Genomic DNA, 57671 nt, shown 5'->3' with positions numbered 1-57671 from the left:
TAAGAACACCGTCGTGGTGGCCATCGATGACATCGGCATCGGGTTCAATCCGCACCTGCGTTCCGATCAGTCGCCGGCCACCGCCGCGGTGAGTTCGATGGTGTTGCCGAGCCCGTTCCGGCCGGTGCCGAATCCGGCGGTGCCCGGCGCCACCGAGTGGGTGCCGGATACCGCGCTGGTGGTCTCGGCCGAGGTGACCGCGCAGGAGCCGTTCACCATCACCTATACGCTGCGCAACCAGGCGAACTGGTCCGATGGTGCGCCGATCGCGGCGGAGGACTTCCGGTTCCTGTGGCAGCAGATGATCACCCAGCCGGGTGTCGTCGATCCGGCGGGTTATCGGCACATTGCCGATATCAGCTCCTCCGGCGGCGGTAAGACGGTCACCGTCACGATGACCGAGGCGTATCCGGCTTGGCGTGAGCTGTTCACGAATCTGTTGCCCTCGCATCTGATCAAGGATCAGCCCGGTGGTTTCGCCACCGGGCTGGTCGAGGGAGTTCAGGTCTCGGGCGGCAACTTCCGCATCAAATCGACCGACCGGGGACGCGACGAGATCCTGCTCGAACGCAACGATCGGTACTGGGGCACCCCGGCCGCGCCGGATCAGATTCTGTTGCGCCGCGGCGGAACTCCCGCGCAGCTGGCCGATTCGCTGCGCACCGGCGATGCGCAGATGGCGTTGGTGCACGGTGGTGTCGCGACCCAGGCGCAGCTGGCGGCGATCCCGTCGGTGCGCACCGTTATCATGCCGCAGTCGCGTGAGCTGCAATTCGCAATCAATGGGCGTAGTGGCGATCTCAGCGATCCGCGGGTGCGGCGCGGGGTGACCGCGCTGATCGATCCGACGCTGCTGGCCACCGTCGCCGGGCAGACCGGTGGCTGGGTCGAGCCGGTGCGCGCGCAGATTCTGACACCGTCGGATCCCGGGTACACACCGACCGCGCCGCCGCGGCCGTCCGCGGAGGAGGCGTTCGCGCTGCTCGCCGAGGCCGGTTATGGTCGAGCTCCCGAGACGCCGCCGGTGCAGTCGCCGACCTCGCCCGCACCGCAGCCCCGTTCGGTGGCGAAAAACGGTAAGGCACTGGCGATTCGGATCGGCGCGGTAACCGGTGACGCCACCGCGCTCGCCGTCGCCAATACCGCTGCGGACCAATTGCGCAGTGCCGGAATCGATGCCAGCGTGCGCAGTCTCGCGGCCGATACCCTCTACGGCAAGGAACTCACCGACAGCGGCGTGGACGCCATCGTCGGCTGGGAGGTCGCCGGTTCGGATCCGGCCACCGTGCTCGCCTCGCGCTACGGCTGCCCGCCGGTGGATACCGGTGCCGGCAACGGAGATTCGCAGACCGCCATCGAGGCGGCCAAGAAGGCGCCGAGCAATCTGTCCGGCATCTGCGATCCCGGCCTGCAGCCCTCGATCGACGAATCGTTGCGCGGTGTCGAGGTCGGCCGGGCGCTGGCCGAGGCCGAGCCGCGGCTGTGGGCTCTGGCGACAGTGCTACCGATCGTGCAGGACAATGTGGTCGCCGCATCCGGACCGCGGGTCGACGGTGCGTCGTTGAGCGGTGCCATTCAGGTCGGCATCTTCGGTGATGCGGCGATGTGGCGCAGGATCCCATGACCGGTGGACTGCTGCTGGTGCACGCCCACCCGGACGACGAGTCCATCACCACCGGGGGCACCATCGCGCACTACCGCCGCCGCGGCGTACCGGTGACGGTGGTGACCTGCACCCTCGGTGAAGAGGGGGAGGTCATCGGCGAGGAGTGGGCGTTGCTGACCGCCGATCACGCCGATCAATTGGGCGGCTACCGGATCGCGGAGCTGACCAACGCGCTGGCCGCGCTGAAGGCTGGACCGCCGCGCTTCCTCGGCGCTGCGGGCCGCTGGCGCGACTCCGGTATGGCGGGTACCCCTGCCGCGGAGCATCCGCGGGCCTTCGTGCATTCGGGTGCCGCGGCGGTGGAGGCGCTGACCACGATCGTGCTCGAACTACGGCCCCGGGTGGTCATCGGCTACGACCCGCGCGGCGGCTACGGGCATCCGGACCATATTCGGGCGCACTGGGTCACTTCGGCGGCGGTGACCGCGGCGGCCGAACAAGGGTGGGACACCCCGAAGTTCTATTGGACCGTCACCGATGCGGACATGTTGCGACTGCACACCGAGGCGCTGGCCCGGCGGACCGTCGAGGGGTTGCCCGGCGCATTGCCGCGCGGTTGGCGGTTGCCCGCCGCGGGGGAACTCGCGAGCGTGCCGAGTCATACCGTGACGGCCACCATCGATGTGTCCGATTCGCTGGCCGCGAAGCGAGCGGCGCTGCGGGCACATGCCACACAGGTGACGGTCGCGCCGACGGGGCGCGAGTTCGCACTGTCCAATAATGTTGCGCAGCCGGTACTTCCGGAGGAGCACTTCATTTTGGTCCGTGGTACGCGCGGTCCGGTGGGGGCGGATGGGCGTGAACACGATTTGTTCGCGGGGCTTTAGTTTCAAAGTATTGCTCGAGGGTTGCTGTCGCGGCCGTGTTAGACGGCGAGTACGGTCTTTGTGATTTCGGACATCGATGTGGAGGCATAGCGGTTCATGACAGCGGTCGGTGACAAAGCTCACCTCAGCATCGAGGATCACGGGTACCACAAGAGTCTGAAACCACGTCAGCTGCAGATGATCGCCATCGGCGGCGCGATCGGCACCGGTCTGTTCCTCGGTGCCGGCGGTCGGCTCGCGAGTGCGGGACCAGGACTGTTCCTGGTCTACGCGGTCTGCGGTGTCTTCGTATTCTTCATTCTGCGCGCGCTCGGTGAGCTGGTGCTGCACCGTCCGTCGTCCGGTTCGTTCGTTTCCTATGCCCGCGAATTCTTCGGTGAGAAGGCTGCATTCATTGCCGGTTGGATGTACTTCCTGAACTGGTCGATGACCGGTATCGCCGATACCACCGCGATTGCCCAATATTTTCACTACTGGGCCGGATTCACTCATGTTCCACAGTGGGTGCTCGCGCTCATCGCGCTGGTGCTGGTGCTGGCGGTCAATCTGGTCTCGGTCAAGTGGTTCGGTGAGATGGAATTCTGGGCCGCGCTGGTCAAGGTGGCCGCGCTGAGTGCGTTCCTGATCGTCGGCACGGTATTCCTGATCGGCCGATTCACCGTCAAGGGCGCGGCGACCGGTCCGAGTGTCGTCACCGCTCATGGTGGACTGTTCCCGACCGGGATCCTGCCGCTGGTCGTGGTCACCTCCGGTGTCGTATTCGCTTATGCCGCTGTGGAATTGGTCGGCACTGCGGCGGGGGAGACGGAGAATCCGGCGAAGATCATGCCGCGCGCGATCAATTCGGTGATCCTGCGGATCGCGGTCTTCTACGTCGGCTCGCTCGTGCTGCTGGGACTGCTGCTGCCCTACACCAGCTACAAGTCCGGTGAGAGCCCGTTCGTCACCTTCTTCACCATGCTCGGGGTGCCCGGCATCGGCAGCATCATGAACGTCGTCGTGCTCACCGCCGCCTTCTCCAGCCTGAATGCGGGCCTGTACTCCACCGGACGCATTCTGCGGTCGATGTCGATGAACGGCAGCGCGCCCGAGTTCACCGGGGTGATGGGCAGCAACGGTGTGCCCTACGGCGGCATCCTGTTGACCAGCCTGATCGCGCTCTGCGGTATCGCGCTCAATGGACTCGTGCCCGAGCGCGCCTTCGAGATCGTGCTGAATATGGCCTCGCTCGGGATCATCGCATCCTGGGCCACCATCGTGCTGTGCCAACTGCAGCTGTGGCGCTGGTGGAAACAGGGCAAACTCCAGCGGCCGCAGTTCCGCATGTGGGGTGCGCCGTGGACCGGCCTGATCACGCTGGTATTCCTGTTCTTCGTGGTGGTGCTCACCGGCGTCGACTATCCGGTCGGCACGTGGACCGTCGCCTCGCTCGTTGTACTCATCCCGGCGTTGATCATCGGCTGGTTCGCCGCCCGCAAGCGGGTGCTCGCGATCGCCCAGATGCGTAAGGGCTACACCGGAGAGTTCCCGGTCGTCGCCAACATCCCCATTGAAGGCGACTGATTTCGGCTTAGACTCCGATCATGTACAACTGGGATCTGCAGAACGCCATCGCTGCCTTCGTGGACAGCCTGCGCCCTGGGGCGCAGCAACAGCACGAGCTCTACATGTCGGTGCTGTACGCGTTCGTCGATATGCAGAGCCACCTGCTCACCCTCCTCGGTTTCCCGCCGGTCGCGTGAGGGTCACTTTCGCCAAGGCACCGAACCACACCTCCGGCGCCCATGAGAACCTGCCCCTGGGTCCGGTGATCATCGCCGTCCTGGTACTGGACGACCTGATCACCCTCGCCCTGGAGGTCCTCTACCTCCCCACCTACATCAACACTGTGGCCTTCCCCCTGTCCGCAGTGCTGGCCGGCGTAATCAACGTGCTACTGGTGATGGGAGTTCGCTCCATAACCCACCGCGTAAGCGCAATGATGCTCCCCCTCGCCGCCTGGACCCTCGGCTTCCTGACCTGCTCCGTCACCGGCCCCGGCGGCGACATCATGCTGGGCAGCGACTGGCGCACCCTGCTGCTGCTGTTCTGTGGACTGGTCCCGCCGCTGCTCTACATCTACATCCGAAGCAACGCCGGTCTATTCAGCAGTCACTGACGTCGCGGCAACGCATACGGACGCAACGAACCTTCAGTCGAGGCGAATGGCCAGGCTCGCGATTACGGCATCGGTGCGGGCGCGCAGGGCCGCGGCCAGCACGGGGCCGCGCGGGTTGTGCAGGGGACGGTGATACCAGTGGGCGGCTTCTACCTGGGCCAGCAGAACGGTCACTTGGCGTCCGGTTCGGGTTCGGCCGCGGACGTAGCCGACGAGGGTGGTAATGAGATTGCGGTGTGGACTCGGGAGGACCGTGAGGGGGACGCCCGGATCCCACTGCTTCCACTGGGCGCTTAGTCGACGGGTGGCAGCGGGGTCGATTTCGGCTGCGACGGCGACGATTTCGCCGTCCAAGGCTTGCGCGATGCGCAAGGCACGCGCGGTGACTTCGCTGACCGCGACCACTGGAACCACGATGAGCATCGGCTCCTGATCCGGGGATTGCGGTGGCAGAACGGGGATTCGGCCGAGGCTGAGTTGATCGGCCACACTGCGGTAGTAGTTCTCGGTGCGCGCAAACAGAGTTGTCAACGCGGGCACAATGATCAGCAGCAGCCACGCACCCTCGTCGAACTTCTCGATGAGCAGAACCACGGCGGCCACGGCAGTTAGCAGCGCGCCGAAACCGTTGAGAATGGCGCGCCGAATCCAGCCGGACCCACGCTGCTCGCGCCAGTGTCGCACCAGCCCGGTCTGGCTGATGGTGAACCCGATGAAAACGCCGACCGCATAAACCGGTAGCACACGGTGGGTTTCGGCATGTACGACCAACAGTACGGTGGCGGCAAGAAAGGCAAGGGCCGCAACGCCATAGCGGAATACCGGGCGCTCGGAGCGCAACGCGAACAGATGCGCGACCCGATGGTCTTTCGCCAGCAGCGACAGTAATACCGGCAGTCCGCCGAAACTGGTATTCGCGGCCAGACACAGCGCCAGCGTGACGGCCAGACTGGTCGCGTAGAACGGCCACCCGGTTCCGAAGGCCGCCGCGGACAATTGCGCGAGCAGGGTGACATCGCCGCGCGGCACCGCGTGATGGCGACGGATCAGCAGCGCCAAACCGAGCAGCATCGTGCACAGCAGCACGCCGAGCGCGACCTCGGTGTGCTGAGCCCGCCGCACTGCGGGTGCGCGGAACGACGGCACGGCATTGGCAATCGCCTCGACACCGGTCAGCGCCGAACATCCTGCCGAAAATGCCTTGAGCAGCAACAGTATTCCGACGGTGTCGTATGGCACGAACGGCCCCAGATCGGTACCGATCACCGCGACCGGTGTCGAGCGGAATAGTCCGACCACGATCACCGCGAGAATCGCGAGGATGAACAGAAGTGTCGGTCCCATCAGCACTTTCGCCGATTCGGCCACCCCGATGAGATTGATCACGGTGAGTCCCGCGAGCCCGCTCAGCGTGATCAGCAGCAGATGATCGGCCAGCACCGGAAATGCGCTCGCCAAACTGGCAGCACCGGCCGCGAGACTCACCGCGACGGTCAGCACATAGTCCACCACCAGACTCGCCGCCGCGAGCAGACTGGCACCGCGACCGAGATCCTTCTTCGCCACCGCATAGGACCCGCCGCCATCCGGATGTACGGCGATAACCTGCCGATACGACAGCACCAATACCAGCAACAGCACAGCGATCGTCAGTGAAACCGGCAGAGTCCACGACACCGCCGCCGCACCCGCCGCGACAAGTACCAGCACGATCGCCTCGGGCCCGTATGCCACGCTGGACAGCGCATCCAGCGATAACGCCGCCAAACCGCCGATCGCTGTCAGTCGATATTTGTCACCGCGCTGCATCCGCCGCACGCGACGATCGGCAATGGGTAACTCCCGCGTCCGTGATATCGGGGTCTCGACCACGCTGACCATTGAACTCGGCGCGGTACTGGCAACTGGTCAGCGACACCGCGCGAGTTGGATCGGCCACATTCTCGGAGCGAACGGTCTCAGACACCTGGATCAGGAGCGATGATGGAACGGCGCATGGTCGGGGAATTCGTCTCGGTGGGTCAGCGTCGACCGAGGCGGCCGGGGGTTGCCGATTCGATGAGCTCCCAGGCCTGATCGAGCGGAATGTCGACGACAAGGTAACGCTTCTTACCGGCCGCGGTGGCGGCGACCACGGTGGCGATGCCGGAGCGGCGCTGCCAAAAGGATTGGCGGACAGTCCAACCGATGATGCCGGGGGCCTCCAGACAGTCGCGGTCGCGGTCCAGCGAGCCGGATCGGGTGATGAGCCAGGCCGGACTGTCGTCGGTGGCGGGCAGAACGGCGTGGCCGAGGCCTCGGTAACGGTCGGCGGCCAGCGCGGTCGCGATCAGAGCCGTGAAAGTGGGGAGCAGCCACCACCAAGGTGAAAAGTCTTCTCCGGCAAGGGAATTGATCAGCATTACGACCGCGAGTATCGCGATCGGGCTGAGCGCGCGGAGATACCGACGGCGGCGCGCGACCGGGCCGTGCGCGATCAACGCCGCGGTGCTCACCGTGGCGCGCGGCGCGCGGCCTGCGGTCGGCTCTTGTTGCGGCGCTCGGTCCACCGAATCCGCGGCCCTCGAGAGTTCGTTCGTGGCACCCGGGCGTCGGACCGCTCGAGGCGCGAGCAGTTCCGCCAGGGTGCGTTCGATCGCGGAGCGCGGTGCCTGGGGCAGGATCTTCTGACGCGGGCTCTGGCCGGTCATGATGGCTTCGAGCTCGGCGGCACCGGCCATGCGCAGCAGCAGCGGCTCGTTGACGGTCGCGCCACGGAAACGGGCCAGATCCAGGGTGATCTGTCTGGTCGTGAACAGTCCGTGACGAAGATGCAGCGTGCGGTCGTTATCGAGCACTCGCAGCTTGAAATACGTTGTCAGATAACGCGCACAGGCCGCGAGACTGACAATCACCACGATCGCGACAACCAGCACCGCGATGGCGACGCCGATGAGAACCCCGCTACCGTCCTCGATACTGTGCACCGCGTCGGAACTGAACACGATCTGGTCGAACCCGTACTGAAATGCCAAACCGACAATGGGTGCGATGATCGCGAAACCGGTCAGCGACAGCGGCGCGTAACGCACCCAGCTCGCACGCCAATGTCCGATCTCCCGGGCGTTCCCGGACACCGGCAGGTCTTTCCGGAGGCTTGGAACCTGTTGTTCAACAGTAGATTCCGGCGAACCGGCGGTATGGGCGAGCAACACCGCCCGCAACCGCGGCACCACACCCGCATCCAACGCATCGAGTTTGAACTTCTCACCCGAATCCGCGTGCTGCCCAGTCCCTATGGCCAACACCGCGAGCCCGAGAATCCGGTGCAACAGATCGGCCTCGATGTCCACCGACCTGATCCGTGACCGCGGCACCGACAGTTTCTTGCGCTGAATCAACCCGGTCCGCAACTCGACATGTGTCGTCCCGACCCGATAGGCGGTGGTGAACCAGCGCGTCAGCGCGAACCCGACGATCGCCACCAACGCGATGAGTCCCCACAGCGGGTTACCGGTATTGGTGCCGAGGAGCACCGACCCGATCAGCACCGGAATGAACCGCACGACCTCGTTGACGGGGTGGACCAACAACATTCGTTTATCCAGCCGCAACCACGGCTGCTGGATCTCCGGCGCGAGATCGGTTTCCGGTAGGTACGAACTCACGTCGCATCCCCACGGTGCAATGCGGCGATCTCGGTCAGCCGCGTGACGGTCTGTTCGGCCACCGGCAGATCGAGTTCGGAGATCCGCACCGCACCGGCCGAGGACGCCGTCGTCACGGTCACCGTCGCCAGCCCGAGCAATCGCTCCAGCGGCCCGCGCTCGGTGTCGACGGTCTGCACCCGGGAGATGGGCGCCACCCGGCTCTCCACCGTCAACCAGCCGACCCGGGTGTACACCGCGTCATCGGTCACCTCCCACCGATGCACGGCATACCGCCACAGCGGCATCACCCCGATGCTCACCGCCGCGAGCACGAGCGCCACCGCGAACACCGCCAGCTGCGCACCACGATGCTCGGAGTCGACGACAACCCACAAGATCAGTGCCACGAAGGGAATCATCCACCCGATCGCGGCCTGAATGGTCCACAAGAGCTTGGCCTTGGTGCTCGGACGCCAGGCCGGACCGGCCAGGATCGTGCGCGGCTGCGACATGCTTGCCATGGTTGCACGTCAAGGCGCGACCGTCTCCGTCCTCTGCTACAACCCACCTACCTGCAGGGGAATAATTCGACCCGACATACCGGAATACTGCGTGAGACCGCATAGTTATCACCGCTCACAACGGTGCCTCGCTTGCGCTCGGCCCCGTTGCGAGCGTGGCGCTGCTGTGTTATTGGTTCGCTCGCTTCGCTCACTCAAAAGCACTGGAGGGAGACAGCCCAGGATGTGTAGCGCATGATCGAGGGCGTGACCGAGCTAGCGACCCCGAGCGTCCCGCCCGCACCGCCAACGCCGTCGGCCGTGCGCCGTGCGCTGCGGCGGGCCCGCGACGGTGTGACATTGAATGTGGACGAGGCGGCCGTACTGCTGCACGCACGCGGCGACGACCTCGTCGACCTGTGTCGCAGCGCCGCCCGGGTGCGCGATGCCGGACTGGAATCGGCGGGTCGGCCGAAGACCATCAGCTATTCGCGCAATGTCTTCATCCCGTTGACCAAGCTCTGCCGGGACAAATGCCACTACTGCACCTTCGTCACGGTGCCGGGCAAGTTGCGCGCCGAAGGCAAGGGCATGTTCCTGGAGCCCGACGAGGTGCTGGAGATCGCGCGTCGCGGTGCCGAGCTCGGCTGTAAGGAAGCCCTGTTCACTCTCGGTGACCGTCCCGAGGACCGCTGGCCGGAGGCCGCGCAGTGGCTCGACGAACGTGGCTACGACTCCACGCTGGACTACCTGCGCGCCGTCTCGATCATGGTGCTCGAGGAGACCGGTCTGCTGCCGCATCTGAATCCGGGCGTGCTGAGCTGGGAGGAGATCTCGCGGCTCAAGCCGGTGGCGCAGTCCATGGGCATGATGCTCGAGACCACCGCCACCCGCCTGTTCACCGAAAAGGGCAACTGCCACTACGGAAGTCCGGATAAGGATCCGGCGGTGCGCCTGCGCGCGATTACCGACGCCGGTCGGCTTTCGGTGCCCTACACCACCGGCATTCTGGTCGGCATCGGCGAAACGCTGACCGAGCGCGCCGAGTCGATCATGGCGATTCGCAAGCAGCACAAGGCATTCGGGCATATCCAGGAAGTGATCATCCAGAACTTCCGGGCCAAGGACGACACCGCCATGCGCGATGTTCCCGACGCCGGTTTGGAGGAGTTCCGGGCCACCATCGCCGTCACCCGGCTGCTGCTCGGCCCCGACGTTCCGGTGCAGGCGCCGCCGAATCTGGTGTCGCACGAGGAATGCCAGGCCCTGATCGATGCGGGCATCGATGACTGGGGCGGCGTCTCGCCGGTCACCCCCGATCACGTGAATCCGGAACGGCCCTGGCCGAACCTCGATACGTTGCGCGAAATCACCGAGGCCGCGGGCTACCAACTCGTCGAGCGCACTTCGGCGCACCCGAAATACGTGCGCGCGGGCAACCCATGGGTCGATCCGCGCATCGGCGCACACGTCGCCGCGCTCACCGATCCGGAAACCGGTCTGGCGAATCCGGATGCGATTCCGGCCGGCCTGCCCTGGCAGGAACCAGACGAGTCGTGGGAATCCGCGGGCCGCATCGATCTCAATACCTCGATCGATACCGAGGGCCGAAATACCGAGAGCCGAAGCGATTCCGCACTCGGCGGAGCAGGGAGCGACGGGCACGGAGGCGGCAGCTTGCGTGACCACGAAGGGACCCGCGAGGGCCGCCAATCAGATACCGATGTCGTCGGGGCCTTCGGCGACTGGGACACCATCCGCGAACAGGCTCGTGACCTCGCCGTCGCGGCCCCCGAGCGGCTGGATTCCGATGTGCTCGCCGCGCTACGTGCCGCCGAAAACGATCCGGCCGGGCTCACCGACGCCGAATACCTCGCGTTGGCAACGGCCGACGGACCGGCACTGGATGCGGTTGCCGCACTCGCCGACCAGCTGCGCCGCGACGTCAACGGCGACGATGTCACCTACGTGGTGAATCGGAATATCAACTTCACCAATATCTGCTACACCGGCTGCCGCTTCTGCGCGTTCGCCCAGCGCAAGGGCGATGCCGACGCCTTCACCCTGAGCATGGACGAGGTCGCCGACCGCGCCTGGGAGGCGCATGTCGACGGCGCGACCGAAATCTGCATGCAGGGCGGCATCGATCCGGATCTCCCGGTCACCGGGTATGCCGATCTGGTGCGCGCGATCAAACAGCGGGTGCCATCGATGCATGTGCACGCGTTCAGCCCGATGGAGATCGTGAACGGTGCCTCTCGCGGCGGCCAGAGCATCCGTGATTGGCTGGTCGCGCTGCAGGAAGCCGGGTTGGACACCATTCCCGGCACCGCCGCGGAAATCCTCGACGACGAGGTGCGCTGGGTGCTCACCAAAGGCAAACTGCCGACCTCCGCATGGGTCGAGGTGATCACCACCGCCCATCGGGTCGGCGTGCGTTCGAGTTCCACGATGATGTACGGCCACGTCGACAATCCGAAGCATTGGGTCGGACATCTGCGGGTGCTGCGCGGAATCCAGGACGAGACGGGTGGTTTCACCGAATTCGTGCTGTTGCCGTTCGTGCACCAGAGTGCACCGCTTTACCTGGCCGGTGCCGCGCGACCGGGACCGACCATCCGGGACAACCGCGCGGCGCATGCCCTCGCGCGGATCATGTTGCACGGCCGCATCGATAACATCCAGACCAGCTGGGTGAAACTCGGCACAGCGGGCACCCGGATGATGCTCAACGGCGGTGCCAACGATCTGGGCGGTACCTTGATGGAGGAGACCATCTCCCGCATGGCCGGATCGCAACACGGTTCCGCCAAGACCGTCGCGGAACTCGCCGAGATCGCCGAGGGTATCGGCCGTCCGGTGCGCGAACGCACCACGACTTATGGGGTACCACCACGGAAGATCTCCGCGGCGCTGCCACTGACAGTGGGCTAGGCGATACCGGATTCCCGGTCGTCGCACTCGGATGATTCGCAAAGGCGCGGATGTCGGTGGTGTTTCATATCCAGCGAGTGGCATTCGGGACGAAGTTAGTTAGGGCAGGCTGACCCGGGGTAACCTGGGCTGCCGGGCTAGTGTGACGCTGGGCGGACTATCCCCGTGAGGACAGACTAGGAGAGCGGCAGTGCCGTACATCATCGCTGAACCGTGCGTTGACGTGAAGGACAAGGCATGCATCGAAGAATGCCCCGTGGACTGCATCTACGAGGGTGGTCGCATGCTGTACATCCATCCCGACGAGTGCGTGGACTGTGGTGCATGTGAGCCGGTGTGCCCGGTGGAGGCGATCTTCTACGAAGACGACACCCCGGACCAGTGGAGCGGATACGTGAACGCCAATGTCGACTTCTTCGACGAGCTGGGTTCGCCCGGCGGTGCGACGAAGGTCGGCAAGGTGGACTACGACCCGCCGTTCATCAAAGAGCTGCCGCCGATGGCGACCGAATGAGTAATAGGTACTGAGTGAGTTCTGTGTCACCGCGTCGCCGGGTCAGCGCTCTGCTGCCCGATTTTCCCTGGGACACCATTGCGGCGGTGAAGGCGAAGGCCGCCGCGCATCCGGACGGGCTCGTCGATCTATCGGTCGGCACCCCGGTCGATCCGGTGGACCCGCTGATCCGTGCGGCATTGAGTTCGGTCGCCGACGTGCCGGGTTATCCGACCACGCACGGCACGCCCGAACTGCGGATCGCGGCAGTCGATGCGCTGAAGCGGCGCTACGGGATCACCGGACTCGACCCGGCCGCGGTGCTGCCGGTGATCGGCACCAAGGAGTTGATCGCCGGACTGCCGCGGCTGCTCGGCCTCGGCGCGGACGATCTGGTCGTCATCCCGGAGGTCGCCTACCCGACCTACGAGGTGGGTGCGCTGCTCGCCGGTACCAAAGTGGCGCGCGCGGACGGGCTGACCCAGTTGGGTCCGCAATCGCCTGCCCTTATCTATGTGAACTCCCCATCGAACCCGACGGGGAAGGTGCTCGGTGTCGAGCATCTGCGCAAGGTGGTGCAGTTCGCGCGGGAGCGCGGCGCGGTCGTGGCCTCCGACGAGTGCTACCTGGGCTTGGCCTGGGAGGGGCGAGCCGTCTCCATCCTCGATCCGGAGGTATGCGACGGCGACCATACCGGTTTGATCGCGGTGCACTCGCTGTCGAAGACCTCCAACCTGGCAAGTTACCGCGCCGGATTCGTGGCGGGCGATGCGGAACTCGTCGCCGAACTACTCGAGGTGCGCAAGCACTCCGGCATGATGGTGCCGTTCCCGATCCAGGCGGCCATGGCCGCTGCGCTCGGTGACGACGCCCACGAGTCGGTGCAACGTGAGCGCTACCGTGCGCGTCGTGAGGTGTTGCGAAAGGCCTTGCAGCAAGCCGGTTTCCGGATCGATCACTCCGAAGCGGGCCTGTATCTGTGGTCCACCAGGGGCGAGCCGTGCCGCGCCACCCTGGACTGGCTGGCCGAGCGCGGCATCCTCGCCGCACCGGGCGACTTCTACGGACCAGGCGCGGGGCAGCACGTGCGCATCGCACTGACCGCCTCCGATGAACGTATCGAGACCGCGGCGCAACGCCTGGCCTGACACGTCCCGCAGTCGTGCCCGATGACCCCGCAACGGCGATAGCCTTGGGGTATGGACGCTGTCACGGTAGTCCCTGTTCCCAGCAACGAGCCGGTGCATTCCTATGCGCCGGGCAGCCCTGAGCGGGAACTGCTGATCACCAAGCTCACCGAAATCGCCGCCGAATCCATGGATATTCCGTTGGTCATCGGCGGCAAACACCGGCCGGGCATCGGAGCTCGGCACGATATCGTCGCCCCGCACCGACATCGGCATGTACTCGGCACCTACACCGACACCACGCATTCGGAAGCCCACGGCGCCATCGAGTCCGCGCTCGCGGCGGCCCCCGGCTGGCGCACCACGCCCTTCGATGAGCGGGCGGCAGTCTTCCTGCGCGCGGCGGATCTGTTGGCCGGGCCGTGGCGGGAGACGGTCGCCGCGGCGACCATGCTCGGTCAATCCAAGACGGTCCAGCAGGCCGAAATCGACGCGCCGTGCGAATTGGTCGACTTCTGGCGCTTCAATGTGGCCTTCGCGCGCCAGATTCTGCAGCAGCAGCCGCAGTCGAGCGCCGGTGTGTGGAATCAGATGGACTACCGCCCGCTGGAGGGGTTCGTCTACGCCATCACACCGTTCAACTTCACCGCCATCGCGGGCAATCTGCCCACTGCGCCCGCGTTGATGGGCAATACCGTGGTGTGGAAGCCCTCGCCGACGCAGACACTCGCGGCCTTCTGCACGATGCGGCTGCTGGAGACGGCCGGACTGCCGCCGGGTGTCATCAATATGGTGACCGGTGACGGTGTCGAACTGTCGGAGGTCGCGCTCGTCGATCCACGGCTGGCGGGCATCCATTTCACCGGCTCCACCAAGACATTTCAGTTCCTGTGGTCCCAGGTCGGCGCGAATATCGGTCGCTACCACGGCTATCCACGCTTGGTGGGCGAGACCGGCGGTAAAGACTTCATCGTCGCGCACCCGTCGGCAGATCCGGATGCGTTGCGTACCGCGCTGATTCGCGGTGCCTACGAATATCAGGGCCAGAAATGTTCGGCGGCTTCGCGCGCCTATATCGCACGTTCGGTGTGGCGGACGATCGGTGACGACTTCCTGCAACTGACCCGCGAGCTCAGCTACGGCGATGTCGCGGATCTGACGAATTTCGGTGGGGCACTGATCGATCGGCGTGCCTACGACAAGAATGTGGCCGCCATCGAACGCGCCAGGTCAGCTGGTATCGCCATTCCGGCGGGCGGCGAATACGACGACAGCGAGGGCTGGTTCGTCCGGCCCACGGTGCTGGTGGTGGATGATCCGCGCGACGACGCCTTCGCCACCGAATATTTCGGTCCCATCCTAGCGGTGCACGTCTACGACGATGCCGAACCCGGTTCCTACGCGGCGATATTGGCCGAGGTAGAGAGGGCGGCGCCCTACGCATTGACCGGTGCGGTCTTCGCCCAGGACCGCAAGGCCGTCGAACAAGCCTCGGCCGCACTGCGATTCGCCGCGGGCAACTTCTATATCAATGACAAGCCGACCGGCGCGGTCGTCGGTCAGCAGCCCTTCGGCGGTGCGCGCGCCTCGGGCACCGACGATAAGGCGGGTTCGCCGCTGAACCTGCTGCGCTGGGTCGCGCCTCGCACGATCAAGGAGACCTTCGTGCCGCCGGGTGACTACCGGTATCCGCACATGAGGTCGGAATGAATCCATTGCGGCCGGTCATACTCGCGGCCTCTGCCTCACCGCGGATGAAGCGCATCCTGACCCGGACGCCGGTCACAGCCGACATCGTCCGGCGCTTCGTGGCCGGTGAGGGCCGTGACGAGTTGATTCCGGTGGTGCGGGAGCTGCTGGCCAGCCGCCGGCTGATCAGCGTCGACTTCCTCGGAGAGAACACCACCGACCGGGCACAGGCCGATGCCACTGTGACCGAATACCTTTCGCTGATCAACGATTTGGCGGCATTGAACGGATTCCGAGATACCGCGGCGCGCACCGAGGTATCGGTGAAACTCTCCGCACTCGGGCAGGCACTTCCCGCCGACGGCCCAGCCATCGCCACCGAGAACCTGCGCATTCTGTGCACCAAGGCGGTCGAGGCCGGTGTGTGGGTCACCGTCGACGCGGAGGAACACAACACCATCGAGGCCACACTGGCGACGGTTCGTGAATTGCGCACCGAATTCCCTTGGCTCGGAGCGGTATTGCAGGCCTATCTGCATCGCACCGAGGCGGACTGTCGTGAGCTGTCCGGTCCCGGATCGCGAATTCGCCTCTGCAAGGGCGCATACCGGGAACCGCATACCGTCGCTTATCAGCGCGCCGCCGAGGTGACCGATTCCTACCTGCGCTGTCTGGAGATCCTGATGGGCGGCGACGGCTACCCGATGCTGGCCACCCACGATCCGGTGCTGATCCGCGCGGTTGAACAGTTGGCCGCCGAAACCGGCCGTGGCCCAGAACGGCTCGAGCACCAAATGCTCTACGGCATCCGCGGTCCCGAGCAGTTGCGGCTGGCCGCCGCGGGCAATGCCATGCGGGTCTATGTGCCATATGGCAGCCAGTGGTACGGCTATCTGACCCGCCGCCTCGCCGAACGTCCGGCCAACCTCGCGTTCTTTCTGCGCGCGCTGTTCGGCAAGTCTTAGACGAGCGGCTTGCCGAGGCGATGCCGCCTGCGCATATCCCACAGGCACAGGTTCATCGGAAAGAGCCTGGCGGGCTTGGGAAGTATGCGGTGCACGGCGCCGATCGCACGCAGCAATCGGTTCGCGAAGCGCTCCTGGCGTTCACTCCAATCCATGCGCATCTCGGCGCGCAGATGCGGCGGAAGCAGACTGGTCACCAGGAACCGCTGCAGCGGTGCGAATATACGCAACGGCCAGGCGACCATCTTCAGATCGATGAGATCGTTGAAGTACGCGCGGGTGCGGGCATCGACGGTCTTGGTCGCGAGAGTGGCATTCCAGTACTCCTGGAAGGCCGTTCGGTCGCGGGGCCACATTTCCGGTCGCATCTGCAGGGTGGTGCCGAGTCGAGCGGCGTACTGGTAGAGCACATCCGCGGTGTCCTCGTCCATCGGCCCGTGCAGCCGCTCCTCCAGATCGACCAGGCCCCAATACAAACAGGCTGCTACCCACAGTTGCAGTTTCGGGTCGAAGGCGTTGTATTTGACCGCGGCGCCCGGCTCGGAATGCACCGCGCGATGTGAACCGTTGACGGCTTCGCGGTAGTTCGCACGATCCTCTTCGGTGCCCATCAGCGCCACCGCGAGATAGGTCAGCGTTGTGCGGGTGCGCTTCCATGGGTGCACATCGATGCGGCCGGATTCGACCGTGCTCTCCATGACGCCGTAGGCGACCGGCCGCAGGCTGAGCTGCATGATGACATTGGCCGTCCCGCCGAGGAAGGCCGCGACACCGCTCCAGAATTCGTCCATCGCGAAGTTGTCGACGGTGCCGTAGCGGCAGGTCGGACCGGGATCGGGCGGCTCCACGGGTAGCGGCAAGGTCATCGTTGGCCTCGTCTTTCAGGGGGTGATCAGCGGCAATCGAAAGGTGATGAGAAGAATTGGTACTTACCTTCTCATTACCTCGATAGCGTGTCAAACGGTCCCCTTATACGAGCGGTTTACCCAGTCGGATGCGTCGGCGAACGTCGAACATATAGGTGTTCAACGGGAACATTCGCACCGGCTTCGGCAGCCGGGTTTGCACCGCCGAAATCCTTCGCAGCAGCCGATCGAAGCGGCGCTGATCGCGCTGGGACCAGGTCATCCGCATCTCATTGCGCAGATGCTGTGGCAGCAGGCCGGTTACGACGAAGCGCTGGAGCCGAGCGAAAACGAATTGCACGGGGCGCGGCATCATCTTCAGATCGATGAGGTCGTCGAAGTAGTCGCGCAGGGCGGGTTCGATACCGCGCTTTGGCAGGTTCTCATCCCAATACCGTTGGAACTCGGCACGATTGGCGGGCCACATCTCCGGTCGCATCTGCAAGGTGGTGCCGAGCCGAGCGCAATAGTGGTAAAAGTCCTCTGCCACATCGGGATTCATCGGGCCGTGCATGCGGGTGTAGAGGTCGTCGATGCCCCAGTAGAGGCAGGCGGCCACCCAGAGTTGCAGTGTGGGATCGAAGGCGTTGTATTTCACCGGGCTCGCCGAGGTCGAGCGGACCGGTCGATGCGATGCGTTGACTGCTTCCCGATATAGCGCGCGCTCGGCATCGGAGCCCATCAGTGCGACCGCGAGATAGCTCAGGGTGGTGCGCAGCCGTTTGATCGGGTGCAGTGTGACCTTGCCGCTGTCGACGGTGCTCTCCAGCACGCCGCGGCCGACGGGGCGCAGGCTCAGCTGCATGATCACATTCGCCGCGCCGCCCAGGAAAGCCGCGACTCCCTCGACGTACTCCTCGACGGTTTCTGGAGTGATGGGGCCGACGCGGTCGGGAATCGGCAGGTAATCGGCACTGCGGAGTGGTTCGGTCATCGTTGACCTCGCCTTTCTGTGGCCGTCCGCGACAGGAGCGGATGGTGAGAAGATAGTATATAAACCCTCTCATTGCCTCGCGGCGGTGTCAATCACGCTTTCGGGGCGTTCGTGGGCAGTGTGGGCTGATGGCATGCGATGCTAGCGGTGTCATCGTGTCATCGGAGCGGAAAAAGGGTGGGTGTTATGGCGACGCTGACCAGACTCCTGGCGCTGGTGCGCAGCACCGGACCAGAGGATCGCAACCAGACGCGGGTGCTGGATGCGGCTCTGCTGGCGTTCCTGGACTTCGGAATCAAACGAACCAGCATGGTGGAGGTCGCGCGACGGTGCGGGCTCTCGCTAGCCACGCTCTATCGGCGCTTCGCGAGCAAATCCGATCTGATCCAGGCCGTCGGTATGCGGCAGGCGCGGCAGTTCGTCGAGCAGGTGGATGTGGCGCAGCAGCGGCAGGTCGATCGCGACGCCGGTGCCGAGGAACAGATCGTGGAGCTGTTCGTTGCGTTCCTGAACGGACTGCGCGGCAATAAGCTGCTCGACCGATTGTTGAAGACCGAGCCGGAGATCGTGCTGCCGTATCTCACTGTCAAGGGCGCGCCGGTGCTCGAACTCGGCCGCGACTATCTGGCCGAATTCATTACCCGGTTGCAGGGGGAGGGCAAGTTGCCCGGATACGATCCGGAGCCGGTCGCCGAGATGATCGCACGGACGGCGCTGTCCTTGGCGCTGACGCCGCAGACGGTCCTGCCACTCGACGACGACGCCGCGATCCGCAAATTCGCGCGCGACCATGTGGTCGTTTCGTTCCGCCTGTAGCTGACCGACCCCTGTCGACTGCCGTCCCCTGAGTCACACCATCCGCAGGCCGAACCGCCTGCGGATGCGCATGTCCCACAGGTAGGCATTGATCGGAAACAGCCTGGCCTGCTTCGGCATTCGGGCGGTGATCGAGCCGGTGGTGTGCAGGATTCTGGCGAGTTTCCGATCGTCGTCCGTGGTCCAGGTCATGCTCATCTGGTCGCGCAGATGCTCGGGCAGCAGGCCGGTGACCACGAAGCGGTGGAAGCGGGCGAATGGTAAGCGGGCGGGGCGCGGGAGCATTTTCAGATCGATCAGATCGTTGAAGTAGTCGCGGATCGGGGGATCGATGGTGGTCTTCGCTAGGTGTTCGGTCCAGTACTCGTCGAAGGCGACGCGATTGGCGGGCCACATTTTCGGATGCATTTGTAGTGTGGTGCCGAGTCGAGCGCCGTAGCGGTAGAAGGCTTCCGCGTCGGGGTCGTTCATCGGGCCGTGCATGCGCTCGTAGAGATCGCGGGCACCCCAATAGAGACAGGCGGCGACCCAGAGTTGCAGTGCGGGATCGAAGGCGTTGTACTGCACCGGACTCGCCGCGGTCGATTTGACCGAGCGATGCGACAGATTCACGGCATCGCGGTAGGCGTCGCGTTCATCATCGGTGCCGAGCATTGCGACCGACAGATAGGTGAGGGTGGTGCGCAGCCGTTTGATCGGATGCAGCATGACCTTGCCGCTGTCGACGGTGCTCTCCAACACGCCGTAGCCGACCGGCAGCGTGCTGAGCTGCATGATCACGTTCGCCGTTCCACCCAAGAATGCGGCGACACCGTCGAGGTGCCGCTCGATATCGAAGCTGTCCTCGGCGGGTGTAGGCGCGGGTTTGCGAAACGGGCTGGTCATCAGGGACACCGGTCTCATGGTTGAGAAGGAATTGCTTAGACGTTTTCACCGTCTCATGGGTGTGTCAAGCGCCACGTTGTCCTCGAGGGGGAGCGTGGTGGTGCGGTGTGCTGCCGAAGTAGCGTGAGCGAATGTCATTCGGTCCGCCGCCGCTGCTGCTTCGTTCGCTCAACCCGCTCGCTGTCGCCGGGGGAGCGGATATTCCGGATGCCGTCACCATCGACGGGGTGACCCTGTCGCGCAGTGATTTGCTCGGTGCGGCAACCTCGGTGGCCGAGCGCATCGCGCGCGCCGATCGGGTCGCGGTGCTGGCGCGGCCGACCGTAACGACGGTGCTCGCGGTGGTCGGCTGCCTCATCGCCGGCGTGACGGTGGTGCCGGTGCCGCCGGATTCGGGGACCGCGGAGTTGGCGCATATCCTCAGCGACTCCGGTGCGCAGGCGTGGTTGGGTGAGGCGCCGGAGGGGACGGATCTCCCGGTGGTTCCGGTGCGTGTGCACGCGCGCTCGTGGCATAGCTACCCCGAACCCGACGCTGCCACACCGGCATTCGTGCTGTACACCTCGGGGACCACCGGTCTGCCCAAGGGGGTCGTGCTGAATCGCGGTGCCATTGCTGCCGGGCTCGACGCGCTCGCGGACGCATGGTCATGGACACCGAATGACGTTCTGGTGCACGGTCTTCCGCTGTTTCACGTACACGGATTGATCCTCGGCGTACTCGGACCGCTGCGGGTGGGCAGTCCGCTGATCCACACCGGTAGACCGACGCCGCAGGCATATGCGGACGCGCGTGGCACGCTGTACTTCGGAGTGCCAACGGTGTGGTCGCGAGTTGTCGAAAATCCCGATGCGGCAAAGAAATTGGCCGATGCGCGGCTGCTGGTCTCGGGTAGTGCCCCGCTGCCGGTGCCGGTGTTCGAGCGGCTGCGCGAACTCACCGGGCACGCGCCCATCGAGCGGTACGGAATGAGCGAAACGATGATCACGCTGTCCACTCGCTTCGATGGGGAACGTCGTCCCGGATGGGTCGGCACGCCCGTCGCAGGTGTCGAGACTCGGCTGCGGGACGAGGCCGGTGCGGATGTCCCGCATGACGGTGAGAGCATCGGTGGCCTGCAGGTTCGCGGGCCGATGCTGTTCGACGGCTACCGCAACCGGGCCGAGGCGACCGCCGAATGCTGGACCGAGGACGGCTGGTTCAAGACCGGCGATGTCGCGGCCATCGATGCCGGTGGTTTCCATCGCATTGTCGGCCGGGAATCGGTCGATCTCATCAAGTCCGGTGGCTACCGGATCGGCGCGGGCGAAGTCGAGACCGTATTGCTCGGACATCCGGATGTGGCCGAGGTTGCGGTAGTGGGACTTCCCGACGCCGATCTGGGACAACGGATTGTCGCGTATGTCGTATTGCGCGGTGCCGCACCGGATTCCATCGAGAAGGCGCTCATCGAGCATGTGGCCGAACAGCTTTCGGTGCACAAGCGCCCGCGCGAGGTCCGCGTGGTGGACTCCTTGCCGCGCAATGCGATGGGGAAGGTGCAGAAGAAGCTGCTCGGCTGACTTGACCTCTACTTCGGTTCAGGTTCTACGGTCCCCGGTATGAGCGCAGCACTGACACCCGAACAGATCGACTACCTGGCCACCCAGCGCCTGGGCCGACTGGCGACCGTCCGCCCCGACGGCTCACCCCAGAACAGCCCGGTCGGCTTCCGCTACAACGCCGAACTCGGCACCATCGATATCGCGGGCTGGAATATGGGCAAGTCCTGGAAATTCCGCAATATCGCCACCAACAACCGCATCGCCTTCGTCGTCGACGACGTCGCCTCGATCCAGCCCTGGCGCGTCCGCTGCCTCGAAATCCGCGGCACCGCAGAACAATTGACGGATGTGGAGCCCTATATCTCGGGCGTCTCACGAGAGATGATCCGTATCCACCCGACCCGGGTGATCGCCTTCGGCCTCGCGGCTGGCGTCACCCACGGGTAGGGCCTGTCGCAGACCTGGAGCAACACGACAACTGATTTCGTGCGCATGTGGGTGAGTCGCCGGAAGAGCTAACTTACCGCCGCCAACGTCACAGTTGTCGCGATTTGGTCTGGCCGGTCGTGCGGCGTCATCGCTGATGTCGACTGCGCCGTCGGCGATGACGCCACCGTGACAGCCCCGGAAGATCCGGGGCCGCACGAGCCTAGTCGTTGGCGTGCAGGTCCGCGTTGAGTTCGATGCCGGTGCCCTTGCGGTGCACGACCTCGACGGCGCCGGTGGTGGAGTTGCGGCGGAACAACAGGTTGTTCTGACCGCTGAGCTCGGCGGCCTTGACCACGGTGCCGTCGGGGGTGGTGACCTTGGTGCCCGCGGTGAGGTAGAGACCGGCCTCGAGGACGCAGTCGTCGCCGAACGGGATGCCGAGGCCGGAGTTGGCGCCGAGTAGGGAGCGCTCGCCGATGGAGATGATGGTGGTACCGCCGCCGGACAGGGTGCCCATGGTGGAGGCGCCGCCGCCGATATCGGAGCCGTCGCCGACCACGACGCCCGCGGAGATGCGGCCCTCGACCATGGAGGCGCCGAGGGTGCCCGCGTTGAAGTTCACGAAGCCCTCGTGCATGACGGTGGTGCCGGAGGCCAGATGCGCGCCGAGGCGGACCCGGTCGGCGTCACCGATGCGCACCCCCGACGGCACGACGTAGTCGACCATCCGCGGGAACTTGTCGATGCTGTACACGGTGACCGGCCCGCGGACACGCAGCTTGGCGCGTGTCGCCTCGAAACCCTCCACCGCTGCCGGACCGTGGTTGGTCCACACCACATTGCTGAGCAGTCCGAATTGTCCGTCCAGGCTCACCTCGTGCGGCTTGACCAGCCGATGCGAGAGCAGATGCAGCCGCAGGTACACATCGTGCGCGTCCACGGGCGCCGCCGACAGATCGGCGATCGTCGTCCGCACCGCGATCACATCGACCCCGCGCGCCTCGTCGAATCCGAGCAGCGCCGCGTATTCCGCGGGCGCCTCGTCCAGGCGCTTCGTACCGGTGTCACCGAACGCGCCCAACTCCGGATGCGGGTACCACGTATCCAATACGGTCCCGTCCGCGGTCACATTGGCGATACCGACTGCTGCTGCTCCCTGAATGCTCACGTCAACAGAGGTTACCCACCCATCCGCACTCGTGGTGAGCCACGTCGACCGCTACCTGCCACCTCGACTTATCACAATTCCGCAAGGCTGATCGTGGACCGCCCGAAGGCTTTGGTCAGCACCGAACGTTGGTGCGGAGTGAGCTCGTTGATGACTACCACGGCGTCCGCGGCGAGTTCCGCACAGGCCGCGGCGATCTCGCCGACTTTTCCGGTGCTGAACAGCGTGCGGGGTGAAAGCGGCCGCGCCATCACGCCGACACCGCCGGCCGAGACGCCACGACGCTGGGTGAACATCGCGACGACCTGACCGCCGAGGGTGGCGACCACGTTCGCGGCGTCGTCCATGCGCGTCACGTAGTCCGGTTCCCTAGCGGAGAAGAAGCCGACTATGACGATGTCGGCCCCGGCGACGGAAACCGCCGGTGTATCGAGTCGCCGTCGCCGATTGCGGCGCGGTAACCGATTGCGTCGATGAGTCGGGTGCATAGTGGAGACCGTATCGGCGCCGCGATGGCGTCGGGTGCGACCGGAGAACCGTAGGCTGGGGCGCGTGACCATCGACTTGCGCGCCGACCCCATCGCACTGACCGCAGCTCTCGTCGACATCCCCAGCGTCTCGCGCGACGAGACGGTCATTGCCGACCTGGTCGAGCGGGCGCTGCGTGAGCAGACCAGCGGATTCGAGGTGCTGCGGCACGGGAATGTGGTGCTCGCGCGCACGGATCTGGGGCGGCCGACTCGGGTCATTCTCGCCGGTCATTTGGATACCGTGCCCATCGCCGACAATGTGCCGAGCACGTTCGTGGACGAGGCGGGGGAGCGCCAGCTCTACGGCTGCGGCACCGTTGATATGAAATCCGGTGACGCGGTCTTCCTGCATCTGGCCGCGACCGTCGCGGAACCGGTGCACGATCTGACGCTGATCTTCTACGACTGCGAGGAGATCTCCGCGAAGTACAACGGTCTCAACCACATCGAACGCGACCTCCCGGATTGGCTCGTCGGCGATCTGGCCATCCTCGGCGAACCGTCCGGCGGTGTCATCGAGGCGGGGTGCCAGGGCACCCTGCGCGCCCGGCTCGCGACCAAGGGCGTGCGGGCACATTCGGCGCGGTCGTGGAAGGGCGACAATGCGATTCACCACTTGGCCCCGGTGCTGCAGCGGCTCGCCGACTATAAGGCCCGCGAGGTCGATATCGACGGCTGCGTCTATCGCGAGGGCCTGTCCGCGGTCCGTATCGGCGGTGGCGTTGCGGGCAATGTGATTCCGGACGAGGCCGAGGTCGACGTGAACTTCCGCTTCGCGCCCGACCGTACCGTCGCCCAAGCCACCGAGCATGTGCGCGAGGTATTCGCCGGACTCGACCTCGATTTCGAGCTCACCGACGCCGCCGCGGGCGCACTGCCGGGCCTGTCCGCACCCGCCGCCAAGGATCTGATCAGCGTGGTCGGCGCCGACAGTGTGCGCGCCAAATACGGCTGGACCGATGTCGCGCGCTTCGCCGCCCGCGGCATCCCGGCGGTGAACTTCGGTCCCGGCGACCCCAATCTCGCCCACAAGCGCGACGAACACGTCCCGGTCGCCCAGATCACCTCGGTCGCCGCGACACTGCGCAACTACCTGACCGAACGAGTCACCAACGCTGCCGAACTGTCCCGCTGATTCCGGCCGGGGTGCGGGGCACGCACGGTCAGCTTTCTCACGTCTGGCTCCGGCATGAGGGGCGTGTCTCCTCTCAGGACGGTCGCGTTGTGACGCCGCGGCGGAACGGGACCCGCACCGGGGCATCGCAGGTCAGGAAGCGACCTTTGGGGTCGTGCCACAGTTCGATCTGTCGTGTGCTGTAAACATCGGCAGATTCCACATTCCGGTGAACAGCAACTCGGGGTGGATGCCTGCGGCGCTGTGTGGGTTGTCGGGGTCGTTGATCGAGGTGAATTCATCTGGATTCTGTGGGACGAGCCAGGCGTTGTTGCAGATCGGTAAACAAGAAGATTGCGTGCGACATCGCCGCCTTCATCGGGGTAGACGAAGGCGATATCGCAACGAGCACACCAGCGAGTCTGTCTCCGGTCGAACTCGAGGGACTACCCGATGATATCGACCGTACTCACCTCCTGGAACCAACCGGTCACCTGGACTAATGCGATTCTGGCAGAGAGGGCCCCGCCAATTTCTCCCGATTCCCACCCATGGCTACTACGGCAGTCTAATAGAGGCATCACATTTAGTCTCGGCACTACTACCCGAACCCAAAGTTTAATTAGACCCTGCGGCCTTGAAGCGTAATATCGCACTAACACGTGTCGAGTGCCATAAGCACTTCGCTGGTTGCCGAGGCGATAGAAGTGATCCGGTCGCATTCACAATTGCAAGTGAGGCTCAGGGATAAATTCTATCTGTCGAGGAGTTCGTATGAGCTCGTCATTTCGTGCTGTATCGGTCATTCCAGGGTTGCCCCGCGGTCCCAGCCCACCGATTCGGGAACTCCCACCGCAAGGCCTCAGCGGTCCAGGTGGATCCGGTGGTGAACGTGGTCAGGGCGACCGCGATACGCCCGAGACAGCACCGCCTGTGACGCCCGGCCCTGGAGTTCCACCAAAGGGTGCTCCAGGTACCGGCGAAGACGGCAGCGCCGATGACCCGGACCCGGTTGATGACCTTGGGTGGGCTGGCGGTACCTGGACTCGGCCTCCTGCTCGAGCAGACCACTCGCCGACGTCAGGGGCCCACCACACCCCGGCTGGAACCGGAATGACCGAAGCGCGAGCCCACACTCCGCGCAGTCCAGGACGCAGTTCGCCGACGTCGTCGAGGCACCTGCGAATAGCGGCCAGCATTCTGCTACTTCTTGCGGCAATGAGTCCGATCGCTCGATTGTGCCCAGGTGGGAATCTGGTCCCGGCCCCCCATGCCGCCGTGACCACATTCGGTACCGTGGCCCCGGCCGCGCTCCCAGAATCGCTCCCTGTGGAACTACACATCCCAGCTATTGCCGTGGATGGACCACTCTCCGAGCTCGGCCTCAATCCTGATCGCACGGTAGAACTTCCGACGGACTTTCAGATAGCGGGCTGGTACCGATACGGCCCCCCGCCGGGGGACATGGGCTCCGCGGTCATCCTGGGACACGTAGACTCCTACACCGGACCCGCGGTCTTCTACCGACTATCGTCACTGCGGCCCGGGGACGAGGTCCACGTGACAAGAGCGGACCGATCGGTTGCTCACTTCCTCGTCCAGAGGGTAGCCACTTATCTCAAGTCGGAGTTCCCAAGCCATGAGGTCTACGACTCGCAGGGATACAGCGCGCTGCAACTGGTGACGTGTGGCGGCGAATTCGACCACACCATAAGAAGCTATCAGTCCAATGTGGTGGTCTACACCGCGCTCGTTGGCATCACTCCGCCGCCCGCTGGCCCACCATGACAGACCCGGCCCCCAGCATCGACCTTGGTCGACGAGGGCGGCTTGACCGCGAATACTGCGCGCCAGGCTGTCGCGGGAGCGGGAGACGATGTTGATCTTCTGATGGTGGGCCACTCTGCGCCGTGGCCGACCATCAGCCACTGCAAAATGGTGATTTGTCGGTATCCCCTACAGGAGCTCGCGCACCGACACCGCGATAACCGACATGGCTCCGACTGCTGTGGCTATCGGCGGCGCGCTCCGATACCAGCTGGCGCTGTTCGAGGCTGAGTTCGTGGACCCGGCAAGAAAGTCGGATCGGACACCCGCGTCATCGCCGGCGGCGAGCCGATATCGAAGCAAGCGCCACGAAACCGGGAACATCAGGAGCATCCACAGGCAATACCACATTGCGATATCGGGGTCAGCGGTAACGGATGCTGACATGTCTTTCCGTGGTGCGCGATGTAGAAGCGTGGATTTGGCCGTAGCTGATTCGGCGGCCTGTATCGCCGGTGGAGCTGCATCGCCTGGTGCTACGGCCTGATGTGGATCCATAGGTTGACTGGGAACACTCGGTGCAGCGGAAGCCTTGGCATTGGTGACGGAGCCTGTCCGAGTGGAGAGACTGCGTGCCAGCGCTGAAAACCAGTCCGCGACGAATTGGGTGGGCGTCTGGCCGGTTTCGGTGACGGATTCCCATGCATAGGCGCCGTGGCGTGCGACAACATCCTGATATCTCGCCCACGTTGCGGGTTCGAGCAGCGCGGCGTTGTCTGCGACGGCAAAGGCGACCGCGTCGAACGCTTGTGTCACCAGGTTCCCGGTGGGTTCGATCGGCGCCGAAGGGAATCGCGGGCCGGTAACTTTTTCCGTAAGGAGGGCAATGCCGTCCAAAGGTTGATTCTCGCCGACGCTGAGAATTTCGGCGACTTCGCTCGGTTCGAGTGTCACGCCTACTACGGCGAGCAAAATATTGAGCGCGACTGTACCCACTTTGAGCAACGCTGCCTGCGCGTCGGGACCATAAACCGGCACCCGCGGGTCCGAGGCTTCCGAAAGGCGCTGACTGAGCGTTCTTTCCGACGTCAGCGTCAGTGTTTCGACCGTGTTGCCGTCCAAGTCATTGCTTGCCACGGCGGCGGCGGTCTTCACGGTTGTCGCGACAACAGCTTGAAGGATCGAGGACAGTGCGGTGAATGGGTCGAGCGGGGATAGCAGTGCCTGGCCGATGATGTTCGTCAACGCGTGCAGTATCGGTGCGCCGGTGGGTGCGTCGCAGGCGAGGTCTTCTGCAATGCACACCGAGGCCACGCGTCCGGAGAGAGCGCCGAAGTCTGCGGCAATGTCTTGTTGCGGTCCGATGCCACCGCCAGCGGGCATCGTCTGTGCGACTGGCGGCAACCCCGCCAATGCTGTTCGGTCGGTACCGGGCGCGGGGGCGGGTGTGCGCTGTCCCGGCGCGCCGGGGAACACCGGTGCCCCCGGGTCACGGGTCGGGTCACCGAAGAGTGCGGCGCCGGCTATCTTGTCCGGTTCCACCACACCGTATCCGAGCCCTACCTCCCGCAGGAACAACGAAACAACGTGCGCCCCTTGTGAATAGCCCAGCAAAGCCAGGCGGGTGTTCTCGCATCTATTGCTGATTCCGCGGGCCATGCTCCGCAGCTCGTCGAGTCCGGCGGAGACGGATCGCGCGTACGACGACGAGGCAGCGCCGGGCACGATCCCGCCGAACGCCGCGGGATAGGGCACGTATGCGCGGTCGGCCGCTCCGGGCTTCGAGATGCTGGCCAGCATTGGTGTGAAAACGCCCGACAGCATGCCGGTGTCGACGGTGGGCGATGCGCTGAGAGAGGACTGCCCTGTGCCCTGAACACCGAGGGTGTACAGGGCCGGGCAGTCGGTCGGATCGAATTCCGGAGCAGCGGTAGCGGGTTCGGCGACGACGGCGCCGGTCGCTGCGGCGACTGCACACACGCCGGTTACGGCGAGTGCTCGAGCTATCTTCCTCGACACTACGATCCGACCTCTCACAGACTCGGGCTTCTACTTGGACGTGCCGTACTTCACGTTCATTCCGCTGGATTGTCATTGCCCCTAGAGCAGGCCGCCGGTCAGAAAATGGAGTGTGTCTCCAGCGACGGCGAGAAGTCCTGTGACGAGGTTGATTACGGGCTGGAGGATCATTCGAACAGCCTCTCGGTTGATCATCTCTGTATCGGTTCGGCGTAGCGAATTGTTTGCGGCCCGACCCCCGACCGACTCTTTTGAGATGTCGGGGGTCGGGCCGCAAACCGGGCATTCGTGTCAGAGCAGCGAGTGGACCAGAACGCTGACGACACCGGTGAGAAGGTTGCCCACGATCGGCAGCAGACCGCTGAGGAGACCCATGTTTGTTTAACCTCTTCCTGTTTGGTGATTGGTGTTCCCCCGAAGACGGGCCTCGAGGGTGCTTGCGTGGTCGCCCGCCAGAAGAGGGATCGCGCATTGTTTTGCGAACCGCTGATACTCCCGTGGCGAGACTCGACCGTGACACCGATTCAGTAGCAAGCACACTGACGCGAGCATCGCCCACGCCCCGCTACATCGGCATCGAAAGGTACTTCGTAAGTCGCGCGACCCTGGATGGGTTAATTTCTGGCTTCGACTTATTGGCGTGGTCGGGCCGGTTTGGAAGCTTCTAGAACAGCGGTGAGCAAATCGCGGCGGGTCGACCCATCCACGCTGTCCAGTTGCATCGAAGACAGACAGTGACATTCACACGTGTGCCGTGCAACGGCGAAGGGAAACCAGTGACATTGCCGTCCAACTCGCCCCGGGCGCGTCCGGTCGGACGATTGATCATCGCTGCGGTGACGGTTGTGGCCGCCACAGTCCTGCTGATATTCAATGGGATAGCGTCAGCGGCCCAGCCCCCTGTCGGGTTGGGGACGGCCACATCCTTTGCGGTATTGGCGGGTCAGACGGTCACCAACACGGGACCCACGATCATCTCCGGTGATGTGGGGGTCAGTCCAGGGAGTGCGGTTACCGGGTTTCCGCCGGGACTTATTACCCCCGGAACGGGAACCATCCACGCTGCCGACGCGGTGGCGTTGCAAGCACAAACAGATCTGACTACGGCATATAACGATGCTGCGGGTCGCGGTCCTGCCACCGCCGCTCCCCCTGATCTCGGCGGCCAAACACTGGTCGCGGGGGTGTATAACACGGCGGGCCCCATGGGCCTAACCGGGACAGTCACCCTCGATGGGCAAAATGATCCCAACTCGGTCTGGATCTTCCAAGCGGGATCTACGTTGATCACGGCATCGAACAGCACGGTCGCCCTCATCAACGGGGCCTCACCGTGCAACGTCTTCTGGCAGGTGGGTAGTTCCGCGACATTGGGCACCAACACTACCTTCGTCGGAACCATCATGGCGTTGACCTCGATCTCGGCGCAGACCGGAACCATCGTGGAGGGACGGCTGTTGGCACGAAACGGCCAGGTCAGCCTGGACAACAACAGGATCACCCGACCCAACTGCACTATCCCACCGACGTCCACGACTACAGCGCCGCCGACAACGACAACGACAACGACAGTGCCGCCGACGACGACGACAGCGCCGCCGACAACGCCGCCGACAACGCCGCCGACAACGCCGGCGACAACCATCCCCTTCCCGCCCGGTGGCGGTGGCGGAGTTATTCCCGTCATCCCCGGTGGCGGTGGCGGTGTCGGTGGCGGTGGCGGTGTCGGAGTTCTCCCCATCCCCATCCCGATCCCTATTCCCATCCCCATTCCGATTCCCGGTGGCGGTATTCCGGGTGGACCGGGTGGACCGGGTGGACCAGGTGAACAAGGACCGGGCGAGCAAGGACCCGGCGAGGAAGGACCCGGTGAGGAAGGACCGGGCGAGCAAGGACCCGGCGGTGGCGGGGACGTCCCCGAAGGCTCTCCAGAAACGGGTGGGGGTGGTACTGCCTAGCCTGGGCAATTCACCGCACTGATCGGTGGCAAGCTCGGCCCCGCACTGAACGAGGTCGCACGCCGCCGCTCCGGCTAGGCAGCCGTACCGAATTGCATTGAGGGGTGGCACCGACAAGCGGTGCCACCCCTCAACTATGTCCCGCCGACGAATGGAACCCCGCACACCTCACCGACGACCGACCGCGACAGACCGCACCGCACGCCGGACCCAACCCCGTCTTCCCCCTGCAACCCCGCCCTCCTCGCTGGCCCGGCCCGACCGGGCGAACCAAACACACCGCGTCATTCAGCACCGCCCTACACACACGTCGGCCGAATTCTTGATGACTAGATAGCAATTGGCCTCAGAACACCCGGTACTGTCTGCACCATGACCAGCGGCGGTGCGTTTAGAGAGCACACCGGTAACTCGTCGGGGACGGGCTGACTTGCCCGCAGCTTCTACCGCCGCGCGCCAACGTCATAGTTGCCGCGACTGAGTCCGGCGCCTGAAGGTTCGGGGAGGCGGGGGAGCCCGGTAGCGTGGGCGCTATGTCCACCGGAGCCGCCGATAACGAGATCGCAAGCACGCCGAAGTCGACACCCAAATTCCGCGGGCCGATCATGTTCCGCCGCGATCGCAAACCGGGCGGCACCGCCGACCAGAACCTCTTGGACCGGCATGGACCCAGCGATTGGGTGCATACCGATCCGTGGCGGGTATTGCGCATCCAGGCCGAATTCGTCGAGGGCTTCGGCGCGCTCGCCGAATTGCCGCGCGCGGTCACCGTCTTCGGTTCGGCCCGCACGCCACCGGGGCATCCGGAATATCACGCCGCCATGGCCATCGGCGGTGCGCTGGCACAGGCCGGATTCGCGGTGATCACCGGCGGCGGCCCCGGCGTGATGGAGGCCGCGAACCGGGGCACGTCGGAGGCGGGCGGGTATTCGATCGGACTCGGCATCGAGTTGCCGTTCGAGCAGAGCCTCAACGAATGGGTCGACCTCGGCATCAACTTCCGCTACTTCTTCGCGCGCAAGACCATGTTCGTGAAGTACTCCCAGGCATTCATCTGTCTGCCGGGCGGATTCGGCACCCTGGACGAGCTGTTCGAGGCGCTCACCCTGGTGCAGACCCACAAGATCACCCGCTTCCCGATCATCCTGTTCGGCAGCAAATACTGGGCCGGACTCGTCGACTGGCTACGCGATTCGCTCGGCGGCTCCGGCAAGATCTCACCCGGCGACCTCGGCCTGCTGCATGTGACCGATAGCGTCGAGGAGGTCGTGCAGATCATTCTGGCCACCGCGGACGGTGCCACCGACACCGATGCGCTCGAGACGGAGGATCAGTGGTGAGCCAAGGCGGATACGCGGTCTGCGTCTACTGCTCGGCCAGCACCGCCGATCCGGCGATGCTCGCCCTCGCCGCCCGGGTCGGCACCGAGATCGCAAGGCGCGGTTGGCGATTGGTGTCCGGCGGTGGTCACGTCTCGATGATGGGCGCGGTCGCCACCGGTGCCCGTGCCGGCGGTGCGCACACCATCGGGGTGATCCCGAAACACTTGGTGCACAAGGAAGTAGCCGATGTCGACGCCGACGAGCTGATCGTCACCGACACCATGCGCCAACGCAAACAGGTCATGGAGGACCGCGCCGACGCCTTCCTCACCTTGCCCGGTGGCATCGGCACGCTGGAGGAGTTCTTCGAAACCTGGACCGGCGGTTACCTGGGCCAACACGATAAGCCCGTGGTTGTCCTCGATCCCGATGGTTTCTATCGAGGTCTGTTCGACTGGCTGGACAAACTCTACGATCGGAAGTTCGTGTCCCAGTCGGCCATGGCCCGGATCACCGTGGTCAACGATCTGTCTGCGGCCTTCGCCGCACTGAAACCGGTGCAGGTATCCGAGGTGACGCAGGAGCCGGGCACCACCCTCGACGAGGAGGTTTGACGCAGTGAGCACTGGCGCCCGCCCGAAGGTCAGCCTATTCGATATCGCGAAGCGGTTGCCGCTCATGGCATTGGACGCACCGTCCATGCTGCGCGGCGCGCTCGGCATGCTGGTGGGGCCGGATGACAAATCCTCGGTCGGTCTGTACTTCCAGCGCAACGCGCACCGGCATCCGGACCGGCCGTTCCTGAAGTACGAGGGCGAAACCTTCAGCTACCGCGCGGCCAACGCCCAGGTGAACCGGTACGCGCGGGTGCTGGCCGACCGTGGCGTGCAGCGCGGTGACGTGGTCGGCGTGCTGATGACCAATCGTCCGGAAACCCTGTTCGTGGCGCTGGCCACCGTGAAACTCGGTGCGACGGTCGGCCTGCTGAACCACCACCAGCGCGACCAGGTGCTCGCCCATAGCTTCGGGCTACTCGATAGCGTGCTCAATGTGGTCGGGGAGGAATGCCAGGCAGCATTGGACTCCCTCGCCGAACCCCTTGCCAATGTGGTCTTTTCGCAGGAGCTGCACGAGGCGGCCGAGGACGCAGACCCGGCCGATCCGGCGAGTTGCGCGCAGATCACCGCCAAGGAACGTGCCTTCCTGATTTTCACCTCCGGCACCACCGGCTTGCCCAAGGCCAGCGTGATGACCCATCTACGTTGGACCAAGAGCATGTCCGGTCTCGGCGGACTCGGAATTCGCCTGAACGGCAACGACACGCTGTACTGCTGCCTGCCGCTCTATCACAACAACGCACTGACCGTCGCGCTGTCGTCGGTGCTCGCCGCGGGCGGCACCTTCGCGCTCGGTAGGCAGTTCTCCGCCTCCCGGTTCTGGGACGACATCATCCGGGAGCAGGCCACCGCGTTCATCTACATCGGTGAACTCTGCCGCTATCTGGTCAATCAGCCGGGCAAGGCGACCGATCGGCAGCACCGGGTCCGGCTCGCCGTCGGCAATGGTCTGCGGCCGGAGCTGTGGGACGAGTTCAAGAGCCGCTTCGGCATCGGTCGGATCGTCGAGTTCTATGGCGCCAGCGAGGTGAATATCGCCTTCGTCAACGCCTTCGGGGTGGATCGCACCGCGGGCTTCGGGCCGCTGCCCTATGCCATCGTCGAATACGACGACGCGACCGGAAAGGCCAAGCGCGACAAGGACGGTCGGCTGCGCCGGGTGCCGGGCGGCGGGGTCGGTCTGCTGCTGGCCAAGGTCACCGATCGCTCGCCCGCCGACGGCTACACCGATAAGGCCGCCTCCGAGGCGAAGCTGGTCCGCGATGGCTTCACCGACGGCGACGTCTGGTTCGACACCGGCGATCTGGTCCGTGATCAGGGCTGGCATCACATCGCATTCGTCGATCGGCTCGGCGATACCTTCCGCTGGAAGGGTGAGAATGTCGCAACCACCGAGGTCGAGGGTGTGCTCGCCGAATCCGACGCGATCTCGCAGGCAGTTGTCTTCGGCGTGGATATCCCGGGCACCGATGGCAAGGCGGGCATGGCGGCGGTGACGCTGTACCCGGATGCCGAATTCGACGGTCGCGCGCTCGCCGAACTGGCCTACTCCCGGTTGCCCGGCTATGCGGTCCCACTGTTCATCCGGGTCGTCGCCGAGCTCGAGCAGACCTCCACCTTCAAGAGCCGCAAGGTCGAACTCCGCAAGCAGGGCTACGAATCCGATGCCGACAGCCAGCTATATGTGCTCGCCGGTCGAGCCGACGGCTACATCCCGGCCTACGACGAATACGCCGCCGACGTCGCCGCAGCCCGCGCCCCCAAGAACTAGCGCTGCGTCCAGATTGCTCCTGCTGTATCGAGCCTTGGTTCGAGGGTTACCTCGAACGCAGTCGAATGGTGCGCGCCCACGCCGCATCGACGGCCATGTCACTGCGCTCGTCGAGCAGCCGGAGCGGGTGGCGCGGCAAGCTATCTGCACGATGCGCTAGGCCGATCGTTCGGCGGCGGATTGGGTGCATGCGACGAGTTACCCAGGTGCTCGCCGATCCCGTTGTTGCGCGTCCCAAGAATGTGCCGTCCACAACCCGTTCCGTGGGGGCGTGTTACAGGACTAGGTACAGTCGGGTGCATGTTCAGCCCCACCGCAGCGCCGCTTCCCACCTTGTGCGGCAAGCCGGTGGCGACGGATCGGGCGCTGGTCATGGCCATCGTCAACCGCACCCCCGACTCCTTCTACGACCAGGGCGCCACCTTCACCGACGCGGCCGCCATGGACGCGGTCGCGCGCGCCGTCGACGAGGGCGCCGATCTAGTCGATATCGGCGGGGTGAAGGCCGGTCCGGGCACGCTGGTCGACGCGGCGGAAGAGGCCCGCCGCGTGGTCCCGTTCGTCGCGGCGATCCGGGAAAAGTATCCGGAGCTACTGATCAGCATCGATACCTGGCGCGCCGAGGTTGCCGAGGCCGCCGTCACCGCCGGCGCGGATCTGATCAATGACACCTGGGCGGGCGCCGATCCGGATCTGGTGCGCGTGGCCGCCGATCGCGGCGTGGGCATCGTGTGCAGCCATACCGGTGGGGCAGTCCCGCGCACCCGGCCGCATCGGGTGCGCTACGCCGATGTGGTGGCAGAAGTAACGCAAACCGTGCGCCGCGCCGCAGAAGATGCGGTTGCGGCCGGGGTTCGCAAGGATTCGATTCTGATCGATCCGACCCATGATTTCGGCAAAAACACTTACCACGGGATCGAGTTGTTGCGGGGAATAGACATTCTTGTAAATACCGGATGGCCAGTCTTGATGGCGCTGAGCAACAAGGATTTTATCGGGGAGACTTTAGGTGTCGGTCTATCCGAACGGTTGGAGGGCACATTGGCAGCAACAGCATGGTCGGCGGCCGCCGGCGCCCGAGTCTTCCGAGTGCACGAGGTCGCCGAAACCCGGCGCGTCGTGGACATGATCGCCGCGATACAGGGCATCCGGCCCCCCGCACGAACCCTGCGAGGTCTGGTATGAATTTCCACCACCACGACAGCCCGCTCTGGGCGACGACGAATACCTGGGACACCCCGGACTGGACGGTCGAGGAACTGATCGCCGCCAAGCGCGGACGCACCGTCTCGGTGGTGCTGCCCGCGCTGAATGAAGAGAACACCGTCGCCGATGTGGTGGCCAGCATTCGACCGCTGCTGGGCACGCTGGTCGATGAGCTGATCGTGCTCGATTCCGGATCGACGGACGCCACCGCCGAACGCGCGCTCGCCGCGGGCGCCGAGGTGATCAGTCGGGAACAGGCCGTCCCCGAACTCGATCCGATGCCGGGCAAGGGCGAGGTGCTGTGGCGGTCGCTGGCGGTGACCAGCGGCGATGTCATCGCCTTCGTCGACTCCGATCTCATCGACCCGGATCCGGCCTTCGTGCCGAAGCTGCTCGGCCCGCTGCTGCTGGTCGACGATATGCATCTGGTGAAGGCCTACTACCGCAGGCCGCTGCGGCAGGCCGGTGCCGTTGACGCGCACGGTGGCGGTCGCGTCACCGAACTCGTGGCCCGTCCGCTGCTCGCCGCATTACGTCCGGAACTGTCGCAGGTGCTGCAGCCGCTCGGCGGCGAATACGCCGGCACCCGCGAATTGCTGACCTCGGTACCGTTCGCCCCCGGCTACGGCGTGGAGATCGGCCTGCTCCTCGACACCTACGATCGCCTCGGCCTATCCGCGATCGGTCAGGTGAATCTGGGTGTGCGCACCCACCGCAACCGCCCACTCGCCGATCTCGGCATAATGAGCCGCCAAATCCTCGGCACCGTCCTCGGCCGCAGCGGTGTGCAGGATTCCGGTGCGGCGCTGACCCAATTCCCGCTGATCGGCGATGCCTTCACCGCGCACAGCACGGAGGTCTCCCTCGCCGACCGCCCGGCGATGAATACGCTGCGCCCGGCCTGCGCTGCGGCCTGAGACAACCACGACGAACCCCGGGTGCTCCGAGCGCCCGGGGTTCGTCGTCTTCTATCCCTCGGCGGCGGTCCGCAGGTCGGCCAGCCAGGCTTCCAGACCGGCGCCGAGAAAGTGGGTGGAGGTCGGTACGTCCGCTTCGACCTGGGCTCCGTTCCAGTTCTCCTCGGTGCGCACCAGGACGCCGCCCTCCATCGGTGTGAAGGTCCAGACATGGATGCCGCCGTCGATGCGCATCCCGTCACCGATCGCCGGGCCGCTCCAGCGGATGCACCGTTCGGGTTGTAACTGCTGGACGGTGGAGGTGATGGTCAGGGTGGTCGCGGGGGTGGTGGCGGTGGCGGGGGCGGGAGTGGTCCACCGGAACTGCGAACCAGCCTGCAGTGGTCCCGAGTCGAGGCGCTTCATGCTGGTGACCGGCTTCTGCCAGGACGGCCAGCGTTCCACATCGGTCTGCAGGTTCCAGATGGTGTCCAGTGGCGCGTTGATCAGGATCTCGGTCCGATAGTGGATCGGTGCGGCGGGATCGATGCCCGCCCCGTCGCAGGTCAGTGGTGTCGCGTCCGCAGTGGGGCCGTCGGCGAGGGCCGGTCTGGCGGTGGTTCCCAGAATCGCGGCGGTCAGCGCGATCCCGATCAGGGCGGCTCGCCCGCGGCGGCGGGTGGCGGCCTCGGCTTGCGCCTTCGGTGTGCTGGACGGGCGAGTATCGGTCATGGCGCTACTCCTTGTTAGTGGCTCTTGCTTTAGTTAGACCTTATAACTGCATTTTGTGAGAAGCAAGAGCAAAAGTGATAGCCTCTAACTGGATGGCGGCGGGTACTGCCGGAAGGAGTTGCCGATGACCGAAACCGGTGCGAAGAGCCCGCGAGAGCGCTATCGAGTGCAGATGCGGGCGGAGATCAAGCAGTGCGCCCGGGAGCAGATCGCTACGGCAGGCGCGTCGGCATTGTCGCTCAACGCGATCGCCAAACAGGTGGGGGTGAGCGGTCCCGCGCTGTACCGGTACTTCGCCAGCCGCGACGAGTTGATCACCGAACTCATTCGCGACGCCTACCGCAGCCTCGCCGACACCCTGCGCGCGGCTCGAGACTCCGGCGCCGACGTGGCCGTGCTTGCCAACGCGCTACGGGAATGGGCCTTGGCCGATCCTCAGCGCTACTTCCTCATCTACGGCACACCCATCCCCGGATACCACGCCCCCGACGACACCACCGAGATCTCGAACGAAATCATGACGATGCTGATCGAGGCATTCTCCGCGCTGTCCCCGGACAAGCCGACGACACCGTTCGACGCCCACCTCGAACACCATCGCCGGTGGGCCGCCGACCACTCGGTACCGGTCACGACCCTGCGCCACGCGATATCCTTCTGGACCCGACTCCACGGCGTCCTCTCCCTCGAACTCGCCGGACACTTCACCGGAATGGAGTTCGACCCCGCCCTGCTGTTCGCCGACGAGCTGAACACTCTTCGGTAGCCGCACCCAGCGAACCTCGTCCGCAGGCTGCCCAGTTGTGGCCGATCCGAACACTTCACTGCCGTCAGGTTCGGGGTAGCCGTACTGCAGGCATGCGCGCGTATCACCGGGACGCGACGACGGCGCCTCGGCGGGTCGTGCGAGTGCTTCATCGGCGCCGCGTGCGACGAGCTGCGCGTGCTGATGTTGGAGCGCGGTTCGACTGGCCGGTGCCGTATCGAGGGTTGTTCGGCAGGGTGCTGGTTTCTGGTAACGGCTCGGTGCCCGCCCGGGCGGGGATTGCGCTGGCCGGATGTTGGGAGGTCGGCGCTGTTGCGAATCGACTGCGGACGCGCTGAACGCGGGATGGTCGGCACACGCGCCTCCGATGCCCTGCACGACCTCCGCCTCGTGTACCTACGACGACCCGCGGCCGCCGATTCCTTTCTGAGTTGGCCGATGTCTACATGTCGACGGTGCGGCACCGACCGCGACGAGGCAAGCCGAGAAAGAGAGTTGATTGCCGTGCGTATTCCCAGCACTATGCGCGCCCTGCAGCAGACCTCGCTGATGGGTCCGCAGGATATGTGTTTGATCACCGACGCGCCGGTACCGGTGCCCGGCCCGGGCGAGATCCTGATCCGGGTCGAGGCCGCTGGTGTCAACTTCGCCGATATATCGAGGGCCTATGGCACCTTCCTCGGCGGCCCGCAGCCACCGTATCTGGCGGGTTTCGAGGCAGCGGGAGAGGTCGTGGCGGTGGGCGAGGCGGTGACCGGCCCGCAGCCGGGTGCCCGCGTTATCGGCGTCGGCGACGGGGCTTTCGCCGAGTACATGATCCTGCCCGCGGCCGCGGCGGTGCCGGTACCGGTGGACTGGAGTGCCGAGCAGGCGCTGGGCCTGGTCGTGAACTGGCCCACCGCGCTGGCCGCGCTCAGGCCTGTGGGCCGCATCGCCACGGGGGAGACCGTGCTGATCCATGCCGCGGCGGGCGCGACCGGCCAGGCCGCGGTGATCATGGCCAAGCACTACGGTGCGACGGTCATCGCCACTGCCTCGCCGGGCAAGCACGAGACGGTGCGGGCACTCGGCGCCGACCACGTCCTGGACTCCCGCATCGAGGACCTGGCCGCTGAGGTACTGAAGCTGACCGGCGGCCTCGGCGCCGATCTGGTGCTCGAGTCCGCCGGCGGCGCCACCTTCGACGCCAGCCTGGCCGCGACCAAGCGGATCACCGGCCGGATCGTCGTCTACGGCGTGGCAGGCGGTGAAGCCGCGATCACCAACTGGGAGCTGGTGTACAAGCATCAGGTCCACATCATCGGACTCAACATCGGCGTGTTGAGCCAGGCTGCACCGCAGATCTTCGGCGAGCTCATGGGTGAGCTGTCCGCGCTCATCTCCGCTGGCGTCCTCACCCCCGTCCGCCCCACCGTCTACGACTTGTTCGACGGCCCGAAGGTCCTCGCAGAACTGGAATCCCGCGCCACCACCGGCAAATTGGCGCTACTGCCCTGAGCGCCCGCTGACCTGGGTTTCGATTCCTTCGCAACAGCGTCCCGGTCGTAATGGGCAACGGTCCCGAGCGGCGGGATCGATCGGGACAAGGAGCAGTGCATGGCAAGCAGGCAATCCACGGCGGGAGTTGAGACGTACCGGGGGTGGTTGAAGGTTCCGGCGGCCGACCACGAGTGGACGCCCCGAGACGAACACCTGTTGGTGGACGACTGGGATGTCATCGCGAGTCCGACCGCCCGGCCGCGGCTTAAACTCGCGGCATGACGGCGGACGCGCTCGAGGCGGCGAACCAGGACCGGTTCGCCGCCGAAACCGAGCGATTCCGCCGGGAGTTGCTGGCGCACTGCTACCGCATGGTCGGCTCGGCCCACGATGCGGAGGACCTGGTACAGGAAACGTATCTTCGAGCGTGGCGGTCCTATGCCGGATTCGAGGGCCGCGCGTCGATTCGGTCCTGGCTCTACAAGATCGCCACCAATGTCTGCCTGACGGCGTTGCAGCCGCGCCGGAACCGGGTGCTGCCCTCGGGGCTGGCAGGTCCATACGACGGACCCGATCGCCAGCCGAGTCACGTTGCGCCGGGCGAGGTTTCGTGGCTGGAACCGTTGCCGGACGGGTGGATCGCCCCGCCCGCCGACGATCCGGCCGCGGCGGTGATCGCGCGCGAGTCGCTACGGCTGGCACTCATCGCCAGCCTGCAGCACCTACCCGCCCGCCAGCGCGCGATTCTCATCCTGCGCGAGGTGCTGGCGTTCTCCGCGGCCGAAACCGCGGAGATTCTCGGCACCACGACGGCGGCGGTCAAGAGCGGTCTGCAGCGCGCCCGCGCCCGGCTGGACGAACTCGAGCCCGCATCCGAGGAACTGCTCGAACCGACCGACCAGCGCGCACGTGCACTACTCGACGGCTACATCGCAGCATTCGAACACTCCGATGCCGGTCTGCTGGAACAAGTGCTGCGCACGGACGCCACGCTGGAGGCGACGCCATTCCGCGAGTGGTACGCGGGCCGGATGAGCTGCATCCACATGCTCGACGCATACGTGCTCGGCACGCCGGGCAGCTGGCGGATGCTCGCCACCACAGCCAACGGCCAGCCCGCCGCCGTCATCTACTACCGGGACGCCGACGGTGTATTCCGGGCAAACGGCATCGTGGTGCTGGCCCCAACTCCTACCGGCGTCTCCCGCGTGATCGCGCTTCACGATCCGGCGCTGGTCGCGATGTTCGACTTCCCGGACGTGCTCGCACACCGAACTCGAACCGGAAGTGGCAGCTCGCCCGATTCCGGCGGTCTTCGCGGCGCTTCATCGGTGTCCTGAATTCCCCGCCGCCCGACCCGATATCGATTCCCGGATCGGACACCTACTGTACCGACGCGCTTCTCCGCATGACCGGACACTGGCGGCAAGCTCGGTTATCACCAACGGTGATGAGTTCCAACACCTTCCGAATCTCCACGACTCCGTCCGTGATATTCACGCTTGAGAAAACATACGATCGACCGTATGTTCTTCTGTATGGAGCAACACACTTTCACCGAGGCGACCGACCCGTTCTGCCTCGACCGGGCGGATGCCGTGGCATTGCTGACCGAGGCCCCGTGGGGCAGGTATGCCGTTATCGGCGACAGCCTTTCGGCGGGAACCGGCGACCCCACCCCCGGCTACCAGAATCAGGGCTGGTCAGACCGGGTTGCCGAGGTCTTACTGGCTGTCCGGTCGGATCTGGATTACCTCAATGTCTCCGAGATCGGGGCAACAACCGCCCAGACGCTCGAGAACCAGGCGGCCCGGATGCTCGAGTTCTCCCCGGACCTGCTCCACCTGCCATGCGGGGCCAACGACATCGTGCGGCGCAGGCCGGACTTCGGCGAGATAGAGCGAACGCTTCGGCAGATGTACGACCTGGCGAAGGGGACCGGCGCCTTGCTGACCACTTTTACGCTCGGCAGGGCGTATGTCGTCCCGGTCTTCCCTGACTGGCCGGATCGGATCGCCGCGGTCAACGAGATCGTGCGCGGGCTGGCTTCCGAATACGACGCCGTCGTGGTGGACATGTGGGATCACCCGATCAACGACCGCGACAACCTGCTCAGTGCGGATCGCATCCACTTCTCGACTTCCGGGCAGGCCGTTATGGCGGCCGAGGTGGTCAAGAAGCTGGCTAATTCCCTAGGACGATAAACCCCGACGAATAAGAGGTCTCTTATCGTGGCAAGTAGTCAGCAATCAGCTATCCAGCCGGTAGTGGCCGCGGAAGCTGACGCCATTCCGTGGATGACGATATCGGTTGTCTTGACCGCCCTTTTCATCGCTGTTCTCGACTCGTTCATCGTCGTGGTCGCCGACCCCTCGATCGTGGCGGACCTGCATGCCTCCGCCGGCGATGTCCAGTGGGTCATGGCGGGTTATCAGCTGAGTTACGCGGTCTTCATCATTGCCGCTACGCGCGTCGCCGACCGGTACGGCCGCAAGCGGATTTTCCTTCTCGGGGTGGCCCTTTTCACGCTGTCATCAGTCGTTTGCGCACTGTCACCGAACGCAGGCAGCCTCATCGCCGCTCGTGTCGTCCAGGGCCTAGGAGCCGCGTTGATGGTTCCCCAGGTGTTCGCGTACGTCACGGTGCTGGTGCCGGCGGCGCGGCGGCACAGCGTATACGGCGTGCTCGGCATCGTCATAGGTATGGCCACCATCGGCGGACAGATCATCGGCGGACTGCTGATCGGCGCCGATCTGTTCGACTCGGGCTGGCGCCTGGTGTTCTGGGTGAACGTGCCGATCGGAATTGTCATGTTCGCGCTCGCCCTCCGATATGTACCGGAGACAGGCTCAGCCGCCACTCGCAAGCTGGACATGCCCGGCGTCCTGGTGCTCAGCGCCGCACTATTCCTCTTGGTGCTCCCGCTGATCCAGGGGCAGGAGGCCGGGTGGCCAGGGTGGGTCTGGGCTTGCTTCGCGGGCAGCGCGGTCGCGTTCGGCTTGTTCGTCGCGATCGAGCGGGGCCTGGAACGGCGGGGCGGAGATCCGTTGGTACCGCTGACCCTGTTCAGACAGCACTCCTTCTCGGTCGGGATCATTCTCGTCCTGACCCTGTACGCGCTGATCTACTCGTATTACCTGGCCTTGTCGGTAACGCTGCAGCAAGGCCTGGGTATGTCGGCACTCGGCGCGGGCCTGGTCTACACGCCGGCGGCCATCGCATTTTTCGTGTTCAGCATGGTAGCGAGCCGGATCATCCCGAAGTATGGACGACGGGTCCTGGAGGTTGGGGCGATCATGTTGGCGAGCGGTTACCTGGCGACCGGCCTCTTGCTGGTGTCCGGCCCGCGGATCACTGCCCTGCTGGTGATCCCCACCCTCGTTCTGCAGAGCGCCGGTGGCGGACTGGTCATCACGCCGGCGCTCAACACAGTGCTGAGCCGCGTCGAGCCGGAGTCGGCAGGTGTCGCGTCCGGGGCGTTGTCCACGGCTCAGCAGTGTGGCGGCGCGCTAGGTGTAGCCGTTATCGGAGCGGTCTACTTCAGCTCATTTCATCCCGCGGCAGTCGGCAGGGTTGCCGCCGCCGGCCATGCTTTTGCCGTCGCCTCCTTCGGGACGTTCGTCATCGCTGTCATAGCGGGCATTGTCGTCTTTCTTCTGCCGAAGCGCCCAGCGGACCAGACCGAATAAGTCCCCGCGAATCGGTCTAGACAGCAAGTGGTGGTGCTGCCGGAGCGGGCTGGTCAGGTGGTTCGTAGCTCCGCCATGCCTCGGCCAAGCGGCGTGCGGCCTCGCGTAGGTTGCCGGGATCGGCGACGAAGCTGATTCGGATGTAGTCGATGCTGCCGCCGGAGGCGTCGAGACCGGCGCCGGGCAGGATCGCGACACCGTGCCGCAGGGCGCGCTGGGCGAACGAGGTGCCGTCCCCGTGGGGCAGCCGGATCCACAGTGTCTGACCGCCGGACACCGTGGGGACCTCCCATTCCGGTAGGCGCTCGGCCAGCTCGGTCACCAGAAGATCGTGACTTTCCTTGCGCTGCCGCACAATTCGCTCGCGCAGCGGATCCAGGTTGCGAAGTAGCCAGGCAGCGGCCAACTGAGCTGGAATGTTGCCGCCGAGATCGTGCACGGCGCGCAGCCGGGCCAACCGGGCGATCACCGGGATCGGGGCACGCACCCAGCCGATACGCAGTCCACCCCAGACGATCTTGCTGAGCGAACCGATGGATATCACGGACTCGTCGTGGGCAGCCAACGGCGGTGGTGGCGGATCGGTCCCCGGGAATCCGAGTTCGGTCAGCACCTCGTCGTCGATCAACGGCACCCCGGCCGTTCTCGCCGACTCGACCAGTGTCCGCCGAGCCAGCGCGGGAAGCACTGCCCCCGTGGGGTTCTGGTAGGTCGCCACAACATAGGCGAGCGCCGCCGGGGTCACCGCGCCCAGGCCCACCGGGCCTGTCCGCGGCATCGCCGCGACCTCCCGAAACGCCTCCAGCGCACCGGGATAGGTCGGCGCCTCCACTAGTACCCGGTCGCCGGGCCGCAGCAGCGCGCGGGCGAGCAAGGACAGCGCCTGCTGTCCCCCACCGGTGACGAGAATCTGCTCCGGATCGGTCGGCACGCCACGTGCCGAGTATCGATCGGCAATCGTCGTGCGCAGCAGCGGATGTCCGGTCGGCCGATACCCGATGTCGCCTTCGGCGGCAGCGAGTTCGGGCAGGATGTGCTGATACGCCTGAGCCACCTCGGGCGGCGGTGTCGCGGGGGCGGCACAGGCGAGCGCGATGACATCGGCGTCCGGTTCGAGCAGCTGCAGAAAAGCCGGAGAATGGGTGGTCTCGCGGGCTGGGAGCGCTCCCGGTCCCGCGACCCGGGTGCCGCTACCCTGTCGGCGCACCACCCGCCCCTCCACACTGAGCAGGTCGTAGGCCGCAACGACCGTACTGCGCCCCACCGCAAGTGCTTTCGCGAGCCTGCGGTCGGGCGGCAACCGCAGGCCCGACCGCAGCTCACCGTCATCGATCAACGTCCGCAATCGCCCGGCCAACAGCAGATACAGCGGTCCTCGGTCGGCGGACCAGCGACCGAGCCGGTCGGCAAGTTCGATTGGCTCCATACGCAAACCATTCTGCCCCGATTGGCTCTAGGGGCACGACCCTGCCGTCGCGAGGATGAAGTCATGAGCAAGATCTCGATCACCGATGTCGTCGATGACCTGACCGGACCATGGCAGCCGCGGGACCTGGCTACGGCAAACGACGCCGTAGTACGCATCGCCCGCTTCCACGGCGCATTCCCCTGGCACCACCACGACGAGGACGAACTGTTCCTGTGCTGGAGCGGCACCTTCCGCATCGAACTACAAGACCACGAGCCGGTGACGCTCGTTCCCGGCGAAATCTTCGTCGTTCCGCGCGGAGTCGAGCATCGGCCGGTGGCCGAGGAACCGGCTCACGGGATCATGATCGAACGACCCGAAACCAAACAGTACGGCAACTGAAGACGACGGAGCGGCCGATACAAGCCAGTCGGCCGCGGCTCCGGCCCGGGCCACTCACTCAACACACGATATGTAGCTGATGAGCGGATGCCGGCGCGGGTCGAAGGCCGTGGCCTGGCTGATGGTGAGCTCTCTGCCATGTCGTCAGTGACCTGCGCTTTGCTGTGCGGCGGCGGCTTCTCGAGCGGCGGCGGCGATGGCGCGGAAGTCTTTGCGCACGATGCTGGTGTGGTTGCTGGTGACCTTCGCGCTCACCTGAACGTTGGGGTTGCGGGCGAGCACCGGATCCAGGGTGGCACGCATCGCCGCGTGTCCTTCCTCGGTGGCGCCTTGGGCGGCGCCGGAGCCCACGACGAACCGCATCGGGAAGGTGACGAGGTCGAAGACGGGGTCGCTGGCGGCGACGATCTCGTTCAGCTCGATGTTGACCTCGGCGGCCTGTGCGGGGTTCATCCGAGCGGCCAAACCCAGCAGGCTGGCCATCGCCATCGGTACCCGCATCTGCCGGAACAGCCGCCGGATCTCCTCCCGTCCGGCCTCGCGGTCACCGTTATCGACGGTGGCCAGGTAGTCCCACGGATAGCCGCCGTCGACCATGACCACTCCGGCGACACGGTCGGGATTGCGTGTGGCCCAATGCAATGCGAGCGCTGCCCCGTAGGACCAGCCCACCAGCAGCGGTCGCTGCACACCGCGTGCGGCGAGGACGGCGTCGATATCGCGCAGGCAGCCCTCGAACGAATAGTCCGCCGACTTCTTCGACTTGCCGCGAGCGCGCTCGTCGTAGGTGATGTGGCGCCAGTCGGTGCCGAGTTCGGAGATGACGGGCCGCCAGCTGCGTTGGGTAGCGTAGGAGCCGTTGAGGTAGAGCACCGGACGACCGGGGCCGCCGGTGTCGGTCACCGCCAGTGCGGTGTCGTCGACGACAACCATGTCGGTCCAGGTCGAGTCGTTCCGGCTGCTGTTCGAGTTCTTCGCTGTGTTGTTCATGCCAATACTGTCACCGGCCCGGCTGACACCGACCTGATACCGATCTGACGTGCCAACTGACATGGTGTTCGGCCTGGTCACAGCGGGCAAGTAGGGGCGAACAGGTCACCGGTCCGCAGCTCCGTATGTGACCACGCAGATCTCGGGCGCCCGCCACCAGATCTCTTGCCCAAGATCTCCGAATGCGGACAAGAGCACCGAACCCGGTTCCATCCGATGACCCGGTCAGCCCGACGGCATATCGATTGATCGACAGGGAATAGGAATTGGTCGGCGAGAAGTCCGGGCGGGCAGTGCTCGACCTGGCCGGTGCGTCGATCACGTTGGATCTTGCGGCACTGGTAAGTAGCAGGGCGTAGATCGCTGGGTCAATGATGGATCGGGCCGTCGGTTCGTGCCAATGGCCGGGCTGACGCACCACCACGCTCGGCGAGAATCTGGGCGGCTATCGAGATGGCGGTTTCGTCGGGCGTATGGGCATTGAGGTCAAGGCCTAGTGGGCTTTTCAGGCGTGCCAGCTGATCGTCAGTGATACCCGCTGCACGCAGGCGTGCTATGCGTTCGGCATGTGTGCGCCGCGAACCCAGTGCCCCGACGAAACCGATTTCAGCGATGCCCAACGCCGCCACGAGCATCGGCACATCGAATTTGGTGTCGTGGGTGAGAACACAGACCACGGTGCGCGCATCGATGCGTCCGGCGGCGTGCTCGGCGGTCAGATAGCGGTGCGGCCAGTCGACGACTACCTCATGGGCGGAGGGGAATCGGGCTGGGGTGGTGAAGGTTTCGCGGGCGTCGACGACGGTGACGCGGTAGCCGAGTTGGTGGCCCGTGCGGGCGAGGGCTCGAACGAAGTCATTGGCGCCCGCCAGGATCATGCGGGCCGGGGCGGCGAAGGTCTGGACGAAGACGCGCGGGCGCGGGGCCTGCACTGTTTCGCATTCGTCCGAGCCGACCAGACCACTGTGTCCGGCCGCGAGCAGCGCCTGCGCATCGCGGTCGACGCCGCGCCAGGGCTCGGAATCGCCGGGACGCAAGAGTTTCCAGTCCGGGGCGGCATCCAGGGTGGTGGCCAGCGAAACCGGCTGACCCGCCGCGATCGCCGCACGCAATGCCGAAAGCATCGGCAGCCGAGACTCATCGACGCGCTCGACGAAGACCTCGATCTCGCCCCCGCAGGTCAGCCCAACCGCGAAACCGTCGGCCTCGGCATATCCGAACCGATCCGATACCGCACGCCCACTGGCCAACACTTCCCGTGCCGACTCGACCACCGTGGCCTCGACACAGCCGCCCGATAACGAGCCGAGCACCTCACCATCTGCGGTAACCACCATCGCCGCGCCCAATTCGCGCGGCCCCGGCCCCGTCGCATCCACGATGCGGGCCAACGCCACCGGCTCTCGATCGGCCAACTGCACCAACTGTTCGAGCATCGTGCGCACGGCCACCGATCCTTTCCCGGGCGAAGCCTTTCGTCGTCGCTGCCCTCGAGCCTAGCTACCGACCAGTTCCTATGCGCTGCGCCCGAGTTCCCGCGGTGCGGCGTGCTCGACACCGTCCGGATGACTTCGCTCGGCCGCCTCGGCAAGCCGCGCTCGCAGATCCGCAAACCAGAGAAACCCCTCCCACCTGCATAGTTATCAGCTAGCTACCTTGATATCGCGGTTATCGAGCCGAGATAAAAGGTGTAGGTGATGTGTGACATATCGCGGGGTCATAGCGGGCTGCTGTGATCTACCTACCTGGGTTCACGGGCACAAGCGAGTATCGAGCGACTCCGCTGAACCCCACGGTGCCGCGCGACGGTCGCGAGCGCTACTTGATCGTCAAAGGTTTCCAACGGTCGACGCTTCAGCGTCGGAGGCCGGAGGTTGATCTCGGCTCAGCATCGTGCCGGTAAACCGGGGTGAGTAGATCCGCATCGACCGGTTCACCGGTGGAACGGTCGTAGCGGACGGCGACCAGTACCGAAAACAGATGTGTGGCAGCGCGTTCGTGTAGCGTCGCCAATCTGGTTGCGAGCAAACGGATTGCGCCGAGCGAGCCGGGCGGATGTAGACCGTCGATGATCAGCGCGGTGCCGCGCCCATCGGGACGCGGGAGCCGCGCGACATAGGCGATATCGTGCGGTTCCGGACCGCCGGGCCGGTATACCCGCCGGGCCGCCCGATCCTCGATGCCGCGCCGGGCATCCCCGGCCCGTGCCACCGCTCGCCGCAGTCGCGGATCGGCCGCGATGAGCTGACGAATGCTCGGCGAGAGTTCGGGCCCGCCGAGCACGATCAGCCCGTCCCGATTCAGGTCGACGGGTCGGCCCGGCAGGAAGTGTTCGACCGTTGCGGTGAAGCCGAGTTCGCGCAGTAGCTCCACCAGTCGTTGTGCCGCACTCGGATCCGGTGCGCCGAGCACTCGGCCGCCGCGCACCTCCGGTGCGATTACCGTGAGCGATCCGTGCCCGAAAAACAAACCTTCCGGTGCGGGACCCTGGGTACTCACCTGATGGATCCGCGCGCGGGAAAGTCCCGCCGCCGCACCGATTCTGGCAAAGGTCCAGCCTTCGGCGTGAAGTTCCCTGATCACCGCCCTGCGGATGCGGGTTAGCTCGTTGATGGTCTGCTGGGCCGCCGCCACCCCATCGGTGGCCGCCTTGAGTCGCTCGACTTTATCTTCGATCGCGAAAACGCGCGCCACGTCATCGGCCGACATGTGCGAAGTCTAGACATCTCGACACGATCAAGCGTCTAGTCTGCTTGACACCACAGACTTATTGCAGCCCTTGGCAACCACGACGGAGCGAGTCTTACGAGCGACGTTCGCGGCCCGTCTCGCGTCCGCACCGAAGGTGCGGCCATCGAACACAGCCGAGCCGTCGAAGCGCATGCGACGAAGTCGCGAGTCTCGACGGCTCGAACGCGAGACACCAGGGGGCCGCGAACACGCCGCGCCGAAGGCGCGGCAAATCGAACACAGTTACGTCGCGTCGGTGTCGATCGGCGGACGTTCGTTGTGCTCCAACGGCTTTTCGAGCTTGGGCATCGGGTAGTCCGGCATGCCGCTGCTGGTGCCGAGCAGGTCCTGCTTATCCGGAATCGCCTTCTCGAATTCGCGGAAAACCGAATCGTCGCCATTCAGAAGATGTTTGGTGACCATCTGACGCGGCGACATCTGGCGCAGCTCGTTCAGATCGGCCAGCGGCTTACGCAAGTCCTCGAATTCGGGTCCGAGCTCCTGCTGCAGCTGCTGGGTCGCGCCGCTGGCGTAGTCGCGAGCCTTGCGCAGGCTCTGCGTGGTCCAGCGAATCGCCCCGGGCAGTCGCTCCGGGCCGAGGATCACGAGGGCGGCGACGAGGAGGATGACCATCTCGCCCCAGCTGATGTTGCTGAACACGGTTCCAGGCTACCTGGGCCGACGTTGCCGAGCCGCTCCGGATTCCATCCGCGGCTCAGTCCGACTCCAGTGTGACCGGCACGTCCACCTGCCTGCCATCGCGGATCAACTGCACGTTAACCGTGTCGCCGATCTTGCGCTGCTGCACCGCGACCACCAGCTCGTCCGGGCCGGTCACCTCGCGATCGCCGATCTTCACGATGACGTCGTTCTCGACGATTCCGGCCTTGGCCGCGGGTCCGCCGGGTTCCACATCGGCGACGGCCGCACCGCTCATCACATCGTTTGCGACCTGCTTGCTGCGCGCGCTGAGACCGATCTTCGGGTGGTGCACCTGGCCGTCGTGGATCAGGGTCTGCGCGATACTGGTCACCATATCCACCGGAATCGCGAAGCCGAGGCCGACCGAACCGCCGGTCTCACTGCGGATCGCGGTATTGATGCCGATGACCCTGCCCTCCATGTCGACCAGTGCGCCACCGGAGTTACCCGGGTTGATCGAGGCGTCGGTCTGCACCGCGTCGATGACGGCCTTGGTATCGCTGCCCTCACCGGAAAGCGCGACCGGACGGTGCAGCGCACTGACGATGCCCGAGGTGACGGTCTTGCTCAGGCCGAGCGGCGAACCGATCGCCAGCACGTCGTCACCCACCTGGACGTCCTTGGACTTGCCCAGATTGGCGACAGTGAGATTCTTCACATCGACCTTGAGTACCGCAAGGTCGGTCTTCGGATCGCGTCCGACGATATTGGCGGGCACCCGGCTGCCGTCGGAGAAAGTCACCTGAATGGCGGCCCGGTTCGACTTGTCCTGTGCCGCCATCGAAATCACGTGATTGTTGGTGGCGATGTAGCCCCCACCGTCGATGACGACACCGGAACCGGTCGCGCCGTTGTCGCCGACGGTGACCCGGATCGATACCACCGAGGGCAGCACCGCATTGGCCACCTTGGCGATCAGACCGTGCGGGCGCTCGATCTCGCCCGACTGCTCCAGGGTGACCTTGCGCGATGTCAGCGGGGAGGTCGCCTCCGCGGTCAACCGGCCGACCAGTCCGCCGAGCACACCGATGGCCAGCGCGACGGCCGCGAGCAGGGCCAGCCCCTTGGGCGCCACCCGGGAGCCGAAGAGCACCTCCCTGGCCGAAAGCTTGCGCGCCTGCGGCAGCGGCGCGGGGCGCGGGGTCGCGACGGCGGGCGCGCCGAGGCGCGCGGCGGCATCGGGGTCGCGCCACGGATCGGCCGGACCGGCCACGGGGGCGCCGGTGTCGGTGGCGTCGGGATCACGCTGGAGGAGTTCGGTGGAGCCGTCGGGGCGTCCGAAGGCCTCGGCGAGCACCGCGTCGGGCGGGCTGTTGTGCAGTTCCGGCCCGACCTGCGGGACGACCGAACCGGCCGACCTGGGCTGCTCGCCGAATGAACCGGCCTGACCGGTGGGGCGGCGGAAAGCGCTCGCCGTGTGATTGTCCACGTGGGGGCGGTAGACCGGGCGTGGTCCGAGTGTCGGCGCGTCCGACGGCCTGAGGGAGGTGGCAGCCGGCGGTGCGGATGAATTCAGCTTCCCCCTGGTCGCCGAATCGGAGGTGTCGCCTGCGGTGGGCCGCGATTCCGACGGCCCGGAATTCGTCGATTCGGTGGTCACTCGGCAAACTCTACTTGCGCCACCAGGTTGTCCACCGGGTCGCGGTGAACGAATCGGTCAGAAATCCGAAAACCGCCTCGTTGCGGGGGCTTCCGGCGGGCGGCCGGGCGGCCGCGCTCGTCGCGCCGCCGGGTAGTTCGGCGAGCGGAATGCGGGTGAGGCTGTCGTGCAGATCGGTCGGAATCGACACCTGACCGGCCCGGCGCAGTGCGATCCGCGCCTGCTGCTGTGCATCGACCTCCGCCGCGCATTCGGGGCAGACGGAAAGATGTTGGGCGGCACGCAGATAGGCATTCATCCGCAGTTCGCCGTCCACATAGGCCGCGATCGCCTCGCTGGCCAGATGCTCGGTGGGACGGAAACGGGGACGACCTGACGTGCTGGCGTCGCCACTCATTCAGTGCTCACCCTTCCAACCGACTCATCCACTTCTGCGCTCGACCGAACGGATATCCGGCCGCCGGGTGCGGTACGGCTCGCGCCGGATCACCCCAGGTTCGCGTCAGCGGCGAACCGCTGCTCACTTCCATTATGCGCAAGGTAGTCGCGCAGCGCCTGACGGCCGCGGTGGATGCGGCTGCGCACGGTGCCGAGCTTGACACCGAGGGTCGCGCCGATCTCTTCGTAGGACAGACCCTCGATATCGCAGAGCACGACCGCCGCGCGGAACTCCGGAGCCAGCGAATCCAGGGCGGATTGCAGGTCGGGATCCAGGCGGGCGTCGTGATAGGCCTGCTCCGGGCTCGGGCCCTCGGCGGGCACCCGGTCGTAATCTTCGGGCAGCGCCTCCATCCGGATCCGGTTGCGCCTGCGCACCATGTCCAGGAACAGGTTCGTGGTGATGCGGTGCAGCCAGCCCTCGAAGGTGCCCGGCTGGTAATTCGACAGCGAACGGAAAACCCGGATGAAGGTTTCCTGGGTCAGATCATCGGCGTCCTGAGCGTCGCCGGAAAGTCGGTAGGCCAGCCGGTACACCCGGTCGGCATGTTCGCGGACCAACTCGTCCCAGGTCGGCATCGCGGAACGGTCGCCCGTCGCGTCGAAGGCCGCGGTGCCGGTCAGTTCGATTTCGGTGAGGTCCTCGTCGTGCATTTCGGCCTCCGTCGGGAGAACTTGCGCCGCTTCCGTCGGGAGAGCTTGCGCTGGCAGGGTGGCGAACTCGCGCGCCGCCCTGGCGTGAGCGACGTGCCCGGAGGCGGTAGCTTGCGTAACCACGGAGGGCACCTGGAGCGCCGAAAATGACCCTCTGTCCATATGGATGGTGATACCTCCTACTCGGGACCGTGGCTGCGGATCTAGTGGCGATCCGGGTCTCGGATCGTCACGTACGGTTACAACAGACGATCGGTATGTCGTTGTTCCCGCGCCCCGTGCCGGACGGTCGGCTGGTCTTGCTTGCCCATACTCTTTCTTGCCTCGATATGCCGAGGGTGTGGAGATCCTGAGGGACACCTGAGAATCCCGCCCCCGCCCCCGCCGAACAATTAATCGCTCAGCCACGGGATAACGCTTCACCGATGAGCCAAACTTGCGACTTCGTGCCCTAGATTCATAGGCGTGGCATCGAATCTGGAGCGAAATCTCTCCTACGTGGAGGAATCCGTCGTGGAAGACGAGGTCCTCGTCAGCGCGCGTGAGCGGGCCACTGAACTCGGCGCGTTACCCGTACCACCCTCGGTAGGCGCCCTGCTGAGCATGTATGCCCAGCTGCTGAGCGCACGCGCGGTGGTAGAGGTGGGGACGGGCGCGGGGATCAGCGGCCTGTGGCTACTGGATGGCATGCGTGAGGACGGGACCCTGACCACCATCGATTCCGAACCCGAGCATCAGCGTGCGGCCAAGGAGGCGTTCCGCACCGCCGAGATCCCGCCCGCGCGTACCCGATTGATCAACGGCCGAGCCCTCGATGTGCTGCCCCGGCTCGCCGACGGTGCCTATGACCTGGTGTTCATCGACGCCGCCCCGCTCGAGCATCCGCAATACGTCACCCAGGCCGTGCGGCTGCTGCGCGCCGGCGGCGCGATCGTGCTGCACAATGCGCTACTCGGTGGCCGGGTCCCGGACCAGACCCAGCGCGATCCCGCGACCCAGGCCGTACGCGCCGCGACCAGGGCGATCGCCGAGGATCCCGAACTCACCAGCGTGCTGATCCCGGTCGGGGACGGTCTGCTCTGCGCATCGCGCGGCTAGTAACCGTCCGGCTATTCATAAACGTTGGGAGCGTTTGGATTTCGTTGACCGTGTGCTGATTTCGCCGCCGCCGGACGGGTATTCGAGCTGATGCCAGGTTCGACGACGGCAAGGTATGCCCATGGTGTGGGAACGCGGAACCCAGATCCTAGAAATCGGCCATATCGGCCACACGATCAATGGGGGACGAGCCAGCGGCGGTTGTTTACTGCCCGCACTCGGCCTTCTGATTTTCATCATGGTGCTGGCCGTGGTGGTGCTGGTGTGGGTCAGTAATGCTGATTTCGGCACCGAGCGGACAAAAGTTCCGCTGACTCCCGGTCCGTGCGAACCGTTCTGCACCGTCGCGCCACCGCAGCCCGGTCCGCGATAACCGTCGGAAATATTTCGCGCGAAACCGCCGCCGACTGGGTATCCAGGAGTAGAGGATGTCCCAGGGTGGCCATCGGGGAGAGGTCCAGCGAGAGGTTCAGCGTGTTTCGCGATGATGATGATCGAGATCCGATCGACTGGGGCCGCTCGGCGATCATTCTTGTGCTGGTGCTCGGTATCGCCGTTGTGCTGATGTTATTGGTCGTCACCGCCGATTTCGGCGATAAGTCGCCGGCCACGACGGTGCCGAAAACACCCGGTGCCTGCGCGCCGTTCTGTCCGTCGCAGTCGCAGTAGCGATTTCGGCTAGACCCAGACGCCCTTGCCGACCGTCACCACGCCGCCGTTGCTGACCGCGAAGCGATCCCGATCCCGGTCCAGATCCACGCCGATGATCTCGCCCTCGCCGACCACCACGTTCTTGTCCAGAATCGCGCGCCGCACCACCGCGCCGCGCCCGATCCGGACGCCGGGCATGATCACACTGCCCTCGACGGTCGCGCCGTCGTCCACCATGACATTGGAGCTGAGCACCGAATTGCGCACGGTCGCGGCCGAAAGGATGCAACCGGCGCCGACCACGCACTCCTGCGCGAGCCCGCCCTGCGCGAACTTGGCCGGCGGCAGATTCTCCGCCGCACCGCGAATGGGCCAGTGCTTGTTGTAGAGGTTGAAGACCGGATGCACCGAGACCAGATCCATATGGGCCGCGTAGAAGGCATCGATGGTGCCGACATCGCGCCAGTAGCCGCGGTCGCGCTCGGTGGCGCCGGGCACCTCGTTATCGGCGAAGTCGTAGACCGAGGCCTCGCCCGCGGCGACCAGCGCCGGGATGATGTCACCGCCCATATCGTGATCGGAATCGGAGTTGTCGGAGTCCGCGCGGATCGAATCGACCAGCACCTTGGTGGTGAAGACGTAGTTGCCCATCGAGGCGAAGGTGACGTTCGGATCGTCAGGTGTGCCCGGCGGATGCGCGGGCTTCTCCAGGAATTGAGTGATCCGCCCGGACTCGTCGGAATCGATGCAGCCGAACGCACTCGCCTCGCTGCGCGGCACCCTGATGCCCGCGACGGTGACGCCCGCACCGGAGTCGATGTGGTGCTGGACCATCTGCTCCGGATCCATCCGGTACACGTGATCCGCGCCGAAGACCACGATGTAGTCCGGATCCTCGTCGTAGATCAGGTTGAGCGACTGCATGATCGCGTCGGCGCTGCCGGTGTACCAGCGCGGACCGAGCCGCTGCTGGGCGGGCACCGGCGTGATGTATTCACCGGCGAAACCCGATAGCCGCCAGGTCTGCGAGATGTGCCGGTCCAGTGAATGCGATTTGTACTGGGTGAGCACACACAGGCGCAGATAGCCCGCGTTGACGAGGTTGCTGAGTACGAAGTCGATCAATCGATACGCACCGCCGAAGGGGACAGCTGGCTTGGCCCGATCCGCGGTGAGGGGGAACAGGCGCTTACCCTCGCCACCGGCGAGCACGATCCCGAGTACGTGCGGCTGGCTCCTCACACCTGCCAAACTACCGCGTGAGGCGGGTACAGGTGGCCCATGCCAAAGTGAACGTCTAGTTTGAAGCCGTGAGTTTCGGCACGGGCGGTGGGGGTGCGGGGGCGGGAGCCGGCGATCACGACCGGCTTCGCGTTGCTATGTTGACGCGCGAATATCCCCCTGAGGTGTACGGCGGGGCAGGTGTCCATGTGACCCAGTTGGCGGCGCAGTTGCGGCAGTTGTGCGAGGTGACCGTGCATTGCATGGGTATGCAACGCACCGATGCCGTGGTACACCAACCGGATCCGATGCTCTACGCCGCCAATGCCGCGATGCAGATGATGTCGGCCCAGCTGCGGATGGCCGATGCCGCGGGTGATGTGCACGTGGTGCATTCGCATACCTGGTACACCGGGCTCGCCGGACATCTCGCCGCGACCCTCTACGGCATCCCGCACGTGTTGACCGCGCATTCGCTGGAGCCACGGCGGCCGTGGAAGGCCGAACAGCTCGGCGGCGGCTACCGGCTGTCGTCGTGGTCGGAGCGCAATGCCGTGGAATACGCCGACGCGATCATCGCGGTCAGCGAAGGTATGCGCCACGATGTGCTCGACGCCTATCCGACGATCGATCCGGACCGGGTTCACGTGGTGCACAACGGCATCGACGCCACCGTCTGGCATCCGGGACTGCCCGCCGAGGGATCGCGCATGATCCTGGACGAATTGGGCGTGCGGACCGACCGGCCGATCGTGGCCTTCGTCGGTCGCATCACCCGGCAGAAGGGTGTCGGGCATCTGCTCGCCGCCGCCCGGGAATTCGATCCGGAAATCCAGTTGGTGCTGTGCGCGGGCGCGCCGGACACCCGCGAACTGGAAACCGAGGTGGCCGCCGCCGTCGCCGAACTCATCGAGGCGCGCGGCAATGTGTTCTGGGTGCGCGAGATGCTGCCGACCGAGCAGATCCGCCAGATTCTCGCCGCGGCCACGATGTTCGTCTGCCCTTCGGTTTACGAACCCCTCGGAATCGTGAATCTCGAGGCCATGGCATGTGCGACCGCGGTGGTCGCCTCGGATGTCGGCGGCATTCCCGAGGTAGTCGTGGACGGACAGACGGGCCGTCTGGTGCACTACGACGCGAATGCGCCGGAGCAATACGAACACGATCTGGCCGAAGCCGTCAACGAGGTCGCCGGTGATTCGGTGCTCGCCGCCGAATATGGCACGGCCGGACGCCACCGTGCCATCGCTGAATTCGACTGGTTGCAGATCGCCGCCCAGACCGTCGCGATCTACGATCAGGTTCGCAAATTCTGAGGTTGGTAGGTCGAGACCTGGACCGAGGCGGTTACCTCGAGCGTGTCCGGCAGGCCATCCAGGTGGTTGGTCGCATGATGGGCGGACGGGCCCATCGCCACCACGTTACGAATATCGGTGCGGGTGAGCTTCATCGGATATTCGACGACGGTGCGGTCTACCGCGTCGAAGTGACCGGACATGGCGTCGGTGAGGCGGCGGTCCTTGTCCGGATCGACGGTAACCAGGCCGAGTGGGCCGACAAGTTCGGCCAGGTGGCGTGGGGTTGGGGTAGCGACGACGAAGCGACCATCGGCAGTGAGGACCCTGGCGACCTCGCTCGGATTACGTGGTGCGAATACCGAGACCACTCGATGCAGCGCACCGTCTCGAACCGGCAGTCCGCGCCAGGCGTCGGCTAATACCGAGGCGGCACGCGGATGGGCGCGGGCGCAGCGTCGGGCCGCGGGTTTGGCCACATCCAAGGCGATCCCGACGGCCGGGACGGCATCGAGCACGGCGGCCAGGTAGTAGCCGGTTCCGGCACCGACCTCGAGCACCGCCGCGCCGCCGAGCACCCGATGGTCGGCCGCGACAGCCGTTGCCACCGCATCGGCGATCGGCGCGAAATGTCCCCCGACCTGGAACGCGGCACGCGCGTCCAGCATCGCCGAGGTATCGCCGGTCATTTTCGTCGACGCACCGGTCAATAGACTGACATAACCCTGTTTGGCGATGTCGAAACTGTGCCCGTGTCCGCAGCGCAGCGCCCGATCTTGCGACTCCATTTCGGAACCGCATTCCGGACAGGCCAGCAGACCGGCCACATCAGCGAGTGTGGGATTAGCTGGTGACACTCTTCAGTTCGTCACCGAGCGCTGCCGCTTCATCCGGCGTGAGCTCAACGACCAAACGCCCGCCACCCTCGAGTGGAACCCGCATCACGATTCCACGCCCTTCCTTGGTTGCCTCGAGGGGACCGTCCCCGGTGCGGGGCTTCATGGCCGCCATCCTCTGCTCCCTCCAGATCTGCGCGATATGCTGCGCACTTTCTTGGAACTCCAGTTGTCACCAACTAGTGAGCTCGCCGGCATTTGGCGAGCTACACCCGTCCCATTCTTCCCTATCGCCGGAGGGGACGGATACCTGAGTTCGAAATGTGACCGCTCGGCCTGTGTTGGGCCGCCCTCCTCAGACCCAGCAATCCATCAGGTGGTCGTCGACCATTCCGGTCGCCTGCATCAACGCGTAGGCGGTCGTCGGCCCGACGAAGCGGAACCCGCGCCGCTTCAATTCTTTTGCCAGAGCTATGGATTCGGGGGTGGTCGCGGGCACCTCGGCAATCGCGCGCGGGCGTGGCCGAGTAGCCGGCGCGAATGACCAGATCAACTCGTCCAGTCCGATATCGAGGTCTGCGGCCACCCTGGCATTGGCGATCGACGCTTCGATTTTGGCCCGGTTGCGGACGATGCCGGGATCGGCCAACAGCCGCGCCACATCGTCATCGCCGAAGGCCGCCACCCGCTCGATCGCGAACCCGGCAAATGCGCTTCGGAAGGCCGGACGCTTACGCAGAATGGTGATCCACGCCAGCCCCGATTGGAATGCCTCGAGACACATCCGCTCGAACATGGCGTCATCCCCATGCAGCGGTTTGCCCCATTCGTTGTCGTGATAATCCCGGTAAAGCTGAGACCCCTCCGACCACGGACAACGGATCTTCCCATCGGATTCTGTCGCATCCGGCACAGACACGGTGATTTCGGCGGTCATTACTGGCCCGCCCCGAATCGCAAGTGTTGCTGCGCGGACGGGCCGTACTGCGTTCCCGGGACTTCGTGCGTGCTCGGGGCCTGCTGTGCGGTCGGAAACTGCTGTGCGACTGGGACTTGCTGCGTGGTCGGGGCCTGCTGTGCGACTGGGACCTGCTGCGTGGCTGGGACCTGC

The 57671-nt window shown here is 65.4% G+C and carries 54 protein-coding genes and 1 pseudogene (1 of these 55 cut by a window edge); 32 read left to right on the top strand and 23 right to left on the bottom strand.

Annotation, left to right across the window (positions count from 1 at the left end; all coding sequences use genetic code 11):
* From AB0J47_RS12785 to AB0J47_RS12765, 5 genes are all read left to right on the top strand, one after another.
* Positions 1-1624 carry the 3' portion of an ABC transporter family substrate-binding protein gene (locus AB0J47_RS12785; RefSeq protein ID WP_364344629.1) on the top strand. Its footprint begins 110 nt before the window's first position, so 1624 of the gene's 1734 nt are visible here — the last part of the coding sequence; its start codon lies beyond the left edge, outside the window; it ends in the stop codon at positions 1622-1624.
* Positions 1621-2493: an N-acetyl-1-D-myo-inositol-2-amino-2-deoxy-alpha-D-glucopyranoside deacetylase gene (mshB, locus tag AB0J47_RS12780; protein WP_364344474.1), complete on the top strand. Its 873-nt coding sequence runs from the start codon at positions 1621-1623 to the stop codon at positions 2491-2493. The genes AB0J47_RS12785 and mshB overlap by 4 nt, the downstream gene beginning before the upstream one ends.
* Positions 2494-2589: 96 nt before the next feature.
* Complete coding sequence (locus AB0J47_RS12775; RefSeq protein ID WP_364344471.1) at positions 2590-4056, top strand: amino acid permease; 1467 nt, start codon at positions 2590-2592, stop codon at positions 4054-4056.
* A gap of 20 nt (positions 4057-4076) precedes the next feature.
* Positions 4077-4235: a hypothetical protein gene (locus AB0J47_RS12770; protein ID WP_364344468.1), complete on the top strand. Its 159-nt coding sequence runs from the start codon at positions 4077-4079 to the stop codon at positions 4233-4235.
* Entirely contained in the window at positions 4232-4651 is a 420-nt protein-coding gene (locus AB0J47_RS12765; protein ID WP_364344465.1) for a hypothetical protein, read from the top strand. Before AB0J47_RS12770 ends, AB0J47_RS12765 begins: the two co-directional genes overlap by 4 nt.
* Positions 4652-4684: 33 nt before the next feature.
* On the opposite strand, the gene AB0J47_RS12760 is transcribed toward AB0J47_RS12765, so the two are convergent.
* From AB0J47_RS12760 to AB0J47_RS12750, 3 genes are all read right to left on the bottom strand, one after another.
* Complete coding sequence (locus AB0J47_RS12760) at positions 4685-6460, bottom strand: APC family permease (protein WP_364344626.1); 1776 nt, start codon at positions 6458-6460, stop codon at positions 4685-4687.
* Positions 6461-6672: 212 nt separating this feature from the next.
* The gene (locus tag AB0J47_RS12755; protein ID WP_364344462.1) at positions 6673-8298 is read right to left on the bottom strand and encodes a PH domain-containing protein; all 1626 of its coding nucleotides are present in this window, start codon (positions 8296-8298) and stop codon (positions 6673-6675) included.
* Positions 8295-8792, bottom strand: coding sequence for a PH domain-containing protein (locus AB0J47_RS12750; RefSeq protein WP_364344459.1), 498 nt, complete (start codon positions 8790-8792; stop codon positions 8295-8297). The genes AB0J47_RS12755 and AB0J47_RS12750 overlap by 4 nt, the downstream gene beginning before the upstream one ends.
* A gap of 243 nt (positions 8793-9035) precedes the next feature.
* Between AB0J47_RS12750 and cofH the strand changes: the two genes are divergently transcribed.
* The 5 genes from cofH to AB0J47_RS12725 all read left to right on the top strand — a co-directional run bounded on the left by cofH (position 9036) and on the right by AB0J47_RS12725 (position 15988).
* Complete coding sequence (cofH, locus tag AB0J47_RS12745; RefSeq protein WP_364344456.1) at positions 9036-11714, top strand: 5-amino-6-(D-ribitylamino)uracil--L-tyrosine 4-hydroxyphenyl transferase CofH; 2679 nt, start codon at positions 9036-9038, stop codon at positions 11712-11714.
* A 190-nt stretch (positions 11715-11904) separates the two neighbouring features.
* Positions 11905-12228, top strand: a complete 324-nt coding sequence (gene fdxA, locus AB0J47_RS12740; RefSeq protein ID WP_040695137.1) for a ferredoxin — start codon at positions 11905-11907, stop codon at positions 12226-12228.
* Positions 12229-12251: 23 nt separating this feature from the next.
* Positions 12252-13355, top strand: coding sequence for a succinyldiaminopimelate transaminase (dapC, locus tag AB0J47_RS12735; RefSeq protein WP_364344623.1), 1104 nt, complete (start codon positions 12252-12254; stop codon positions 13353-13355).
* Between the two features lie 51 nt (positions 13356-13406).
* A complete protein-coding gene (gene pruA, locus AB0J47_RS12730) occupies positions 13407-15044 on the top strand; it encodes an L-glutamate gamma-semialdehyde dehydrogenase (protein WP_364344452.1) in 1638 nt (545 codons plus the stop codon).
* On the top strand, positions 15041-15988 hold the full coding sequence (locus tag AB0J47_RS12725; RefSeq protein WP_364344449.1) for a proline dehydrogenase family protein: 948 nt from the start codon (positions 15041-15043) through the stop codon (positions 15986-15988). Before pruA ends, AB0J47_RS12725 begins: the two co-directional genes overlap by 4 nt.
* Here the strand turns inward: AB0J47_RS12725 and AB0J47_RS12720 are convergent.
* Together AB0J47_RS12720 and AB0J47_RS12715 are read right to left on the bottom strand one after the other, a co-directional pair.
* Complete coding sequence (locus AB0J47_RS12720; RefSeq protein ID WP_364344446.1) at positions 15985-16854, bottom strand: oxygenase MpaB family protein; 870 nt, start codon at positions 16852-16854, stop codon at positions 15985-15987. The genes AB0J47_RS12725 and AB0J47_RS12720 overlap by 4 nt on opposite strands.
* 103 nt (positions 16855-16957) lie before the next feature.
* Positions 16958-17827, bottom strand: coding sequence for an oxygenase MpaB family protein (locus tag AB0J47_RS12715; protein WP_364344443.1), 870 nt, complete (start codon positions 17825-17827; stop codon positions 16958-16960).
* 186 nt (positions 17828-18013) lie between these two features.
* On the opposite strand from AB0J47_RS12715, the gene AB0J47_RS12710 reads away from it, so the two are divergent.
* Positions 18014-18643, top strand: a complete 630-nt coding sequence (locus AB0J47_RS12710) for a TetR/AcrR family transcriptional regulator (protein WP_364344440.1) — start codon at positions 18014-18016, stop codon at positions 18641-18643.
* Positions 18644-18676: 33 nt separating this feature from the next.
* Here the strand turns inward: AB0J47_RS12710 and AB0J47_RS12705 are convergent, their stop codons facing one another.
* On the bottom strand, positions 18677-19528 hold the full coding sequence (locus AB0J47_RS12705; RefSeq protein ID WP_364344437.1) for an oxygenase MpaB family protein: 852 nt from the start codon (positions 19526-19528) through the stop codon (positions 18677-18679).
* A gap of 131 nt (positions 19529-19659) precedes the next feature.
* Here AB0J47_RS12705 and AB0J47_RS12700 point away from each other — a divergent pair, with 131 nt between their 5' ends.
* Both AB0J47_RS12700 and AB0J47_RS12695 read left to right on the top strand, forming a co-directional pair.
* Positions 19660-21090: an acyl-CoA synthetase gene (locus AB0J47_RS12700; RefSeq protein WP_364344434.1), complete on the top strand. Its 1431-nt coding sequence runs from the start codon at positions 19660-19662 to the stop codon at positions 21088-21090.
* Between the two features lie 39 nt (positions 21091-21129).
* On the top strand, positions 21130-21519 hold the full coding sequence (locus tag AB0J47_RS12695) for a PPOX class F420-dependent oxidoreductase (protein ID WP_364344431.1): 390 nt from the start codon (positions 21130-21132) through the stop codon (positions 21517-21519).
* Positions 21520-21721: 202 nt separating this feature from the next.
* On the opposite strand, the gene dapD is transcribed toward AB0J47_RS12695, so the two are convergent.
* Both dapD and AB0J47_RS12685 read right to left on the bottom strand, forming a co-directional pair.
* Complete coding sequence (dapD, locus tag AB0J47_RS12690) at positions 21722-22669, bottom strand: 2,3,4,5-tetrahydropyridine-2,6-dicarboxylate N-succinyltransferase (RefSeq protein WP_364344428.1); 948 nt, start codon at positions 22667-22669, stop codon at positions 21722-21724.
* Between the two features lie 71 nt (positions 22670-22740).
* Entirely contained in the window at positions 22741-23157 is a 417-nt protein-coding gene (locus AB0J47_RS12685) for a hypothetical protein (RefSeq protein WP_364344425.1), read from the bottom strand.
* Between the two features lie 64 nt (positions 23158-23221).
* Between AB0J47_RS12685 and dapE the strand changes: the two genes are divergently transcribed.
* Positions 23222-24334 (top strand): succinyl-diaminopimelate desuccinylase, encoded by a 1113-nt coding sequence (dapE, locus tag AB0J47_RS12680; protein WP_364344422.1) that lies wholly within the window; start codon positions 23222-23224, stop codon positions 24332-24334.
* 753 nt (positions 24335-25087) lie between these two features.
* On the top strand, positions 25088-26101 hold the full coding sequence (locus AB0J47_RS12675) for a class F sortase (protein ID WP_364344419.1): 1014 nt from the start codon (positions 25088-25090) through the stop codon (positions 26099-26101).
* A gap of 168 nt (positions 26102-26269) precedes the next feature.
* On the opposite strand, the gene AB0J47_RS12670 is transcribed toward AB0J47_RS12675, so the two are convergent.
* Entirely contained in the window at positions 26270-27325 is a 1056-nt protein-coding gene (locus AB0J47_RS12670) for a hypothetical protein (protein WP_364344636.1), read from the bottom strand.
* Between the two features lie 33 nt (positions 27326-27358).
* A pseudogene (locus tag AB0J47_RS12665) lies at positions 27359-27880 on the bottom strand (cutinase family protein); the annotation flags it as partial.
* Positions 27881-28875: 995 nt separating this feature from the next.
* Here AB0J47_RS12665 and AB0J47_RS12660 point away from each other — a divergent pair.
* From AB0J47_RS12660 to AB0J47_RS12635, 6 genes are all read left to right on the top strand, one after another.
* Entirely contained in the window at positions 28876-30057 is a 1182-nt protein-coding gene (locus AB0J47_RS12660; RefSeq protein ID WP_364344416.1) for an ice-binding family protein, read from the top strand.
* Positions 30058-30590: 533 nt separating this feature from the next.
* Entirely contained in the window at positions 30591-31397 is an 807-nt protein-coding gene (locus AB0J47_RS12655) for a TIGR00730 family Rossman fold protein (RefSeq protein ID WP_364344413.1), read from the top strand.
* On the top strand, positions 31391-31993 hold the full coding sequence (locus AB0J47_RS12650; protein WP_364344410.1) for a TIGR00730 family Rossman fold protein: 603 nt from the start codon (positions 31391-31393) through the stop codon (positions 31991-31993). Before AB0J47_RS12655 ends, AB0J47_RS12650 begins: the two co-directional genes overlap by 7 nt.
* A gap of 4 nt (positions 31994-31997) precedes the next feature.
* The gene (locus AB0J47_RS12645; protein WP_364344407.1) at positions 31998-33767 is read left to right on the top strand and encodes a long-chain-acyl-CoA synthetase; all 1770 of its coding nucleotides are present in this window, start codon (positions 31998-32000) and stop codon (positions 33765-33767) included.
* 300 nt (positions 33768-34067) lie between these two features.
* The gene (folP, locus tag AB0J47_RS12640; protein WP_364344404.1) at positions 34068-34952 is read left to right on the top strand and encodes a dihydropteroate synthase; all 885 of its coding nucleotides are present in this window, start codon (positions 34068-34070) and stop codon (positions 34950-34952) included.
* Positions 34949-35890, top strand: a complete 942-nt coding sequence (locus tag AB0J47_RS12635; RefSeq protein ID WP_364344402.1) for a glucosyl-3-phosphoglycerate synthase — start codon at positions 34949-34951, stop codon at positions 35888-35890. The genes folP and AB0J47_RS12635 overlap by 4 nt, the downstream gene beginning before the upstream one ends.
* A gap of 51 nt (positions 35891-35941) precedes the next feature.
* Here AB0J47_RS12635 and AB0J47_RS12630 read toward each other — a convergent pair whose 3' ends face one another.
* Positions 35942-36601 carry an SRPBCC family protein gene (locus tag AB0J47_RS12630; protein ID WP_364344400.1) on the bottom strand — a complete coding sequence of 220 codons (660 nt, stop codon included), beginning with the start codon at positions 36599-36601 and terminating at the stop codon, positions 35942-35944.
* Positions 36602-36725: 124 nt separating this feature from the next.
* Between AB0J47_RS12630 and AB0J47_RS12625 the strand changes: the two genes are divergently transcribed.
* The 6 genes from AB0J47_RS12625 to AB0J47_RS12600 all read left to right on the top strand — a co-directional run bounded on the left by AB0J47_RS12625 (position 36726) and on the right by AB0J47_RS12600 (position 42535).
* Positions 36726-37367, top strand: a complete 642-nt coding sequence (locus AB0J47_RS12625; protein ID WP_364344398.1) for a TetR/AcrR family transcriptional regulator — start codon at positions 36726-36728, stop codon at positions 37365-37367.
* A 504-nt stretch (positions 37368-37871) separates the two neighbouring features.
* Entirely contained in the window at positions 37872-38864 is a 993-nt protein-coding gene (locus AB0J47_RS12620; RefSeq protein WP_364344395.1) for a zinc-binding dehydrogenase, read from the top strand.
* 99 nt (positions 38865-38963) lie between these two features.
* Positions 38964-39128 (top strand): hypothetical protein, encoded by a 165-nt coding sequence (locus AB0J47_RS12615; protein ID WP_364344392.1) that lies wholly within the window; start codon positions 38964-38966, stop codon positions 39126-39128.
* Positions 39125-40186 (top strand): RNA polymerase subunit sigma-70, encoded by a 1062-nt coding sequence (locus tag AB0J47_RS12610; protein ID WP_364344389.1) that lies wholly within the window; start codon positions 39125-39127, stop codon positions 40184-40186. The genes AB0J47_RS12615 and AB0J47_RS12610 overlap by 4 nt, the downstream gene beginning before the upstream one ends.
* A gap of 198 nt (positions 40187-40384) precedes the next feature.
* A complete protein-coding gene (locus AB0J47_RS12605) occupies positions 40385-41050 on the top strand; it encodes an SGNH/GDSL hydrolase family protein (RefSeq protein WP_364344386.1) in 666 nt (221 codons plus the stop codon).
* A 93-nt stretch (positions 41051-41143) separates the two neighbouring features.
* Positions 41144-42535 carry an MFS transporter gene (locus tag AB0J47_RS12600; RefSeq protein WP_364344383.1) on the top strand — a complete coding sequence of 464 codons (1392 nt, stop codon included), beginning with the start codon at positions 41144-41146 and terminating at the stop codon, positions 42533-42535.
* A gap of 16 nt (positions 42536-42551) precedes the next feature.
* On the opposite strand, the gene AB0J47_RS12595 is transcribed toward AB0J47_RS12600, so the two are convergent.
* Complete coding sequence (locus tag AB0J47_RS12595; protein WP_364344380.1) at positions 42552-43961, bottom strand: PLP-dependent aminotransferase family protein; 1410 nt, start codon at positions 43959-43961, stop codon at positions 42552-42554.
* Between the two features lie 63 nt (positions 43962-44024).
* Between AB0J47_RS12595 and AB0J47_RS12590 the strand changes: the two genes are divergently transcribed.
* A complete protein-coding gene (locus tag AB0J47_RS12590; protein WP_364344377.1) occupies positions 44025-44345 on the top strand; it encodes a cupin domain-containing protein in 321 nt (106 codons plus the stop codon).
* 144 nt (positions 44346-44489) lie between these two features.
* Here the strand turns inward: AB0J47_RS12590 and AB0J47_RS12585 are convergent, their stop codons facing one another.
* From AB0J47_RS12585 to sigE, 7 genes are all read right to left on the bottom strand, one after another.
* A complete protein-coding gene (locus tag AB0J47_RS12585; RefSeq protein ID WP_364344374.1) occupies positions 44490-45335 on the bottom strand; it encodes an alpha/beta hydrolase in 846 nt (281 codons plus the stop codon).
* Between the two features lie 368 nt (positions 45336-45703).
* A complete protein-coding gene (locus AB0J47_RS12580) occupies positions 45704-46771 on the bottom strand; it encodes an XdhC/CoxI family protein (protein WP_364344620.1) in 1068 nt (355 codons plus the stop codon).
* 418 nt (positions 46772-47189) lie between these two features.
* Complete coding sequence (locus tag AB0J47_RS12575; protein ID WP_364344371.1) at positions 47190-48044, bottom strand: hypothetical protein; 855 nt, start codon at positions 48042-48044, stop codon at positions 47190-47192.
* A 264-nt stretch (positions 48045-48308) separates the two neighbouring features.
* Entirely contained in the window at positions 48309-48725 is a 417-nt protein-coding gene (gene tatB / locus AB0J47_RS12570) for a Sec-independent protein translocase protein TatB (protein WP_364344368.1), read from the bottom strand.
* Positions 48726-48780: 55 nt separating this feature from the next.
* Complete coding sequence (locus AB0J47_RS12565; protein ID WP_364344617.1) at positions 48781-50283, bottom strand: trypsin-like peptidase domain-containing protein; 1503 nt, start codon at positions 50281-50283, stop codon at positions 48781-48783.
* A gap of 94 nt (positions 50284-50377) precedes the next feature.
* Positions 50378-50764 carry a hypothetical protein gene (locus AB0J47_RS12560; protein ID WP_040695126.1) on the bottom strand — a complete coding sequence of 129 codons (387 nt, stop codon included), beginning with the start codon at positions 50762-50764 and terminating at the stop codon, positions 50378-50380.
* Between the two features lie 89 nt (positions 50765-50853).
* On the bottom strand, positions 50854-51459 hold the full coding sequence (sigE, locus tag AB0J47_RS12555) for an RNA polymerase sigma factor SigE (RefSeq protein ID WP_364344615.1): 606 nt from the start codon (positions 51457-51459) through the stop codon (positions 50854-50856).
* Between the two features lie 459 nt (positions 51460-51918).
* Between sigE and AB0J47_RS12550 the strand changes: the two genes are divergently transcribed.
* The 3 genes from AB0J47_RS12550 to AB0J47_RS12540 all read left to right on the top strand — a co-directional run bounded on the left by AB0J47_RS12550 (position 51919) and on the right by AB0J47_RS12540 (position 53226).
* Entirely contained in the window at positions 51919-52557 is a 639-nt protein-coding gene (locus tag AB0J47_RS12550; RefSeq protein ID WP_364344613.1) for an O-methyltransferase, read from the top strand.
* Positions 52558-52678: 121 nt separating this feature from the next.
* A complete protein-coding gene (locus AB0J47_RS12545) occupies positions 52679-52930 on the top strand; it encodes a hypothetical protein (RefSeq protein ID WP_364344364.1) in 252 nt (83 codons plus the stop codon).
* A gap of 101 nt (positions 52931-53031) precedes the next feature.
* The gene (locus AB0J47_RS12540; RefSeq protein ID WP_364344361.1) at positions 53032-53226 is read left to right on the top strand and encodes a hypothetical protein; all 195 of its coding nucleotides are present in this window, start codon (positions 53032-53034) and stop codon (positions 53224-53226) included.
* A gap of 9 nt (positions 53227-53235) precedes the next feature.
* Here AB0J47_RS12540 and glgC read toward each other — a convergent pair whose 3' ends face one another.
* Entirely contained in the window at positions 53236-54450 is a 1215-nt protein-coding gene (glgC, locus tag AB0J47_RS12535; RefSeq protein ID WP_364344358.1) for a glucose-1-phosphate adenylyltransferase, read from the bottom strand.
* A 137-nt stretch (positions 54451-54587) separates the two neighbouring features.
* On the opposite strand from glgC, the gene glgA reads away from it, so the two are divergent.
* A complete protein-coding gene (gene glgA, locus AB0J47_RS12530; RefSeq protein WP_364344611.1) occupies positions 54588-55745 on the top strand; it encodes a glycogen synthase in 1158 nt (385 codons plus the stop codon).
* Here the strand turns inward: glgA and AB0J47_RS12525 are convergent.
* From AB0J47_RS12525 to AB0J47_RS12515, 3 genes are all read right to left on the bottom strand, one after another.
* Complete coding sequence (locus AB0J47_RS12525; RefSeq protein WP_364344355.1) at positions 55727-56551, bottom strand: putative RNA methyltransferase; 825 nt, start codon at positions 56549-56551, stop codon at positions 55727-55729. The two genes, glgA and AB0J47_RS12525, sit on opposite strands and share 19 nt — an antisense overlap.
* 16 nt (positions 56552-56567) lie before the next feature.
* On the bottom strand, positions 56568-56735 hold the full coding sequence (locus AB0J47_RS12520; RefSeq protein ID WP_011211259.1) for a DUF3117 domain-containing protein: 168 nt from the start codon (positions 56733-56735) through the stop codon (positions 56568-56570).
* Between the two features lie 180 nt (positions 56736-56915).
* A complete protein-coding gene (locus AB0J47_RS12515; RefSeq protein WP_364344352.1) occupies positions 56916-57497 on the bottom strand; it encodes a DNA-3-methyladenine glycosylase I in 582 nt (193 codons plus the stop codon).
* Positions 57498-57671: the final 174 nt, after the last annotated feature.

The sequence above is a fragment of the Nocardia sp. NPDC049737 genome, assembly GCF_040674755.1.
Taxonomy (GTDB): Bacteria; Actinomycetota; Actinomycetes; order Mycobacteriales; family Mycobacteriaceae; genus Nocardia.
Note: the sequence above shows the minus strand (reverse complement) of the source record. Positions and strands in the feature narration are given on the sequence as shown.

What these genes read in the sequence shown, in the direction of transcription:
- AB0J47_RS12700 (WP_364344434.1), top strand. Translation starts at nt 19,660, where the DNA reads ATGTCATTCGGTCCGCCGCCGCTGCTGCTTCGTTCGCTCAACCCGCTC.
- folP (WP_364344404.1), top strand. Translation starts at nt 34,068, where the DNA reads ATGTTCAGCCCCACCGCAGCGCCGCTTCCCACCTTGTGCGGCAAGCCG.
- AB0J47_RS12675 (WP_364344419.1), top strand. Translation starts at nt 25,088, where the DNA reads ATGAGCTCGTCATTTCGTGCTGTATCGGTCATTCCAGGGTTGCCCCGC.
- AB0J47_RS12720 (WP_364344446.1), bottom strand. Translation starts at nt 16,854, where the DNA reads ATGACCTTGCCGCTACCCGTGGAGCCGCCCGATCCCGGTCCGACCTGC.
- AB0J47_RS12580 (WP_364344620.1), bottom strand. Translation starts at nt 46,771, where the DNA reads ATGCTCGAACAGTTGGTGCAGTTGGCCGATCGAGAGCCGGTGGCGTTG.
- AB0J47_RS12625 (WP_364344398.1), top strand. Translation starts at nt 36,726, where the DNA reads ATGACCGAAACCGGTGCGAAGAGCCCGCGAGAGCGCTATCGAGTGCAG.
- cofH (WP_364344456.1), top strand. Translation starts at nt 9,036, where the DNA reads ATGATCGAGGGCGTGACCGAGCTAGCGACCCCGAGCGTCCCGCCCGCA.
- AB0J47_RS12515 (WP_364344352.1), bottom strand. Translation starts at nt 57,497, where the DNA reads ATGACCGCCGAAATCACCGTGTCTGTGCCGGATGCGACAGAATCCGAT.
- AB0J47_RS12615 (WP_364344392.1), top strand. Translation starts at nt 38,964, where the DNA reads ATGGCAAGCAGGCAATCCACGGCGGGAGTTGAGACGTACCGGGGGTGG.
- pruA (WP_364344452.1), top strand. Translation starts at nt 13,407, where the DNA reads ATGGACGCTGTCACGGTAGTCCCTGTTCCCAGCAACGAGCCGGTGCAT.
- AB0J47_RS12635 (WP_364344402.1), top strand. Translation starts at nt 34,949, where the DNA reads ATGAATTTCCACCACCACGACAGCCCGCTCTGGGCGACGACGAATACC.
- AB0J47_RS12600 (WP_364344383.1), top strand. Translation starts at nt 41,144, where the DNA reads ATGACGATATCGGTTGTCTTGACCGCCCTTTTCATCGCTGTTCTCGAC.
- AB0J47_RS12630 (WP_364344400.1), bottom strand. Translation starts at nt 36,601, where the DNA reads ATGACCGATACTCGCCCGTCCAGCACACCGAAGGCGCAAGCCGAGGCC.
- AB0J47_RS12775 (WP_364344471.1), top strand. Translation starts at nt 2,590, where the DNA reads ATGACAGCGGTCGGTGACAAAGCTCACCTCAGCATCGAGGATCACGGG.
- AB0J47_RS12705 (WP_364344437.1), bottom strand. Translation starts at nt 19,528, where the DNA reads ATGACCAGCCCGTTTCGCAAACCCGCGCCTACACCCGCCGAGGACAGC.
- AB0J47_RS12610 (WP_364344389.1), top strand. Translation starts at nt 39,125, where the DNA reads ATGACGGCGGACGCGCTCGAGGCGGCGAACCAGGACCGGTTCGCCGCC.
- AB0J47_RS12590 (WP_364344377.1), top strand. Translation starts at nt 44,025, where the DNA reads ATGAGCAAGATCTCGATCACCGATGTCGTCGATGACCTGACCGGACCA.
- AB0J47_RS12710 (WP_364344440.1), top strand. Translation starts at nt 18,014, where the DNA reads ATGGCGACGCTGACCAGACTCCTGGCGCTGGTGCGCAGCACCGGACCA.
- AB0J47_RS12520 (WP_011211259.1), bottom strand. Translation starts at nt 56,735, where the DNA reads ATGGCGGCCATGAAGCCCCGCACCGGGGACGGTCCCCTCGAGGCAACC.
- AB0J47_RS12770 (WP_364344468.1), top strand. Translation starts at nt 4,077, where the DNA reads ATGTACAACTGGGATCTGCAGAACGCCATCGCTGCCTTCGTGGACAGC.
- AB0J47_RS12750 (WP_364344459.1), bottom strand. Translation starts at nt 8,792, where the DNA reads ATGTCGCAGCCGCGCACGATCCTGGCCGGTCCGGCCTGGCGTCCGAGC.
- AB0J47_RS12575 (WP_364344371.1), bottom strand. Translation starts at nt 48,044, where the DNA reads ATGTCGGCCGATGACGTGGCGCGCGTTTTCGCGATCGAAGATAAAGTC.
- AB0J47_RS12595 (WP_364344380.1), bottom strand. Translation starts at nt 43,961, where the DNA reads ATGGAGCCAATCGAACTTGCCGACCGGCTCGGTCGCTGGTCCGCCGAC.
- AB0J47_RS12715 (WP_364344443.1), bottom strand. Translation starts at nt 17,827, where the DNA reads ATGACCGAACCACTCCGCAGTGCCGATTACCTGCCGATTCCCGACCGC.
- AB0J47_RS12685 (WP_364344425.1), bottom strand. Translation starts at nt 23,157, where the DNA reads ATGCACCCGACTCATCGACGCAATCGGTTACCGCGCCGCAATCGGCGA.
- sigE (WP_364344615.1), bottom strand. Translation starts at nt 51,459, where the DNA reads ATGCACGACGAGGACCTCACCGAAATCGAACTGACCGGCACCGCGGCC.
- AB0J47_RS12560 (WP_040695126.1), bottom strand. Translation starts at nt 50,764, where the DNA reads ATGAGTGGCGACGCCAGCACGTCAGGTCGTCCCCGTTTCCGTCCCACC.
- AB0J47_RS12605 (WP_364344386.1), top strand. Translation starts at nt 40,385, where the DNA reads ATGGAGCAACACACTTTCACCGAGGCGACCGACCCGTTCTGCCTCGAC.
- AB0J47_RS12760 (WP_364344626.1), bottom strand. Translation starts at nt 6,460, where the DNA reads ATGCAGCGCGGTGACAAATATCGACTGACAGCGATCGGCGGTTTGGCG.
- AB0J47_RS12695 (WP_364344431.1), top strand. Translation starts at nt 21,130, where the DNA reads ATGAGCGCAGCACTGACACCCGAACAGATCGACTACCTGGCCACCCAG.
- glgA (WP_364344611.1), top strand. Translation starts at nt 54,588, where the DNA reads ATGTTGACGCGCGAATATCCCCCTGAGGTGTACGGCGGGGCAGGTGTC.
- mshB (WP_364344474.1), top strand. Translation starts at nt 1,621, where the DNA reads ATGACCGGTGGACTGCTGCTGGTGCACGCCCACCCGGACGACGAGTCC.
- AB0J47_RS12655 (WP_364344413.1), top strand. Translation starts at nt 30,591, where the DNA reads ATGTCCACCGGAGCCGCCGATAACGAGATCGCAAGCACGCCGAAGTCG.
- AB0J47_RS12545 (WP_364344364.1), top strand. Translation starts at nt 52,679, where the DNA reads ATGGTGTGGGAACGCGGAACCCAGATCCTAGAAATCGGCCATATCGGC.
- AB0J47_RS12725 (WP_364344449.1), top strand. Translation starts at nt 15,041, where the DNA reads ATGAATCCATTGCGGCCGGTCATACTCGCGGCCTCTGCCTCACCGCGG.
- AB0J47_RS12585 (WP_364344374.1), bottom strand. Translation starts at nt 45,335, where the DNA reads ATGAACAACACAGCGAAGAACTCGAACAGCAGCCGGAACGACTCGACC.